Genomic DNA, 54,875 nt, shown 5'->3' with positions numbered 1-54,875 from the left:
AAATGTAACGGGGCTGAAGCCATGCACCGAAGCTGAGGATTTGCAGTAATGCAAGTGGTAGCGGAGCGTTCCGTAAGCTGATGAAGGGAGACCCGTGAGGGCTCCTGGAGGTATCGGAAGTGCGAATGTTGACATGAGTAACGATAAAGAGGGTGAGAGACCCTCTCGCCGAAAGACCAAGGGTTCCTGCTTAAAGTTAATCTGAGCAGGGTTAGCCGGCCCCTAAGGCGAGGCAGAAATGCGTAGTCGATGGGAACCACGTTAATATTCGTGGGCCTGGTGGTAGTGACGGATTGCACAAGTTGTTCATTCTTATTGGATTGGATGGGCAGCGGAGCGGTTCCAGGAAATAGCTCCACCGTATAGACCGTACCCGAAACCGACACAGGTGGTCAGGTAGAGTATACCAAGGCGCTTGAGAGAACTATGTTGAAGGAACTCGGCAAATTGCACGCGTAACTTCGGAAGAAGCGTGACCCCATGCTAGGCAACTATTATGGGGTGGCACAGACCAGGGGGTAGCGACTGTTTATCAAAAACACAGGGCTCTGCGAAGTCGCAAGACGACGTATAGGGTCTGACGCCTGCCCGGTGCTGGAAGGTTAAGAGGAGAGGTGCAAGCTTTGAATCGAAGCCCCAGTAAACGGCGGCCGTAACTATAACGGTCCTAAGGTAGCGAAATTCCTTGTCGGGTAAGTTCCGACCTGCACGAATGGCGTAACGACTTCCCCGCTGTCTCCAACATAGACTCAGTGAAATTGAATTCCCCGTGAAGATGCGGGGTTCCTGCGGTCAGACGGAAAGACCCCGTGCACCTTTACTATAGCTTTACACTGGCATTCGTGTCGGCATGTGTAGGATAGGTGGTAGGCTTTGAAGCGGGGACGCCAGTTTCCGTGGAGCCATCCTTGAAATACCACCCTTATCGTCATGGATGTCTAACCGCGGCCCGTTATCCGGGTCCGGGACAGTGTATGGTGGGTAGTTTGACTGGGGCGGTCGCCTCCGAAAGAGTAACGGAGGCGCGCGATGGTGGGCTCAGACCGGTCGGAAATCGGTCGTCGAGTGCAATGGCATAAGCCCGCCTGACTGCGAGACTGACAAGTCGAGCAGAGACGAAAGTCGGTCATAGTGATCCGGTGGTCCCGCGTGGAAGGGCCATCGCTCAACGGATAAAAGGTACGCCGGGGATAACAGGCTGATGACCCCCAAGAGTCCATATCGACGGGGTTGTTTGGCACCTCGATGTCGGCTCATCGCATCCTGGGGCTGGAGCAGGTCCCAAGGGTTTGGCTGTTCGCCAATTAAAGCGGTACGTGAGCTGGGTTCAGAACGTCGTGAGACAGTTCGGTCCCTATCTGCCGTGGGTGTAGGAATATTGACAGGATCTGTCCCTAGTACGAGAGGACCGGGATGGACATATCTCTGGTGGACCTGTTGTCCTGCCAAGGGCATAGCAGGGTAGCTACATATGGACGGGATAACCGCTGAAGGCATCTAAGCGGGAAACCCACCTGAAAACGAGTATTCCCTATCAGAGCCGTGGAAGACGACCACGTTGATAGGCCGGGTGTGGAAGTGCGGCAACGCATGAAGCTTACCGGTACTAATAGCTCGATCGGCTTGATCGTTCTCATTGACTATGCTCATCTCCCGGCAAACACATCGTGTTTGTCCGGACCGATGTGCCAGACCTTTGTCCTGACGCGCCATGGCGCTGCGGACGGCCCGCCAAACGATTGGCGACGGCCTCTGGCCTGTATGGGTGCCACAAGCACCCGCAGCCGGAAGAGGTTCCAAAAGACGTGTTCAAAAAAAGAAAACAGGCTAACGCCTGCCAGCTTCTCAAAACATAAAGTTGCGCTTTGCCGACCTGGTGGTTATGGCGGGGTGGCTGCACCCGTTCCCTTTCCGAACACGGCCGTGAAACGCCCCTGCGCCCATGGTACTTCGTCTTAAGACGCGGGAGAGTAGGTCGCTGCCAGGTCTGCAAAACGCAACTGATGTAAAACAATCTTCTCATTCACAGCCAACGGCCCAAAGCCGAGACAAAAGGGCCGCTCACAAAGCGGCCTTTTGTGTTAAAATGCATCGGCAGGAAAATACGAGACAAATTGCAAGCAATTTGCTCGGGCAGTAAGCGTAAAACGCCAAAGGCGCTTTACGCAGACGCGACAAATCCCTTCGGGATTTGCGCTGGACGCGGGGTGGAGCAGCCCGGTAGCTCGTCAGGCTCATAACCTGAAGGCCGCAGGTTCAAATCCTGCCCCCGCAACCAAATACGACAAAGCCCGCCCCGTGCGGGCTTTCTCGTATCTGGTAACGGGTCGAGGGTTTAATGCCTAATCAGGGGCCCGCAAGAAGGCAAAGCCGACGCAGCGGGACAGAAAACAACAAATCCTGCCCCCGCAACCAAACCTTCCCATAAAAACAATACGCAAAAAGCCCGCCTCGTGCGGGCTTTTTGCGTTCAAGAAGGTCGAGGAGTTAATACTTCACCAGGGGGCCGCAACAAGGCCAAGCGAAAATGAATAGCCGGCCTGCCTACATGCCCCTTCGAGTGTCTGAACCACGCCGCGACAGATGAGGCGTGCATAATCCTCGGATCAACCCATTTATCGGTTCTTAAGCAAAAAATGACAGCTTGACTACAATCGGTGGTGGGGATGCAGTTGTGGTAAATGGTTTGATGTCGCGGGTTCGCATTCAGACGAAGGTGCTGGTACTTTTGGCGCCATTCGTCATTAGCCTATGCGCAGTGGGGCTGACGGGCTACTACGCGGCCAGCCTTCTCGAAGGTCGGATGGAGATCTCCAACCATGTTTTGCAGTCCCTGAACGGGTTCAAACATGTTTCTTCCAGCATGACCGGCTTTCTGATGAAGCCGTCGCAGCAGGCCCGTGATACCGCGCTTGCGGAGGCCCGAGAGCAACTGGCAAACCTGAAGCAGACGATCGAGAGCCTAAGGCCGACGACCGATGTGGGGCTTCTTGACCGGGCGCTCGATCAATCGAAAATCATCCCGCAAAAGATCGAAGCGATCTGGCAAATCGAAACGGGGCAGCAGAAAATTCTCAGTGATGTGGACGCTGCTTCCGCGGCACTTCTTGACCTGCAAGGCCAGGTCGGCAAGCGCTCGTTCATGCTGATGGCCAGTGCGAAAAAGACGGAAAATGCCAACAAGAGCGGCCTGAACAATTCCGTCTCCATCAGCGCTGCCGCCAGTGTCGCGACAAAACTTCGCAATGACTATACGAATGCGACGACGCCGGCTGACAAAGTTAGCCTGATAGCCAAATACGCACCCGATTTGCAAAAGGCAAAGGAGCAGCTTTCGTCTGCGGTCGCGACCGACAAACAAGCCCTCGCCGCGCAGTATGCCGCTGCAGTGGATGCCATCGCCAACGCTTCGAAGGTGTCGCCTGACACTTTGGATGTCCCAGCAACGGATGCCGCCGTTGCCAAACTTGCTGCAACTGGCGACAGTCTCAAGACGATTGGCGACGATCTGATGCGGACCTCCGTGCTCGCGCTTGCCGCGTCGGACAAGGATATCTCGCAGGCGACGAATGTCGGCAACGCACTGCGCGCCATCGTTAAGAGCAATAACGAGATCCGCGTCGGCTTCGCCGAACTCGCCGGCAATCCAGATGACGCGCGAGTGAAAAAAGTCCAGCAGTCGATCTACATGTATCAGACCGAGCTCGGCCGTCTTGCCGGCGTGGTGAACGACGATCCTGTCTTTGCCGAAATTCCGACGAGGGCTCAACCCGTCCTCGATCTGCTTGCAGCAAACGCGGCAGCGCTCTCCGAAGGTGCGGCGCGCAAGCTTGCTGAATTCGACAGCGCTGCGGGGCAGATCGACAACACCTGGAACCTGCTCGCTCAATTCGCCGAGACGCAAAGGCGAAATGCTGGGCAGGATCGTCAACAGGCCAATAGGATATCCGGCGGTGCCATTGTGTTTGGCATCCTGATCGCTATGACCGCGGGTGCCGCGCTGGTCGTCACCCTGAAGGGACCGATCACCCAGATTACCGCAGCGATGCGCAAGATCGCAGAGGGAAGGCTCGATACCACAATCACCGGCGAGGCACGGGGCGATGAGATCGGGGAAATGGCTCGTGCGCTTTCCGTCTTCAAACAAAATGCCCTGTCGAATGTCGAAATGGAACAACAGGCCGAGATCGCGCGTGGTGATGCGGAATCTGAGCGCGTCCGCAACGAACTCGAGCGACGTAGCGCCAAGGCCCAGGTTGACGCCGCAATCGAGGCGCTTGCAGAGGGGCTCACACGGCTGTCGCGCGGGGAGTTGAATTTTTCGATCGATACGCCCTTTGCCTCCGAACTCGACCGGATCCGCACTGATTTCAACATGTCGGTCGCGGGTCTCAGGGGGACGCTCTGCGATATCCGCGAGACGTCTTCCCTCATCAGCGACAATGGCCGCCAGATGGCGGAAGCCGTTGACGACCTGGCCAGTCGAACGGAAAAGCAGGCGGCCGCACTTGAGGAAACCGCAGCGGCAGTGGAGGAGATTTCTTCCGCCGTCAACACCTCTTCAGGACGGGCAGCAGCAGCGCTTACGCTTGTCCAACGTGCCAAACAGGGCGCCGACGCCTCGGCTTCAGTGGTCCAGAACGCGGTTTCGGCCATGGGACGGATTGAGGACGCGTCGGGCAAGATCGTTCAGATTGTCAGCGCCATCGACTCCATCGCTTTCCAGACCAATCTCTTGGCCCTAAACGCGGGAGTCGAGGCGGCAAGAGCGGGTGAGGCCGGCAAGGGCTTTGCTGTCGTGGCGCAGGAGGTGCGGGAACTGGCGCAGCGATCGGCGCGCGCAGCCAAGGAAATCGGCGAGCTCATCAACAATTCCGTCCGAGAGGTTGCGTCCGGCTCCGAATTCGTCGGCCTCACCGGCAATGCGCTGATGGAGATTTCCAGCGAGATCGTCCACATCGTCGGTCATATCGAGCTCATCGCCTCGTCAAGCCGCGACCAAGCGACGACACTTCATTCGATCAACGCATCGGTGAACGATATTGATCGTATGACGCAGCAAAATGCGGCGATGGTGGAAGAGACGAATGCTGCCACCAGACAGCTATCGTCCGAGGCGTTGGCACTTACCGACATGATTGCGCGCTTTCGGCTTGAAGGCCACGAGAGCGCGGCGTCACGAGGGTACCAGACGGCGGCATGACGGCAGCATGTATTCGCAGTACCTGTTAACTTGCTTTGAGATGGATGATTCCGATCAGCAGGCTGATGAGTAATACGTTTCCCTTGGTTAGTTTTCAGGCGCACGATAGTTGCTAAAATAGCAATCTTCTAATATACGTGGAGCCCGCGTTTTAATATTTCCGCAGCGACAAGCAACGTCCCTCCAATTGGCGGGCGTTTATTTTCCTATTCGGCAGGACGTTCCATTTCATGAAGTAGATTAAAGATTTATAGGGAGAGGAATAATGCGAAAATGGGCATCTTCTCAACTGACGGCTCCGCATGGAAGGCGTCGTCTTCTGTTTGCTATCTCGGGATTGCCAGCGTTCTGCGCAGTGGTGCTCTCAGCTGGTGTCGCGTTCGCGCAGGCGCCGACTGAAGAGCAGCGCAATGCGATCAAGGCGGAATGTCGCTCCGATTTCATGGCGCAATGTTCAGGGGTGACGCCGGGCGGCATCGAGGCGCTCACTTGTCTGCAACAGCATAATGCCACACTGTCGGCGGGCTGCCGGAAGGCGGTGTCGGCGGTGAGCAACCCCAAGTCGACATCCGCGGAGCCGGCCCCGGCTGCGCCCGCAACCACCGGGGCAACCACACCGGCGCCGGGGACGCGCGCACCCGCGCATCAGCCGACGCAGGCGCAACGCAACGCCGTCAAATCGGCCTGCCAACGCGACTTTATGGCGCAATGCTCTGGTGTCACACCGGGCGGCACCGAGGCACTCAGCTGCTTGCAACAGCACAATGCCGCTCTATCGGCGCCGTGTCAGCAGGCCGTTGCGGCCTTGGGAGGATCTGCCGGATCAACCCCAGCCAGCGGCGGTGCTGCTGCGACGGTTGTTACCACGCCTGCTCCCCGGGCCATGATGCCGGCCTTCTCGCCGCGCGAGGAACTGATGATCCTGCGCGAAACCTGCGGATCGGATTTTCAGGCTCTGTGCCGCACGGTGCCTTTGGGCGGAGGACGGGCTATCGCTTGTCTTCGGGACAATTTGCAACGCGTGTCGCCTGCATGCCACCGGGTGCTGACCTCGGGACTATAGCGTCTGTTCGAAACTTGCGCTGTGAAGAGACCTCAACCGAAACCTGCCTCCGCGTGAAACCGCAGGTGATTGCGCGACAGGCTGTTGCAACAGCCTTACTGAACCTTCGGCATCTCCGCCTCCGCGACGGCCGCGGTCTTTATGCGCCCTTTCCAATATTCCTCGAGGCGCTGCAGCAGGACGTAGAAGGACGGTACGAAGAGCACGGCGAGGCAGGTCGAGGCGATCATGCCGCTGAAGACCGATATGCCGATCGACTTGCGGGCGGATGCGCCGGCGCCTGTCGCCAGCACCAGCGGCAGGACACCGAGAATGAAGGCGAAGGACGTCATCAGAATCGGCCGGAAACGCAGGCGGGCGGCCTCGACGGCGGCATCCAGAATTTCCATGCCTTCCGCCCGCTTTTCCCGCGCATATTCGACGATGAGAATGGCATTCTTCGATGCAAGCGCAATCAGCAGGATGAGGCCGATCTGCGTATAGAGATTGTTGGCAACGCCCGCGGCGGTCAGGGCCGCCACCGTGCCGAGGAGGGCGAGCGGCACGGCAAGTATGACTGCCAGCGGCAAGATCCAGCTTTCATATTGGCCGGCGAGCACGAAATAGACGAGGAGCATGGCGAGCGCGAAGACGAAATAGATCTGCCCGCCCACGGCCTTTTCCTGATAGGACAGCGCCGTCCATTCGAAACCGGCGCCCGGCGGCAGCGTTCGATTGGCAATCTGTTCCATGACGTCGAGCGATTGGCCCGAACTGAAGCCGGCGGCCGGCCCGCCAACGATGGTTGCTGAGGGGTAGAGATTGTAGAGGCTGATCAGGGAGGGGCCTTGCGTCGTCGTGACATCGACGACCGTGCCGAGCGGCACCATTGTCCCGTCTCCGGCCTTGACCTTTAGATTGCGGATGTCATCCGGCCGGACCCGGAAATCGGAAGCGGCCTGCGCATAGACCTGGAAGGTGCGACCGAATTTGTTGAACTGGGTCACATAGCTCGAGCCGACGTAGCCGGAGAGCGCCGAGAAAACCTGACCCACGGTAACCCCCAATGTCTCCGCCTTGATGCGGTCGACGGAGACTGCGAGTTGCGGCACGTTCGAGCGGAAGGGCGTGCTCAGCCTTTGCAGCGACGATTGGGCACTGCCGTTCTTGACGATCGTATCGGCGAGCGATTGCAGCAGCGGGTAGTCGGAAATGCCGTTCTTGATCTCGACCTGCATGGTAAAGCCGCTGGCATTGCCGACGCCCTGGATCGGAGGCGGCACGACCACCAGCGTCTTGGCCGCGAGCACGTTTTGCAGCGCGCCGTTCAGATGCTGGTAGATCGACAGCAGATCCTGCCCCTTCTGCTTGCCGCGCTCGTCCCAATCTTTCAGCACGACATAGGCCACGCCGGCATTCTGCAGGCTGGCATTGTTGTCGAGAACGGAAATGCCGCTGATCGTCAGCACCTGATCGACGCCAGGTGTGGTTTCGGCGATCTTGCCGACCTCCTCCATCACGGCATCGGTGCGCTCCTTCGACGCGCCGTCAGGCAGTTGCGCACTGATCAGCACGTAACCTTGATCCTCGATGGGCAGGAACGCGGTCGGCAGGCGGGTGAGGCCCCAGACGGCGACCCCGATCAGGACAATTGCCGCTATGGCCATGACACCGGCGTGGCGGGTCATCGATCCGATCAGCCCGGCATAGCCGCGTTCGCCTTTGTCGTAGACCCTGTTGAAACCGCGATAGAAGACGTTGCGTTTCTCGGGCGCGACCGGCGGCCGCAGCCAAAGGGCGCATTGCGTCGGTTTCAGCGTGACGGCATTGATGGCGCTGATCAGCGCCGTGGCGGCGATGACGAGGGCGAATTGCCGATAAAGCTGTCCGGTCAGGCCGGGCAGGAAGGCGGCCGGAATGAAAACCGCCATCAGCACCAGCGTAATGCCGATGACCGGGCCGAGGAGTTCCTCCATCGCCTTCTCGGCCGCCTGTCGGCCGGACAGGCCCGCCTCGATGTGGCGGGCGACACCCTCGACGATAACGATGGCATCATCGACGACGATGCCGATGGCGAGAACGATGGCAAAGAGCGTCGACAGGTTGACGGTGAAACCCAAAGCCGCCATGGCCGCGAAGGCGCCGATGATGGTGACCGGAACTGTGGTCGCCGGCACGAGCATTGCCCGCCAATCCTGCAGGAAGACCAGAATGACGATGAGAACGAGGACGCCGGCTTCGATCAAAGTGACATAAACTTCGTCGATGGATGCCTTGACGAATTTCGTTGTGTCAAACGGTACGTGATATTCAAGGCCCTGCGGGAAGCTCTTCGAGAGCTCCTGCATTTTTGCGCCCACCTCCTGCGCCACCGCAATGGCGTTGGCCTCCGGCAACTGAAAAATGCCGATGCCGGCCGCCGGCCGGCCGTTCTGCATGAAGGACTGGCTGTACGTTTGGGCGCCTAGTTCGACGCGGCCGATATCGCGGATGCGCGTGACGCGGCCGCCCTCTCCACTTTCGACCTTGACGATGATGTTCTCGTAGTCGGCAGCCTCATTCAGCCGGCCGTTGACATTCAGCGTGTATTGGAAGATCTGCCCCTTCGGGACAGGCGGAATGCCGATCTGGCCGGCGGCGACCTCCTGGCTTTGCTGCTGCACCACGCTGATGACATCCTGCGGCGTCAGACCGCGCGCCTGCAGCAGGTTCGGATCCATCCAGATGCGCATGGCATATTGACCGGCGCCGAACACGGTGACGTTGCCGACACCCGGCAGACGGGCGAGTTCATTCTGCAGGTTGATAACGGCATAGTTCGACAGGAACAGGCTGTCATAGCGGCTGTCGGGCGAGGTCAGGGTGACGAAGCCGAGGATCGCCGTCGATTTCTTTTGCGTCGTGACGCCCTGAAGCTGCACCGCTTCGGGAAGCGATGACATCGCTATGGCAACGCGGTTTTGCACCAGAACCTGAGCCTGATCGGGATCCGTTCCGATGGCAAAGGTCACGGTGAGCGAATAAGTGCCGTCGCTGGCGCTCGTCGACTGCATATAGAGCATGTCCTGCACACCGTTGACCTGCTGCTCGATCGGCAGGGCGACGGTATCGACGAGGGTCTGGGCGCTGGCACCCGGAAAGCGCGTCGTCACCTGCACCGTCGGCGGAACGACATTCGGATATTGCGCTATAGGCAGTTGGAACAGGGCCACCGCGCCGATGAGCACGAAGACCAATGCCAGCACGTTGGCGAGTACCGGTCGCTCGATGAAGAAGCGCGAGATCATGCTGCTGTCCTTAGAGCAATTCCAGGAAAAGTGCGAAGCGGTTTTCCGTCCGGAATTGTGACAAAACAAAAGGTTAGAGTGGTTCTGCGTTTCCATGAAAAGCTGAACCGCTCTAGACGGTCAGATGAAGCATGGCGGCGAATTCATTGCGTGGTGGTGGTCTTTGCCTTGGTATCGGCGGCGGCAGCTGCCGGTGGGTTCATTTCCATCTTCTCGGGCGTGACCTTGCTGCCGGGGATGGCCTGCTGGATACCTTGGGTTACGACCCAGTCGGCCGGATCGAGGCCGGAGTCGATGACACGGAGCGAACCTTCACGCTGGCCGGTCTTGACCTGCTTCTGCTCGACGACGTCGTCCTTACCGAGAACAAGCAGGTAGCTGCCCAGCTGGTTCGTTCCGATCGCATCGTCGCGCACCAGCAGAGCCTTGTCGTTATGGCCGACGGGCACACGAACCCGCACGAATAGACCGGGCAGCATGGCGCGGTCCTTGTTGTCGAACAGGGCGCGTACCTGAAGCGTGCCTGTGGAGGCATCGAGCTGCGGCGATACATAATCGAGATGGCCCTTGTGTGGGTAACCTTCTTCCGTCTGCAGGCCGAGTTCCGCCGGGATACTCGGAAGATCCGTCTGCTTGAAGGTATGTCCCTGCTTTGCCAGCGTTTCCTTGATCATCAGCACCTGTGTTTCGCTGACGTTGAAATAGGCATAAAGCGGATCCGTCTGAACGATGCTGGCAAGCTTGGTGGGGCCTGATACGCCGACAAGAGCGCCGATATCGACGAGGTGATCGGTGACGGTACCGTCGAAGGGGGCAAGCACTTCGGTATATCCGAGGTTGATCGTCGCGAGATCGAGATTGGCCTGAGCGTTGAGGATGGATGCATTCGCCTCGTCGAGCGTCGCCTTGGCGCTGTCGACGGCGGTCTGCGTGGTGACCTGTTGCTTCGATAGATTGAGCTGCCGGTCGTATTCCTGCTGCGCGCCGACCTGAGATGCCTGTTGCGAGGCGAGGGATGCCTTCGCCTGATCCAGTTGCGCCTGATAGGTGTTGCGCTCGATTCCGAAGAGCTTGGTGCCCTTCATCACCGTCATGCCGTCCTGGTAGTCGATCGATTGGACGTAGCCTTGGACGCGCGCCTCGATATCGACGGAGTTGAGCGGCGCCGTATTGCCGGTGAGTTCGAAATAGAGCGTCACCGGTTGCTGGATCGGCTGGGCGACACGAACCGGAGGAGGAGGAGGGGCAACGTAAGTATTGCCGCTGTCCTCACAGCCAGCGAGAATTGCCATGCCGGCGAGCACCACAGACAGGCGCAGACCCTGATATAATCTCACACGCATTGCCGCCGCCCCGATGTTTACGAGCTATTTCAAAGGCATGCAGCGTCCTTTGCGCGTCTGAAAAGACGCGCGGCGCTGTAGTCTTCATGCGTGCCTCGGCGGAGACGACCCCTCTCCGAAAAGTTCCGGGCATGCGATATTATGTCGCGGCGTTGCTAAAAATTGCAATAGCTGCTGGTGCACAATTAAACTGTGAGCTCGTCCTCGACGGATGCCATGACGCGGCTACGGTTTCCCGAGCCGTTCGATGGCAAACTGTAATGGTGCGTCCGAAACACGGATCAGCCCGACATATGGGTTCGCCATGTCCGAAACCAGGAAGATGGCGCCGGCGACGGACAGGGCGCAGACGAGCAGAATTGACAGCACCGTCGGATTGGCCGGCGCCTGCAGCCCGAAGGTCGCAAAGAGCAGCGAAAGCCAACAGACGAGAACGGTGAGAAAGGCCCAGGGCAAACCCTCTTTGCCGGATTCGACCAGCAGCCAGTGGGTCTCGGCCAACATGCCGCTCACTTCCAGAGCACGCGCCTGGAGAGAGTGCTGCACGGCATCCCTCGGCGCCAGGGATCGAAGGTCGGCCTGAACTGCCTCGATATCCTGATATTCCCCCGGCGCGTTGCCGGATGTCTCGTCGGTGGTCTCGGCAGTCCAGCCACGGCTCAGCCGCTTTTCGATGAGTTTACGCAGCAATTGACGCGCCTTGTCGGTTTCCGGCCCGTATTGCGCCATGACCCGGTCAAGCAGGAGTACGCGTGCCGCCGCCGTTCTCATCTCCACTTCGGCATTGTCATAGGACGACTTGGCGGATGCGATCAGAAGGCCGAGCGCCAGGGCCGACAGCGTTCCCACCACCGCGGTCGCCAGCCTGATGACGTCCTTGGATTCTGCATTGAGATGGTGATCCGGCAAGCGGCCGCGCACCACCAATCCTATCGATGTTGCCATCGACAGAAAAACAAATACAAACCCGCCAACCAACAGTGAGCCCAAAGTCCGGTCTCCGTATCGCCACGTAAGTCCTGCAGCCACCTTGCAAGCTGTGCTGCTAGCATAGCGGAAGACGGACCAAGCGCGGAACTCTTTACTTTCCTGATCTTGTGCGGTCGCAATCGGGCGGGTTTCATTGCTGGAAAATCAGCAGCACGTAAGCCAGGAAAAGCACCAGATGGACAGCGCCTTGCATGAGATGCGTGCGACCGCTGGCAAAGGTGATGATGCTGACGGCTAGAGTGAGCAGGAGCATCACCAGATCTCCATGTTCCAGGCCGAGCGTCACCGGGTGCCCGTAAAGACGGCTGATGACAAGCATCGCCGGCACGGTCAGACCGATCGTCGACAATACCGAACCCAGGAAGATGTTGACGGCGCGCTGAAGATTGTTGGCGATGGATGCACGCACGGCGCTGATTGCCTCGGGCGTCGCGACAAGGATGGCCATGACAACACCGCCAAATGCGGTTGGGGCATGCAGGGTTTCAATAATGTAATCGATCGGCCGCGCAAGCTGTTCGACCAGAAAGACGACGGGACCCATATAGGCGAAAAGCAGAATGGCATGAGGCCAGACCGGCCCGCGGGGAGGAGCATGGTCACCATGATGCTCGTGGCGATTGCTGTCGTCGGCGAAATAATCCTGATGGCGGCCGGCCTGAAGAAACAGAAAGGTGGCGTAAAGGCCGACCGAGATAATGCCCAGGATCAGTTGCCGCGGTGCCGATGGATGTTGTCCGTCCGGGCCTGCAAGAAATGTCGGCATCACCAGGCTCAGGGTCGCCAGCGGCACGATGACGCCGAGATAGGCGTTGGCGCCCTGCAGGTTATGCTGTTGCTCCGGTCGCCGCCACGCACCCAGCAGCAATGACAGGCCGACCATGCCGTTCAGGATGATCATGACGACCGCAAAGAGCGTGTCGCGCGCAAGCGTGGGGTTGTTCTCGCCATGGATCATGACGGCGGATATCGCCATCACTTCGATCGAGGTGATGGCGAGCGTCAGAATGAGGGTGCCGTAAGGTTCCTTCAACCGCTCCGCCAGGTGATCCGCATGCCGAACGACCGACAGAGCGGAGCCGAGGACGACGGCAAACAGCCAGACGAAAACGACAGTGAACCAAAGCGGATGGGCAAGCTGCCCGAAGAGCTGCTCCTGGAAGGCAAGAAAGGTCAGGCTCGTCACGACGCTGACGCCCAGGAACCATTCCTCACGCACCAGGCTGGCAGCGCCGACGGCGCGCAATGCCGGACCCTCCGTCATCGAAACCATCCGCCTTCTGGCAAATGCCGCCGCAATGCGATCATCAACACCATGGTGCCCGCCCGCTGTTCTCCTGCCCGTCCCATGAGCAGGCGCAGGCTGCCTCAAGGCGAACCGAAGCTCAAGCCAGATCGTAAATCACTGAATAAAACTTGCGGGTCTCTGTCGTGTCATCATCCACTGATCTCGACAAAGGAGCAGTCGCGGGCGAATGGTCATGCCACGTCACCCGCTATTCGCGGCCGGTCGCCGGGATTGCTGCGCCGGTGACGACGGCTGCGGCCGGCGAAATCAGGAAGGCGATGAGGCGGGCTATCGATTGCGGCGATACCCAGCCGTCCGTCTTCGCATCGGGCATGGCCGCGCGATTCTCAGGCGTGTCCATCGTGCCCGGCAGGATGCAGTTGGCGGTGATGCGGTCGTCGCGGCATTCGGCAGCGATCGCCTCGGTCAGCCGGATGACGGCGGCTTTCGAGGCGGCGTAAGCGGCCTGCTTGGCGCCGGCCTTCAGGCCGGGTGCGGCGGCTATATGAACGATGCGGCCGTAGCCGGCGGCCTTCATGGTGGGGAGAACCGCGGCGCTGATCGTCAGGGCAGTGCGGGCGTTTGCGGTCATCATCGTCTCCCACTGCGCTGGGGCCTCCGGCCCGACCGGTCCCATCTGGAAACCGCCGACGGTGTTGACCAACGCGCTGACGCCGCCGAAGCGCTTGACGGCCCGAGCGACGGCGGCGGCGCAGGAAGCATAATCGGTGAGATCCGTTCCCGCGATCGACAGAAACTCGGTGGAGGCAGGAAGATCGCCGGCCAAGGCTTCCAGCTCACTGCTCGAACGGTTCATGCAGACGAGTTTTGCGCCGGCGTTGGCAAGCTCGCGGACAACGGCGCTGCCGAGGTTGCCGCCGGCTCCCGTGACGATCACGGCTTTCTGGTCTTTCATGGCAATCGATCTCCTGACGGTGCCCGCGCTGGACGGTGACGCGCATTGTTGATCGAGGCTGCGCGGCAGCGCAAGCCCGCCACCCAAGACAAGGTCAGATGTTTACGAAACGGCCAGTAGAGCTATCTGCGGGCCGTTCGTCTTTGATCGCCTGTCAGAGCTGATTTCAGTGATATTTCGCCCGTTCGCGGCCGAGGATGACAGGTGCGTCGAGGCCCGAGATGGGACGAGTGACATCGGCCGGGATGTCGCCGCTGAGCTGCAGGTCGAGATAGCGAGCGCAGCAAACCCGCAGGAAGGACGTGAAGTTGCCGAGATCGTGGCCTGCATCGATCGATTCATGATGCAGCCGGGTGATCAGCTGGACGACATTCATGCCGTCGCGGCGGGCGATTTCCTCCAGCTTCGCCCAGAAGAAGTTCTCCAGCCTGACGCTGGTGACCATGCCGTCGATGCGTAGCGATCGGGTGGCGCTTTCCCAGAGCCGAGCATCCGCCTTGATGAACAGTTCACACATATCGTCCTCCCGGTGCCGCCCTCCTCAGGCGGCGTTGGTTTCGAGCAGTGCTGCGGCATCGAGCACGGCCATGAACTGGCGCAGCCACGACGGATGCGCCGGCCAGGCGGGCGCCGTGACCAGATTGCCGTCGGAGACTGCATCGCTGATGGCGATATCGGCATAAATGCCGCCGGCAAGCTCGACCTCTGGGCGGCAGGCGGGATAGGCCGAGCAGGTGCGGCCCTTCAGCACGCCGGCAGCGGCGAGCAATTGCGCGCCATGGCAGATGGCGGCGACGGGTTTTCCGGCGTCGAAGAAGTGCCGGACAAATTTGAGGACGTCGGCATTGAGGCGAAGATATTCGGGCGCGCGGCCGCCGGGGATGACGAGGGCATCGTAATCTTCAGCGCGCACACTGCCGAAAGTGGCGTTCAGCGCGAAATTATGGCCGCGCTTTTCGGAATAGGTCTGGTCGCCTTCGAAATCGTGGATGGCGGTGGCGACGGTCTCGCCAGCGTTCTTGCCGGGGCAGACGGCATCGACCGTATAGCCGCAGGCGAGCAGTGTCTGGAACGGCACCATCGTTTCGTAATCTTCGGTGAAATCACCTGTTATCATCAGGATCTTTGAAGCTGGCATCGTTTCCTCCCTTTGAAACCAACAGGCGGAGAGTAGCAAAGAGCTGTGGAGAGCAGGTACTATGGGAATACTACAGGCGAAATTCGCACCCGATAAGGCGACGGCATTAAACCGCCCTGACCTTCACATCAGGCACTGTGCAAGCCTCGCCGCCGCCGAAGAGGCGGGAGCGGGTGAGGAAGCGTTTCTCACGGCCATTGTCGAGCGAGAACATACCGCCGCGGCCGGGCACGACGTCGATGATCAGCTGTGTATGCTTCCACGCCTCGAACTGGCTGGCGCTGATATAAACAGGTACGCCGCCGATCTCGCCGAGCTTGACGTCACTGTCGCCGATCATGAATTCGCTAGCCGGATAACACATTGGCGAGGAGCCGTCGCAGCAGCCGCCGGACTGGTGGAAAAGGATCTCGGGATGATCGCGCTTGATTTCTGCGATCAACTCGAGAGCTGCGTCGGTTGCGAGAACACGCGGTTTGCCGTTGACGGTGGTTTCCATGGCTGCCTCCTCCAAAGACACAAGGACTTCTCCCCGTGTTGAGGAGAAAGCTCAGTTTGTTGACAAACCTCGCTCTTTACTCGGCGTCATCCTCGGCCTTGTGCCGAGATCTGCTTGATATCAACCGGCTGCAGATGCTCGGGACAAGCCCGAGCATGACGAAAGAGGGGTTGCCGACTTCATCAGCAGCCTAGGCCTTCTCCCGTCGCCGGGAGAAGGCTTTTCAGCATAGCACTCATGGACGGCTCTCAGAAGAAGCCAAGCGCTTTCGGGCTGTAGCTCACCAGCATGTTCTTGGTCTGCTGGTAGTGGTCGAGCATCATCTTGTGGGTTTCACGACCGATGCCCGACTGCTTGTAGCCGCCGAAGGCGGCATGGGCCGGGTAGGCGTGGTAGCAGTTGGTCCAGACGCGGCCGGCCTGGATCTCGCGGCCGAAACGGTAGCAGCGATTGGCGTCGCGGCTCCAGACACCGGCGCCTAGACCGTAGAGCGTGTCGTTGGCGATTTCGAGCGCCTCCTTCTCGTCCTTGAAGGTCGTGACCGAAACCACCGGTCCGAAGATCTCCTCCTGGAACACACGCATCTTGTTGTGACCCTTGAAGATCGTCGGCTTGACATAATAGCCATTCGCCAACTCGCCGCCGAGATCGTTGCGCGCGCCGCCGGTCAGCACTTCCGCGCCTTCCTGCTTGCCGATATCGAGATAGGCGAGGATTTTTTCCAACTGCTCGCTAGAGGCCTGAGCGCCGATCATCGTTGCGGTGTCGAGCGGGTTGCCCTGCTTGATCGCCTCAACGCGTTTGACGGCCTTTTCCATGAAGCGGTCGTAGATCGATTCCTGGACGAGGGCGCGGCTCGGGCAGGTGCAGACTTCGCCCTGATTGAGGGCAAACATCGCAAAGCCTTCGAGCGCCTTGTCGAGGAAGTCGTCATCTTCAGCCATCACATCGGCGAAGAAGATGTTCGGCGATTTGCCGCCGAGCTCCAGCGTCACCGGAATGAGGTTCTGGCTGGCATATTGCATGATGAGCCGGCCTGTCGTCGTCTCGCCGGTGAAGGCGATCTTGGCGACGCGCGGGCTGGTTGCCAGCGGCTTGCCGGCTTCAAGGCCGAAGCCGTTGACGATGTTGAGCACGCCGGGCGGCAGGAGATCGCCGACGAGTTCGGCCCAGAGCAGGATCGAAGCCGGTGTCTGTTCGGCGGGCTTCAGCACGACGCAGTTGCCGGCGGCAAGTGCCGGCGCCAGCTTCCAGGTCGCCATCAGGATCGGGAAGTTCCACGGAATGATCTGGCCGACGACGCCGAGCGGTTCATGGAAGTGATAGGCGACGGTGTCGTGGTCGATCTCGCCGATCGAACCTTCCTGGGCGCGGATGCAGGAGGCGAAATAACGGAAATGGTCGATCGCCAGCGGAATGTCGGCGGCCATGGTTTCGCGGATCGGCTTGCCGTTGTCCCAGGTCTCGGCCTGGGCGAGCAACTCCAGCTTGTCTTCCATGCGCTGGGCAATCTTCATGAGGATATTGGAGCGCTCGGCAGCGGAGGTGCGGCCCCATTTTTCCTTAGCCGCATGGGCGGCGTCGAGCGCGAGATTGATGTCCTTTTCATTGGAGCGGGGAATGTCGCAGAGCTTGCCGCCGGTGACGGGCGTGAGGTTTTCGAAGTATTTCCCCTCGACCGGCTCGCGCCATTCGCCGCCGATATAGTTGCCGTATTTCAGCTTGAACGGCGACTCGACGATTTTCTGATGAAGCATGTCATCCTCCCTTGATGATCCAGGTTCCCAAACGAACCAGTGGAAGGAAAATGTGCATATTTTGGCGGAGGGAATAGGGCGGGCCTTCCATACCGCAGTGCACAGTGTCGCAGACCTGCGACAGCATTGCGTCACGATTGCTCCAGGAGCGGAACCTTCACCCTGATCAGTGGAGATCGAGCTTCTTCATCTTCCTGTGCAGCGTTGCGCGGCTGATGCCAAGCGCGATCGCAGCCTGCGAGACATTGCCGCCGGCGCGCGACAGCGCCCGCAGCAGTGCCGCCTTCTCCGCTTCGACGATCTCGTCCTGCTGGGAGACGCCAGCCTCGTGCAGGGCATCGGCGGCAGGAATGCCGGCGGCGATGCGCTTGTCGTCCAACTGCAGTGCGATGCGGGCGGCGCGCGTTGCGCCGAGCACCAGATCGTGCCTGTCGACGGCAAGCAGGGCGGCGGCGGAATTGGCGCCGGCCGGGACCATCAGGAAACGCGCGCCGGCAAAGGCCGATCGGAAAAGGTTGAGTTCGATGCGCATTGCCGCATCGCGTACGGTCTGCGTCAGTATTGCCAGCGTCATTTCGTTGACGTCTTCGCGGCATGTGGAGATGTCGAGGGCTGCTGCCACCCGGCCACGATGATCGCGGATCGGCGCTGTCGTGCAGCTGAGGCTGGTATTCGAGCAGAAAAAATGCTGATCGCGGAAGATGGCGACGGCACGCTCGTCGGCAAGTGCGGTGCCGATGCCGTTGGTGCCGATGCTGGCCTCGGTCCAGACCGAGCCGGTCCAAAGGCCAAGTTCGCGGAATTCCTTGTCGTCTCCGGCAGCGCCCCGGCGCTCCAGCGCGATGCCGTTCTTGTCGGTCAGAAGCAGGCAGCAGCCCGCCCTGCCAACGGTGGTAAAGAGACGATCGAGCTCTTCCGTCGCGCTGGCGATCAGCTGTTCGGACTGCTCGCGCGCACGGCGGAATTCCTGGTCGGTGAGGCGCAGTGGAGCCCGCTGGTCCTCGGGGGCGAGCTGATGCATGGTCATGCATCGCCGCCATGAGGCGACAACGGGAGAACTGGCCGCCGCAGAATCGCGCTGGGCAGACGTGTAGACATGCTCAGCGTGTGCTGAGTGTTCGTCCATCGGCTCCTCCCACCGAAGTTCAGCACATTCTGATGGAAAAGCAGCGGGTTTGCAATCGGCTGGTACTGGCGGTCGTCGGCGTGCGGGTCTTCCTGATGAAAGTGGCTGAATCACATTTCGGTGTTTTGGCTGCCATGGTGTAACAAATGACCCCGCTCTCTCGTAGTTCTGTACGGAAGCAAGGTTTGCCAGACGAGGAGATCCGACCATGCTGAATAGACGATTGTTGCTGATGGGCGCCGCTTTTGGAGCGCTCGCGGTTCACTTGGGCCTTGCCGGCAAGGCGATCGCCGCCAAGAAGTTCGCGGTGACGCACACCGACAAGGAATGGGGCAAGCTGCTGACGCCGGATCAATATGTCGTCCTGCGCCAGGCGGGGACGGAACAGCCCTTCACCAGTGCCTTGCTGCATGAGGAGCGAAAGGGCAATTTCGCCTGCGCCGGCTGCGACCAGGACCTCTTTTCCTCGACCACCAAATTCGACAGCGGCACCGGCTGGCCGAGCTTCTGGGCGCCGCTCGACAAGGCCGTCGGCACGGTCAACGACACCACCTTCGGCATGGCGCGGACGGCGGTGCATTGCAGCCGCTGCGGCGGCCATCTCGGCCATGTCTTCGACGACGGCCCGAAGCCGACGGGGCTTCGCTACTGCATGAACGGCATTGCCATGACATTCCATCCGGCCTCGGCCTGATCGTGCCTGGTTAAAGCTGGCGCTGCAGCCAGTCTTCGATGCCGAGTGCGGCTGCCCGGCCGGTCGCAAGGCAGGCGGTGAGGAGGTAGCCGCCGGTCGGCGCCTCCCAATCGAGCATTTCGCCGGCGACGAAGGTGCCGGGCCGGGCTTTCAACATGAAGCCTTCGTCGACGCTGCTCCACCGGATGCCGCCGGCCGAGGAGATCGCCTCGGCGATCGGCCGGGTTTCGACAAGCGGGATCGGCAGCGCCTTGATCCTTATCGCCAGCCGTTCGGGATCAGTCCGCTCCTGCTCGGAGACGAGTTCCCGCAACAATGCCACCTTGACGCCGTCGAGGCCGGCGCCCTTACGGAGGCGGTTGACGAAGCTTGATTTGCTGTCCTGCTTCGCAAGGTCGCGGCTCAGTCTTTCGATCGTGCGGCCGGGTGCGAGGTCGAGCGTGAGGGTGGCGTTGCCATCGTTCCGCAACTGATCGCGAAGGCTGGCCGCATGAGCATAGACTAGGCTGCCCTCGACGCCGCTCTTGGTGATGACGAATTCGCCCGGAATTGTGCCAGCCTCGGACGTGGCGTTGACTGATTTGACCGGCTCGCCGGCGAAACGCTCGCTGAAGTTTCCACTCCAGCCGACGACGAAGCCGCAATTGGCGGGTTGGAAGGCGTTGATCTCCACGCCTCTCTCGGCCAGCCACGGCACCCAGGCGGCATCAGAGCCGAGGCGCGGCCAGCTTGCGCCGCCGAGCGCGAGCAGGGCCGCGTCGCAATGGACGATGCTGCGTCCGTCGGGCGTTTCAAAAGCGTAGCCTTCTCCAGCAAAACCGGTCCAGCGGTGGCGGGTGAGCAGCGTAGTGCCCTGCGCCTCCAGTCGCCTGAGCCAAGCGCGCAGCAAAGGAGAGGCCTTCATCACCTTAGGGAACACCCGGCCGGACGAGCCGACGAAGGTCTCGGTCCCGAGCTCTGCCGCCCAATCCCTGATATCATCAGGGGTAAAGGCATTAAGAGCGGGGCGCAGGCGGGTGGAGGCCGTGCCGAAGCGTGTGGCGAAACGGGCATAATCCTCGGAATGGGTGATGTTGAGACCGGATTTGCCGGCCAGCAAAAACTTGCGGGCGAAGGTCGGCATGGCGTCATAGACCGCGACTGCATGGCCGGAAAGGGAGAGCAGCTCGGCTGCCGCGAGGCCCGCCGGGCCGCCGCCGATGATCGCAATCCGCTTCTGGTTCATTGATGTCTTCGCCCGATTCTGTCTGCATTCAGTTTTGGCGCGGGCGTGGATTGCCTGCAAGGGCGTAGGTCAGTGGTGCGGATGCATGCACTGGCCGTGATCAGCAAGCACCTCGATGACGCGGCATTGGTCGACGCGGCCGTGGCCGCAGCCTTCCACCATGATTTCCAGCTCGGCTTTCAGTGCCATCAGGCTGCGGATGCGCTGTTCGACCTCGACGAGACGCGCCTTGGCGATGGCATCGGCCGAAGCGCAGGATTGGTGCGGATCGTCCTGCAGGGTGAGCAACGTGCGGATCGCGTCGATCTCGAAACCGAGTTCGCGGGCGTGGCGGATGAAGGCGAGGCGGCTGATATCGGCGGGTTCGAAGGAGCGCTGGTTGCCCTCGCTGCGGCTCGGGGCCGCGAGCAGGCCGATGCTTTCATAGTAACGCACCGTCGGCACCTTGACACCGCTCTGACGCGCAGCTTCGCCGATCGTGATTTTTTTCATAATTTTCCTCTTGCACCTCTAGTCGCTAGAGGATGTAGGAGAGATGCTTCTGTTTGACAAGGAAGCGGATCATGGCTGAGACGAGCGAGACACGATACCGGATTGGCGGCATGGATTGCGCCGCCTGCGCGACCAAGATCGATACGGCGGTCAGACGCGTGACGGGTGTCGCCGATGTTTCCGTCTCGGTGATGGCGGGCACGATGACCGTCCGGCATGACGGCAGCAGCGACCTAAAGGCGATCGAGAAGAGGGTGACAGGGCTCGGCTATTCCGTCGCGCTATTTGCTGGAAGCGCGGCGCCTGCGGGAGAGCACGGCTCACACGATCGTCACGACCACGATCATGCCGGCCGTGATCACGAACACGAAGGCCACGATCATGCAGGCCATAGCCACGATCACGATCATGCGCGCCATGACCATGATCACGGCGAGAAGAAAATCGAGGACCTGCATGGGCACGACCATGCGCCGATGGCTGGTCCCTGGTGGCAGAGCCGGAAGGGCCGGCTGACCATCCTTTCGGGTGCTGCACTCGTTGCCGCCTATGCCGTCGGCCATCTGGTGCCTGCGATCGCGTCCTACGCTTTCATCGTCGCCATGCTGATTGGGCTGGTGCCGATCGCGCGGCGCGCCGTCATGGCAGCTCTCTCAGGTACGCCTTTCTCGATCGAGATGCTGATGACGATTGCCGCCGTCGGCGCCGTCATCATCAATGCCGGTGAGGAAGCCGCGACCGTGGTGTTCCTGTTCCTGGTCGGCGAACTGCTGGAAGGGGTGGCTGCGGGCAAGGCGCGCGAAAGCATCCAGTCGCTGACGGCGCTGGTGCCGAAGAGTGCGCTGCTTGAAGATAATGGGCAGACACGGGAGGTGCCGGCCGAAAGCCTTGCTGTCGGCGCAATCATCATGGTTCGTCCAGGAGACCGGATCTCGGCGGACGGCGTCATCATCTCAGGCGAAAGCGGCATCGACGAGGCGCCGGTGACAGGCGAGAGTACGCCAGTGCGCAAGGGTGTCGATGCCGTCGTTTTCGCCGGCACGGTCAATGGCGATGCGGTGCTCAGGGTTCGCGTCACGGCGGCCGCGGCCGACAATACCATCGCCCGCGTCGTCAAACTGGTGGAGGAAGCGCAGGAATCGAAGGCGCCGACGGAACGCTTCATCGATCGGTTTTCGCGCTATTACACGCCCGGCGTGGTCGTCGTCGCAGCACTGGTCGCGGTCGTTCCGCCGCTGCTCTTTGCCGGGTCTTGGGGAGAATGGGTTTACAAGGGTCTCGCCATCCTGCTGATCGGCTGCCCCTGCGCGCTGGTCATCTCGACGCCGGCGGCCATCGCCGCTTCGCTTTCATCAGGTGCGCGGCGCGGGCTGCTGATGAAGGGCGGCGCGGTGCTGGAAACGCTCGGCAAGGTGACGATGGTCGCCTTCGATAAAACCGGTACGCTGACGGAAGGCAGGCCTCAGGTAACCGACATCATTTCCTTCGGATTGGGCGAGGCGCAACTCTTGTCGCGAGCGGCGGTGCTGGAACAGGGCTCCAGCCATCCGCTGGCCCTGGCGATCCTCAACCGCGCCAAGGCGGACGGCGTTCCCGTGCCGCCGGCCTTCAAGCTGGAAGCGCTGCCGGGCAAGGGTGTCAGTGGCAAGGTCGGTGGCGAGACAGTGGATCTTTTGTCGCCGCCCGCTGCCCGCGAGCGTGGCGCGCTCGCTGCGAAACAGGATGTACTCATCACGGCACTGAACGACGAGGGCAAGAGCGTGTCAGTGCTGCTCATCAATGGCGTTGCCGCCGGCCTGATCGCCATGCGCGACGAGCCGCGCGCGGATGCGCAGGCTGGGCTTGCCATGCTGAAATCGGCCGGCGTCAAGGCAATGATGCTGACGGGTGACAACAAGCGGACGGCGGCAGCCGTTGCTGGTGTGCTCGGTATCGACTGGCGCGGGGAGATGATGCCGGAGGACAAGCAGCGGGTCGTCGGCGAATTGAAGCGCGAGGGCTTCATCGTCGCCAAAGTCGGCGACGGCATCAACGATGCTCCGGCGCTGGCCGCCGCCGATATCGGCATCGCCATGGGCGGCGGCACCGATGTGGCGCTGGAGACAGCGGACGCTGCCGTGCTGCACGGACGCGTCGGCGATGTGGCTCGGATGATCGAGCTTTCCAAACGCACGATGCGCAACATCCTGCAGAATATCACCATCGCGCTCGGGCTGAAGGCGGTGTTTCTGGTGACGACGATCGCCGGCATCACCGGGCTCTGGCCGGCGATCCTTGCCGATACCGGCGCCACCGTACTGGTGACGATCAACGCGCTGAGGTTGCTTCGAATAAAAATATGAATGTCGTTTCGGGGAGCCGGCTTCTGCCGGCTCTTTTCTGACGGGTTCTCCACAGCGCCTTTTCGTTAAGGCTTCATTATCCAGATCATACACAGGCGCGGCAATTCGTTTCCGCTATTGCTGCGACGCCACAACAACTTGTTGACGTCATCAGCGATTCGAGTACCATATCTAGTGTTCGAGGTTCCGTCGATTCGTGAGGATCGGCGGCTAAGACGGAAATTCGGTGCGCGTCGCCATCATGGCGCGGCAATGCCGGAGCTGCCCCCGCAACTGTGAGCGGCGAGCAACTGTCCGATTTCAGGTCACTGGAGCATGATGCTCCGGGAAGGCTGGGGCAAAGTGCTTTGACCCGTGAGCCAGGAGACCTGCCTCGAATGAAACGTCCACGGGCGGGGTGTCCGGAAGGTCGCGTTGCATGACTGCGGGTAATATCCGCATCGCGTTTCGCTGGCCCGAACCTCCGCCCCCGAAACCTTCGCATTGAGCCACTTCGGGGTGAAGTCATGTCAGTATCTCAGTTCAGGCCGCCACCCGCTAGAGGTAGAGGGCGGATCGCGCCCAGCGGCTGAACGAGCCGTATCGCTGCAAATACTGGGTGTTTTCGACGGATATCGACAGATATCCGATCAATGTCCTGCGTCTCAATCGCGTCGTCACGAGGAATATCATGACCATTACCGTCTACAGCAAGCCTGCCTGCGTCCAGTGCACCGCCACCTACCGTGCCCTCGACCGCCTGGCTGTCGATTATGACATCGTCGATATCTCGCAGGATGCCGAAGCGCTCGATCGCGTCCGCAGCCTCGGCTACATGCAGGCGCCTGTCGTCATCGCCGGCGAGCAGCATTGGGCGGGCTTCCGTCCCGACATGATCAGCGCGCTCTCCTGACCTGAGGAAAAGCGATGGGTTTGATCGTCTATTATTCCAGCCGGTCCGAGAACACCCATCGGTTCGTCGCCAAGCTCGGACTGCGCGCGGCGCGCATTCCGCCAAGTGGCGCAGCAGGCGCGTTCCATATCCGCGAACCCTTCGTGCTGATCGTGCCGACCTATAGTGGCGACGGCGGCAAGGGTGCCGTTCCCAAGCAGGTGATCCGTTTCCTCAACGATGCGGAAAACCGAGGACACATCCGCGGCGTGATTGCCGCGGGCAACAGCAATTTTGGCGAGACATACGGGCTCGCCGGCGATGTGGTCTCGCAGAAATGCCAGGTGCCTTACCTTTACAGGTTCGAGCTGCTGGGCACGGAAGCGGATGTCGCCAACGTCAAACACGGGATGGAACGGTTTTGGACACGGGAACACCTCTGACGCGGGATTCGGGCGCAAAACCGCATAACACTCTTGCTCATCCCGCTGGCGAACGCCCTTTGAAAGCGGCGGAAACGCTCGACTATCACGCGCTGAATGCGATGCTGAACCTCTATGATGATCAAGGGCGGATCCAGCTCGACAAGGATCGAATGGCGGCCAAGCAATATTTCCTGCAGCATGTGAACCAGAACACGGTGTTCTTTCACAATCTCCGGGAAAAGCTCGATTACCTCGTGACCGAGGGCTATTGCGAGCAGGAGGTTCTCGACCAGTACTCCTTCAATTTCGTGCGGGATCTGTTCGACCAGGCCTATGCCAAGAAATTCCGTTTCCCGACCTTTCTCGGCGCCTTCAAATACTACACCAGCTATACGCTGAAGACCTTCGACGGAAAGCGCTATCTCGAGCGCTATGAGGACCGCATCTGCATGGTGGCGCTGGCCTTGGCGCGCGGCGACGAGGCCCTTGCCCGCGACATGGTCGAAGAGATCATTTCCGGCCGCTTCCAGCCGGCGACGCCGACCTTCCTCAATGCCGGCAAGAAGCAGCGCGGCGAACTGGTTTCCTGCTTCCTGCTGCGTGTCGAGGACAATATGGAATCGATCGGCCGGTCGATCAATTCCGCGCTGCAACTGTCAAAGCGCGGCGGCGGCGTGGCGCTGTCGCTGACGAATATCCGCGAGGCGGGCGCGCCGATCAAGCATATCGAGAACCAGTCCTCGGGCATCATCCCTGTCATGAAGCTGCTCGAAGACAGTTTCTCCTATGCCAACCAGCTCGGCGCGCGGCAGGGGGCGGGTGCCGTCTATCTCAACGCCCACCACCCCGACATCATGCGCTTCCTCGACACCAAGCGCGAAAATGCCGACGAGAAGATCCGCATCAAGACGCTGTCGCTCGGCGTCGTCGTGCCCGATATCACCTTCGAACTCGCCAAGAACAACGAGGATATGTACCTGTTCTCGCCCTATGACGTGGAGCGCGTCTATGGCGTACCCTTCACCGAGATTTCGGTGACGGAAAAGTACCGCGAGATGGCTGATGATGCCCGCATCTCCAAGAAGAAGATCAAGGCGCGCGAATTCTTCCAGGTGCTTGCCGAAATCCAGTTCGAGAGCGGTTACCCCTACATCATGTTCGAGGACACGGTGAACCGGGCGAACCCGATCGCCGGGCGCATTTCGATGAGCAATCTATGCTCGGAAATCCTGCAGGTGAGCGAGGCCAGCGAATATCATGACGACCTCTCCTACAAACATCTGGGCAAGGACATTTCCTGCAATCTCGGCTCGCTGAATATCGCCGCGGCAATGGATTCGGCCGATTTCGGCAAGACGATCGAGACCTCGATCCGGGCGTTGACGGCCGTATCCGACATGAGCCACATCTCCTCGGTTCCTTCGATCGAGAAGGGCAATGACGAGAGCCATGCGATCGGTCTCGGCCAGATGAACCTGCACGGTTACCTCGCCCGCGAACGCATCTTCTACGGCTCCGAGGAAGGTGTCGATTTCACCAATATCTATTTCTATACGGTGACCTATCACGCGATCCGCGCCTCGAACCTGCTGGCGGTCGAACGGGGCACAAGCTTCAAGGGCTTCGAGAACTCGAAATATGCCTCCGGCGAATATTTCGACAAATATACCGACCGGCTCTGGGAGCCGGCGACGGAGAAGGTGAAGGCGCTGTTCGAGACCGCGGACATCCACATTCCGACGCAGGAAGACTGGGCGGCGCTGAAGAAACTGGTGATGGCCTCCGGCCTCTATAACCAGAACCTGCAGGCAGTGCCGCCGACAGGCTCGATCTCCTATATCAACCACTCGACCTCCTCGATCCATCCGATCGTCTCGAAGATCGAGATCCGCAAGGAAGGCAAGATCGGCCGCGTCTATTATCCGGCGCCGTTCATGACCAACGATAATCTCGATTACTATCAGGATGCCTACGAGATCGGGCCGGAGAAGATCATCGACACCTATGCGGCGGCGACCCAGCATGTCGACCAAGGCCTGTCGCTGACCTTGTTCTTCCGCGACACGGCGACGACGCGCGACATCAACAAGGCGCAGATCCATGCCTGGAAGAAGGGCATCAAGACGATCTACTACATCCGCCTTCGCCAGATGGCGCTGTCCGGCACCGAGGTGCAGGGCTGCGTGTCTTGTACGCTGTGATTTGATATTTCGCTCCGGAGCATCTGCCCCTCACCCTAACCCTCTCCCCGTTTTGACGGGGAGAGGGGACTTGCCACACGAACCGGCAATAAAGACGGAAAAGGGTGCGGCATATCCCCTTCGCCCCGCTGGCGGGGGTCCGAAGGACGGGTCGAGACCAGTGGCTCGACCCAGGCAACGGTGCCGGCAGGCGGATGAGGGGCAAATCCCGACACATTTCTCAAGAGGGAACACAATGAACATGCAATTGAAGCCGGTCAGCCGCGTGCGCGCCATCAACTGGAACCGCATCGAGGACGACAAGGATCTCGAAGTCTGGAACCGGCTCACCGGCAATTTCTGGCTGCCGGAAAAGGTGCCGCTTTCCAACGACATTCCCTCCTGGGCAACGCTGACGGCGGCCGAACAGCAGCTGACCATCCGTGTCTTCACCGGATTGACGCTGCTCGACACGATCCAGAACGGCGTCGGTTCCATCCGGCTGATGGAGGACGCGGCGACGCCGCATGAGGAGGCGGTGCTTTCCAACGTCTCCTTCATGGAAGCGGTGCATGCGCGCTCCTATTCGTCGATCTTCTCGACGCTGTGCTCGACGCCCGATGTCGATGATGCCTATCGCTGGTCGGAGGAGAACGAGTTCTTGCAGCGGAAATCGGCGCTGATCATGGAGCAGTATCGCTCCGGCGATCCGTTGAAGAAGAAGGTTGCGAGTGTTTTTCTCGAAAGCTTCCTGTTCTATTCCGGCTTCTACCTGCCGATGTACTGGTCGAGCCGGGCCAAGCTGACCAACACGGCCGACATGGTCCGGCTGATCATCCGCGACGAGGCGGTGCACGGCTATTATATCGGCTACAAGTTCCAGCGCGGGCTGGAACGCCTCGGCGACGAGCGGAAGCAGGAGATCAAGGATTTCGCCTTCGAACTGCTGCTCGAGCTCTATGACAACGAGGCGAAATATACCGAAGCGCTCTATGACGGCGTCGGGCTGACCGAGGATGTCAAGAAATTCCTGCATTACAATGCCAACAAGGCGCTGATGAACCTTGGCTACGAGGCGCTGTTCCCGGCTGAAGCCTGCAAGGTCAATCCGGCGATCCTGTCGGCGCTTTCGCCGAATGCCGACGAGAACCACGACTTCTTCTCCGGCTCCGGTTCCTCCTATGTGATCGGCAAGGCGGTGGCGACCGAAGACGAGGATTGGGATTTCTGAGGCTTGATCGCCGTCTGCCTCTTATCATTTGCTCTCCCATCGCCCACATTCAGCGGAAACTAAATTTGGTACTCGCCGATCATGTGGCGTAGCGGGAGTTTTTGATGCAATCCTTTTCGAACAAGGCCGATATTGCGGAAGAAGGCGTCTGGCCGATCCGCAGAAGACGGATTCTCGACTGGCTGGTGAATGATACGCGCGGCGAGCGGTTCATCGACAATATCCTGGTGGAAATGTGCGAGAAGCTGCTGGCGGCAGGCGTGCCGGTGGCGCGGGTGACATTGCATTTCAGGACGAACCATCCGCAATGGATCGGCGCCCGCATCCTCTGGAAGGAAGGCCTGGCAGAGGCGAAGATCAACACTTTCGCCTATGGTGTCGAAAATACGCCGGAGTTCCTGAAGAGCCCCGTCAACGCGATCCATCAGGGTTCGGAGGAGGTGCGTAGACAGCTGGAAGGCACAGCCGACGGCGACGAGGATTCATTCTATCAGGAACTGCGCGATGACGGCCTCACAGAGTATATCGCCTGGCCGCTCGAGCATACTTTCGGCAAACGGCATGTCGTGACATTTTCGACCAGCCGGCCGGGCGGTTTTACGAGCGAGCATGTCGATTTCCTGCGCGACCTGCTGCCGGCATTGACCCTCGTCAGCGAAATCCGGCTGAAGAACATCATGGCGCGTACGCTGCTGCAGACTTATGTGGGACCGCATGCGAGCGAACAGATCCTGTCGGGCGTCACGACGCGCGGCAGCGGCGCGACTGTCGGGGCGGCAATCATGATCTGCGACCTGCGCGACTTTACGGCGATCTCCGATCTCTGGCCGCGCGACGATGTCATCCATCTGCTCAACGATTATTTCGACGCCATGTCAGATCCGATCGAGCGGCATGGCGGAGAGATCCTGAAGTTCATGGGTGACGGATTGCTGGCGATCTTCCCGTTAGCCAAGGAAACGGCTTGCCTCGATCTGCTGCAGGCGATCCGCGAAGGGCAGGCGTTGATGGCGCAATTGAACCAGCAATATGCGGGCAACGGACGCGAACCGCTGCGCTACGGCGTCGGGGTGCATGTCGGCGACGTCATGTACGGCAATATCGGCTCGCGCCGGCGGCTGGATTTCACCGTCATTGGCCCGGCGGTCAATGTCGCCTCGCGACTGGAAACCCTGACCAAGGAGGTCAAGCGTCCGGTGCTCTTGTCGCGGGCCTTTGTCGAAATGGCGGGCTGCGCGAAGGACATGGATAGTCTCGGCACCTTCCCGCTGCGCGGGCTTGGAGAGCCCGTCGATGTTTTCGCCTTTCCGGAGCGCGTCGCTGCATGATTTTCAACGCAGGCAGGCTCATACGCCTCGCTTGTTTCCCCAGAGCAGCACGTGCAATTGCGGCAGTACGCGGACTTCAAACCATTGGTCGGCCGTCACCCTTTCGACAAGCCAGTGCATCCGATCCATCACGCCGTCGATATCAATGCGTGCGTTATCGTCATCATCATCGGGGTCATCGGGCGGTGGCGGCGTATGGTTGCCGGGCTGAAGGAACAAGGGAATTTGGGGATAGCGCTGACCCGCGCGCTGGGCGAATTCGTAGTCGGCATCGTCGAAGACAACAATCTTCAATGCGACCTCCGGTCCGCCGGCGGCCAGTTGAAGGCAGTTGTCCACCTGATCCCAATCCGTCAGCATTCCGCTTGATGGCGGTTTGGGGCTGATAACCAGGGTGTCGAGATCGCGAAACCAGGCCTGGGCCACGCTTCCCTGTGTTTCCAGGGCAAAGCGATATCCTTGCGAATGGCCAAGCTCGATAAGCGGCCTTAGGGGCTGTATCGCCGGATTGCCTCCGGAAAGGGAAACCGTCAGTGGCTTTCCCCCTGAGAGTTCCGTGACCTTATGCCAGACCGCCTCAGTGGACATGGGAATCCATTGATCCCGGAACGCGCTTTCGACCGCGTGAAGGCTGTCGCACCAGGAACACCGATAGTCACAGCCGCCTGTCCTCACGAACACCGTCGGCAGCCCGATCAAGGCGCCTTCACCCTGTATGGTCGGGCCAAAGATCTCGCTGACGCGAATGGTTCCGACGCTCACGGCCTGTACTCCGCCCAGGTTTTCGGCGTCTCGCTGACGCGAACGGACGATGTCTCCGGAAAGCGCTGCTTGCACCAGTCGTAAAAGTGCCTTGCCAGGAACTCCGACGTGACTTTCGAATGGCCGAAGACGTCGTTCAGGTGACGATGATCGAAAGTCTCGTCGATATAGCGCTTGAGCGGCGAGAGGTCGTGATAGTCACGGACGAAGCCATCATCATTCAGGTTTTCCGCAGCCAGTTCGACGATGACGACGTAGTTGTGGCCGTGAAGCCGAGCGCATTGATGGTCGGCAGGCAGGTGATCCAGTTGATGGGAGGCGGAGAGATGAAACTCCTTGGTGATGCGGTACATCAACGCACCTCCGTGGCCGAGTACCGCGAGATCGCCGCTTTCCAGAAATCCTGGTCTTCGTACGCCGTGGGATCGGGGACGCCGGCAAGATGGAAAGCTTCACGGCGTTCCACGCAGGTTCCGCAGCGCCCACAGTGAGGCTCGCCGCCTTTGTAGCAGGACCAGGTCTCCGAAAACGGCGTGCCGTGTTTTTCGCCGTCAACCACGATCGCCGCTTTGGAAACATCGACATAGGGTGCAAGCAGTTTCACGCTGGCATAACCTTCCAGCGCTTCGTTCTGCATGCGCTGGAAGGCCTCGATGAAGCCCGGCCGGCAGTCCGGATAAATGAAGTGGTCGCCGCCATGCACCGCGACGGCAACGGCATCTGCTTTTTGCGCGGCCGCCAAACCGAACGCGATTGCCAGCATGATCGCATTGCGGTTGGGCACGACGGTGGCTTTCATTGTCTCCTCGGCGTAGTGGCCGTCCGGAACCTCGACATTGTCGGTCAGGGCCGATCCGCTGAGATGGCCGCCGATGCCGGCGATGTCGATGATATGATGGGGAACGGAGAGGCGTGAGGCACATCTGGCGGCGAAGTCGAGTTCCTTGCGATGCCGTTGGCCATAGTCGAAGGAGACGAGACCGATAAGCTGTTGTTCCGCTGCTACCTTGTGGGCAAGCGTAACGGAGTCCAGTCCGCCGGAGCAGACGACGATGGTTTTCATATGTCGGATCCCTTGTTTTGACCGGGTGGGCTGCGACCGGATTGCGCGGTGCTTCTAGGACAAATCACGCGTCATGGAAACAGTTTTGAAGCGTGAGCGTCATTAAGGGATGAGATGACGTTGATTTCACGGCGGTTTTCATGGCTTCGGGGTGCTAACGCCTCCCATAGCCGAGTGGCCTAACCGACCGGAAAGTTGATCTGCGGCGGCAGCAGAAGCTGCAGCTCCTCGGCATCCGGATTGTTGATACGCTGCAACAGCATGCGTCCCAGATCCTCTCCGGCCGCCGTCAGGTCCTCGTGGATCGTGTCGACCTTCGGCTGCAGCTGGGTGAGAAGGTGGGACGTCTCCTTGGCGACGATATCGTAATCGACCGCCAGTATGCGGCCGGCATCGCTCATGCCGCTGATGACGGCGAGCGCCGAAACTTCGCCGGAGCAGATAAAGCCATCAGGAGCATCCGGGGCATCAGCGCGGCTGCGGATGAAGTCGCGCAGCACGTCTGCCGGTGTATCGAGATCGACTGCCTCGGGGATTTCATAGGCGATGCCGGCCTCCCGCACCGCCGTCATGAAGCCGTGCAGGATATGCTGGCAGAAGGTCAGCCGTTTTGGCGGCAGGATCACCATTACCTTTTTGCGGCCCTTGGCGATCAGCCGGCGCGTCGCCTCATAGGCAAAGGTGAAATTGTCGTAGTCGACATAGGGGTGCGGCGTCGAAAATTCGGTGCGGCCATGACAGATGAAGGGAAAGCCGGTTTCGAGCAGCAGGCGGACGCGGGCATCGAGCGGTTCGGTGCGCGTGAAGATCAGCCCGTCGGCGAGGTGGTTGCGGATGATGTATTCGGCTGCCTCGATATCGGTCGTCGACAGGAAATTCGGGGCGACGACAAGATGGTAGGAGGTCTCTTTCAGCGCCTTGGCGATGCCGTACATGATCGAGGTGCTGAAACCGACCACTTCCTCGTGCGAATCGAGCAGGATGGCGATGACGTTGGTGCGGCCGGTCTTCAGGCGCTGCGCGGCCCGGTCAGGGAGATAGCCGAGTTCGCGGGCGATGCGATGCACCCGTTGGCGGGTCTCGAGCGAAATCTGCGGCGCATCGGAAAGCGCCCGTGACACCGTCGTCACCGCAAGGCCGGCGATCGTGGCGATCGTTCGCAAGGTCGGCTTGCCGCGCTTATGCGTGATATCGAGATTTTCGCCGCGTTGCGGCCGGGACGGTTCGGTCACCCTTGGCTTTCCATACTGGAATTGCCGATACCATAACACGATGAATCGGGCGCGCAATCGACGAATGGAAACGTTTTAAATTTTAGCGTTTTGTTAGCCATGGATTAAATATGAATTATATTCAGCAGCTTAGCGAAATAACCATATTTTTCTCGGGAGTCGAGAAAGAGCTTGACGACCAAAGATTTATAACGTTTTAAATTAGCAACCGCGCGGAGGAGCGCGGCCGTATGCTGACCGCTGCAATGGCGGGAAGCATCGGGCGGCAGGGAGGTCCCGCCGCCGATTTACAAACGGGAGGAAATTCATGAACAAGTTTTTGAGCTCGGCAGCTGTTGCTGTCGTGATGATGGCTGGCCTCAGTGCTGCCCACGCTGCTGACGTCAAGGAAGTGCAGATGCTGCACTGGTGGACGTCTGGTGGCGAGGCGGCTGCGCTGAACGTCTTGAAGCAGGATCTTTCGAAGGAAGGTTTTGCTTGGAAGGACGTTCCGGTTGCCGGCGGTGGCGGCGATGCGGCGATGACGGCGCTGAAGGCGATGGTTGCGGCCGGCACCTATCCGACAGCCTCGCAGATGCTGGGCTATACCGTACTCGATTATGCCCAGGCCGGCGTCATGGGCGATCTGACGGAGACGGCGAAGAAGGAAGGCTGGGACAAGTCGGTTCCGGCAGCCCTGCAGAAGTTCTCGGTCTATGACGGCAAATGGGTCGCAGCTCCCGTCAACGTCCACTCGGTCAACTGGCTGTGGATCAACAAGGCTGTGATGGACAAGATCGGCGGCACTCAGCCGAAGACCTTCGACGAGCTGATCGCCCTGCTCGACAAGGCGAAGGCCGCAGGCGTCATCCCGCTGGCGCTTGGTGGCCAGAACTGGCAGGAGGCAACGATGTTCGATTCCATCGTGCTGTCGACCGGCGGTCCGGAGTTCTACAAGAAGGCCTTCAACGACCTCGACGAGGAATCGCTGAAGTCCGACACGATGAAGAAGTCGTTCGATAACCTCGCCACGATCATCAAATATGTCGACCCGAACTTCTCGGGCCGCGACTGGAATCTGGCGACCGCCATGGTCATCAAGGGTGATGCGCTGGTGCAGGTGATGGGCGACTGGGCCAAGGGCGAATTCGTCGCCGCCAAGAAGACGCCTGATACCGACTTCCTGTGCTACCGTTTCCCCGGCACCGACGGCAGCGTGGTCTACAACTCCGACATGTTCGGCATGTTCAACGTTCCCGACGACCGCAAGGCCGCTCAGGTGGCGCTGGCAACGGCAACGCTGTCGAAGAGCTTCCAGTCGGCCTTCAACGTCGTCAAGGGTTCGGTGCCGGCTCGCACCGACGTTCCCGACACCGACTTCGACGCCTGCGGCAAGAAGGGCATCGCCGACCTGAAGGCAGCCAATGAGGGCGGCACGCTGTTCGGCTCGCTGGCGCAAGGGTACGGTGCGCCTCCGGCCATCGCCAATGCCTATAAGGATGTCGTCTCGAAGTTCGTCCACGGCCAGATCAAGACCTCCGACGAAGCCGTCAAGCAGCTCGTCCAGGCGATCGACGACGCCCGCTGAGACCACGTGTGATGACAAATGCTTCCCCGCGTGCTCCGCGGGGAAGCTTCAGGCTTCGCGCCGATCATGCGCGGACAATCATGCCCGATGCAGAGCCGATCATGCAGGGCCGATTGCGGGAAGGAGATGACATTCCATGAGCACTGTTGCGACCACCGATCCGGTTCTGACGCCGCGGCAATCGACGGGGATCTCGTTGAGGGGCCGGCTGCAGGATGCGCTGCCGAAGATCGTGCTGGCGCCGAGCTTCGTCATCACTATCATCTTCGTCTACGGCTTCATCGTCTGGACGGCCTATCTGTCGTTCACCAATTCCAAGACATTCCCCTCCTATGCGCTGACGGGGCCACGCGCTTATCAGCGGCTGTGGCGCTGGACCTTCGAGAGCGATCCGCCGTCTTCCTGGTACACCTCGATCACCAACATGGCGATCTTCGGCTTTCTCTATGTCGGCATCTGCCTGGCACTTGGCCTGTTCCTCGCCATCCTGCTCGACCAGAAGATCCGCGGCGAGAGCGTGTTGCGGCCGATCTTCCTCTATCCGATGGCGCTCTCCTTCATTGTGACAGGCGTTGCCTGGAAATGGTTCCTCGATCCCGGCCTCGGGCTGGAACAGACGCTGCACCACTTCGGCTGGACGAGCTTCCACTTCGACTGGATCAAGAACAAGGACTTCGTCATCTACACCGTCGTCATCGCCGGCGTCTGGCAGGCGTCGGGCTTCGTCATGGCGATGTTCCTGGCGGGACTGCGCGGCATCGACGGCGAGATCATGAAGGCAGCGCAGATCGACGGCGCCTCGCCATTCCAGCTCTATCGGCGCATCGTCATTCCGCTGCTGCGGCCGATCTTTCTGTCGGCCTTCATCGTGCTCGCCCATATGGCGATCAAGTCCTACGATCTGGTGGTGGCGCTGACCTCGGGCGGCCCCGGCGGCTCGGCCTGGCTGCCGTCCAACTTCATGTATGAATACACCTTCAAGCGCAACGAGATGGCCGTCGGCTCGGCCAGCGCCATCATCATGCTGATGACGATCTCGGCGATCATCGTTCCCTATCTCTATTCCGAACTGAAGGAGAAGGCGCGATGAGCAGCGTGACCTCTCCGATAGCAATCTCGCAGAACAGCACCAACACCCGCTGGATCGGCCGCACCGTCATCTACGGCCTGCTGCTGATCTTCGCCGTCCTCTATCTGATGCCGCTCTTCGTCATGCTGACGACCTCGTTCAAGACCATGGACGAGATCCAGAACGGCAACATGCTGGCGCTGCCGCAATCGCCGACCTTCGATCCCTGGATCAAGGCCTGGGGCGAGACCTGCGTCGGGCTGACCTGCGCCGGCATCAAGGGCTACTTCTGGAACTCGATCAAGATGGTCGTTCCGGCCGTCGCGATCTCCACCATCATGGGGGCGCTGAACGGTTATGTGCTGACCAAATGGCGCTTTCCCGGCCACACACTGGTGTTCGGGCTGATGCTGTTTGCCTGCTTCATCCCGTTCCAGTCGGTGCTGTTGCCGATGGCAACGATCCTCGGCTCGCTCGGCCGCTTCGGGATGACGCTGCAGAATGCCACGGGGTGGAACTTCGGCTTCGGCAATCCGACGATCAATCTGGTCTTCGTCCATGTCGTCTATGGCCTGGGCTTCACGACACTGTTCTTCCGCAATTTCTACGAGGCCTTTCCGACCGAACTGGTCAGGGCCGCCCAGGTCGATGGCGCCAGCTTCTTCCAGATCTTCCGGCGCATCATGCTGCCGAACTCGCTGCCGATCATCGTCGTCACGGTGATCTACCAGTTCACCAATATCTGGAACGACTTCCTGTTTGCCTCGGCTTACGCCGGCACCGGTGACACCATGCCGATGACGGTGGCGCTGAACAATGTCGTCAACACCTCGACGGGCGTCGTCGAATACAATGTCAACATGGCGGCTGCGATGATCGCAGCCGTGCCGACGCTCATCGTCTATATCCTCGCCGGCCGCTACTTCGTGCGCGGTCTGATGGCGGGCGCTGTCAAAGGGTAATCCATGGCCTTCCTCGAAATCTCCGGTCTCAAAAAGCGCTTCGGCGCCGTCGACATTCTCAAGGGGATCGACCTCGAACTCGAAAAGGGCGGCTTTCTCGTGCTGGTCGGCCCGTCCGGCTGCGGCAAGTCCACGCTGCTCAACACCATTGCCGGGCTGGAGACGATCACCTCAGGCGATATCAAGATCGACGGACGCGACATCAGCGGCCTGCATCCCTCCAAGCGCGACATCGCCATGGTGTTCCAGTCCTATGCGCTCTATCCGAACATGACGGTGGCGGGCAACATCGCCTTCGGCATGGAGATCCGCGGCGTTCCGAAGGAGGAGCGTGCCAGGGCGATCGCCCAAGTCTCCGACATGCTGCAGATCGGCCATCTGCTCGACCGCAAGCCGAGCCAGCTCTCCGGCGGCCAGCGCCAGCGTGTCGCCATGGGGAGGGCGCTGGTGCGCAATCCGCAGGTCTTCCTGTTCGACGAGCCGCTCTCCAATCTTGACGCCAAGCTGCGGGTCGACATGCGCACCGAGATCAAGCGGCTGCATCAGCGCATGGGCACCACCTTCGTCTATGTCACCCATGACCAGATCGAGGCGATGACGCTGGCGACCAAGATCGCCGTGCTGAAGGACGGCGTGCTGCAGCAGTTCGGCACGCCGGCCGAGATCTATAACAGCCCTTCCAACATCTTCGTCGCCGACTTCATGGGATCGCCGGCGATGAACCTGCTCAACGCCACCGTCGAAAACGGCGCCGGCGGGCTGGAAGTCTCGCTGGAGCGGCCGAATGCCGCCCCGCTCCGACTGCCAGTCATATCAGGCAATGACGGCCTGACCGCCTATACCGGCAAACAGGTGATCTTCGGCATCCGCCCGGAGGCGCTGACCGATCCCGATGGCGCCGACCGCAAGGCGCGCTCGCTGACCGAGGGCGATTGTCTGATCGAGGTGGTCGAACCGGCCGGCTCCGACACCTTCGCCGTCACCAAGCTCGGCGGCAAATCCGTCGTCGCCCGCCTTCGTGCCGATACCGGCATCGCTCCAGGACAAAACACCCGCCTCGCATTCAACCTCGACAAGGCCGTGTTCTTCGATCCCAATAGCCAGGCCCGGATCGCTTGACGACCGTCAGGCAGCCGTCACGCCGAGCGTCACCGGCGCGAAACGCGTGGAAATCGCTTCGACGGTGATCTCGCCGGTGAACCCGGTCGCCTCCAGCCAGAAACCGGCGGTGCCGCCCTGCAGTGGCACATTGGTCGGGCCGACGATCCTTGCCGGGCCGTGAACCTTCAGCGAAATGCTGTCGTTCATGAAAGGCAGGCGCTGGCCGCGCTGGTCGAGGGCGCGGATGATGACGCGTGTGCTGTCGCGTTCGCGGGCCCTCAGCGTCGAGCTGTCGGCAACCACTTCCAGCGTCGTCGGCAGCGGATCGGCCGCCAGCGTCAGGCTGGCCACCGGCTCGCCGCCGATATAACCGGTGAAGGTGCCGTCGATCCATTCGAGACCCCAGGTGCCGAGCTCATCGGCGGTGAAGTGCCGATGGTCGAGCACGACGGGCGGGTGCGGCAGATGCGGGTAGTTCTCGCGATCCGGACCGATGCGCTTGCTGAGCGCGCCATATTGCAGCTCCACCTCGTCGCAGTTGGTCAGGATGATCAGCGGCAGCACGCCGCCGATATTGCGTTCGCCGCGCGCCCAGAAGGTCACCGGCTTCATGACGATCTCCTCGGAAGGGTCGCACTGGCTGATATAGGCATAGGCCGCGAATTTCGGCTCGCGGAACATGTCCATCACGCCGTGATAGCAGATGCGGTCGCCGGAGCCGAAATCCTTGTGGGTGTTGTAATCGAACATGCACCAGCCGATGGCACCGGAGATATCAGGATCGCCATAGGCGGCATTCAGCACTTCCAGGTGCCGGCGCACATGCTCGGCCTGCCGCTGCTCCTGGTCATAGATCTTCGTCGGGTGCATGTGGCCGTTGAACTCGGTGATGAGGTACGGCACCTTGTGCGATAGTCCGGTATTTTCCTGCTGGGCGCGCAGCGCGGTGCGCGGGCGGTTGGCGCCCGGCAGTTCCTCGTTGCCGAGGATGAAGTCGTTCATCGTGTAGACGTCTTCGAGCAGCTCGCTCTCGGTGAGATAACGCACGCCGCCGGTCTGGCGGGTGCTGTCGAGTTCGCGGGCGAGCCGGTTGGTCTCGGCGTAGAAATCGTGATCATCCTGCGATTCGTTGATGCGCACGCCCCAGATGATGATCGAGGGGTGGTTCCAGTCGCGCTCGATCATGCGGCGGACGTTCTTGATCGATTCCTGCTGCCAGTCGGCATCGCCGATATGCTGCCAGCCGGGGATCTCCTCGAAAACGAGCAGGCCGATAGCGTCGCATCGATCGAGGAACCATTTCGACTGCGGATAATGCGAAGTGCGGACGATATTGCACTTCAGCACCGTCTTCATGATGTCGGCGTCACGCTCCTGGGCAGAGCGGCCGGCGGCATAACCGACATAGGGGAAGGCCTGGTGACGGTTGAGGCCGCGCAGCTTCAGCGGCTTGCCGTTGAGGAGGAAACCTTCCGGCGTGAATTCGGCGGTGCGGAAGCCGAACCGGGTGGAAATACGGTCGGAGCCGTGTTCGGTCCTGAGCTCGACGGTGACGTCATAGAGCTTGGGATCGGTGATGTCCCAGAGGGCGATGCCGGTGAGGCCGCCAAAGGAGAGCGTGGTGCGGCTGCCGATCGTTTCGGTCGCGGCAGTGGCGACCACCGTGCCGTCGGCCTGTTTCAGCGTGGCGGTGACGGTCGCCGAGAAGCTGCGGCCCTCGGGGTTGGCGATGTCGACGCGTATGGTCGCCGATTTCTCCGGGCGAAGAACGTCAGTGGTTTCGATCTTGAGATTGCGGATCGAGACCGGGTCGGTGACCTTCAGCCAGACATCGCGGTAGATGCCGGCATAGGTCAGATAATCGATGCGGCCGCCGAAAGGCGGAATGTCGGGGTTCTCGCTGCCGTCGATCTTGACGGTGACGAGGTTCTCGCCCTTGACGAGCTTGCCGGTAAGGCGGGCCTCGAAGGGGGTGTAGCCGTCCTTATGGGCAATGATTTCTTCGCCGTTCAGATAGACGACGCTGTCGGCCATGGCGGCGTCGAAGACGAGCGAGACCTCGCGGCCCTCGAATTCCGGCAGCCAGCGCAGCACCTTCTGATAGGTAAAGGCGCGCTGATAGCTGGTCTCGTCGAAGTAGCTGAAGGGCAGTTCGACGGCGGTATGCGGCAGGCTGACCGATTTGGCAGTATCGAAAGTTTCGAGCAAACGCTGGCCGAAGCCCTCGTGGAAACTCCAGCCTTCATTGAAGGAAACGACGGAACGCATTTCAGGCTCTCCAGATTACGGCATCAGGGACATTGCGGCGCCTCTCGGCGCGTGAAAGTCTGGTCATCGGTATTCCTCCTCGATGCAATGGATGAGCGAGCCGCTAAAGCACGTCACAGCGAACTTGAATCATGCGACGGCTTTAGCTTTTTTCATGCATGTCGTCATCCCGGAACCGCTGTACACTTCCAGGCGACATGCATCAGGCGGTTGAGCCCCAGCGGGCGGTGCAGGTGAGCGTGATGCTGTGCGGGCCTTCGACCTCGGCGTCATGGCGTTCGATCAGTTCGACGACGGCATCGATGAAGGCGACGTGGTCGAGGCTCAGCGTGGTGAGGTCGTTGCAATCCCAGGCGGCCATGGCAATGCCGTCCTGGCCGACGATGGCGATATCATCAGGCGTGTTCTTGCCGAGCACCCGCCGGGCCGCATCGCGCGCACCGATCGCCATGACGTCGTTGCCGCAGATGATGGCGTCGACCTTGTCACGGTGCAGCAGGAGCACGGCTTCCTTGAAGCCGGAATCATAGGAGTAGTCACCGAAGGCCTGGGCCTCGAAGGCAAGGCCGCGCTTGGCCAGCGCATCGGCGAACCATTTGCGCCGGAGCTTGTCGATCCAGCTTGAATTGGTGCCGGAGAGGTAGGCGAAACGCTTTTTGCCGTCGCGGACGATCTTGTCGATGATCTCGTCGGCGGCCTCAGCGCCGTCGATGCGGATGCTGGAGACGCTTTCGTTTTCGAGCGGCTCGAAGGAGACGATGATCGGCTTCGTCGTGTGGAAAATATCGACGGCATCCTGCATCGACACCATGTCGGAGAAGACGACGACGTGATCGACCTGATAGGTGGAGGCAAGGCGCATCAGTTGCAGCCGGTCGGAATGATCGGCGCAGCAGAGGATGATCGGCAGCAATTGTCTGGCCTGCAGGCGGTGGACGAGAAGCTGTTGCTCCTCAGCCTCGCAAGGGTTGCCGATCGCATTGACGACGAGGGCGACGAGCCGCGAGCGCTGGTTGTTCAGCGAGCGGGCGATCGCGTTCGGCTGGTAGCCATGTTCACGGGCGACGGCGAGGATGCGGTCGCGCGTGGCGCTGCCGATGCGCGAATCCGGCGAGAAGGCGCGGGAAATGGTGGCGGAGGAGACGCCGGCGAGTTTCGCCAGTTCCTTCGAGGTGATCCGCCGTCTATTCATTCCGCTCATCTTCAGCGCCTATTGGGCGACGATCCTGACGGAAGCGCCGTCGGCCGCTGCCGATTCCTTGATTGCATCCCATAGCCTAGCGAATCTGAGGCCCATTTCAACGGAGCCGGAGTTTTCCATCTTTCCCTCGCGAATGGCGAGGAAATTCTTCATCGGGTTGCCGAGAATCTCGGCTTCCTCGCGCGGCTCGGCGGTCCGCCCGATCCTGATCTCGCGCCAGCCGCCCCAGGCGTCGATGCGCACGATCGCCTTCGAATAGAAGAAGGTGATATAGGAAGCGCAGCCCGGAGGGCCTTCGCCGGCGGCCGTCAATGTCGCCAGCGCGCCGTTCTTCAGCCGGGCGGAGACGGCGGTGGCGATATCGACCTGTCTGCCGTGATTGTTCATATAGGCCGACACGCTGTCGAAATCGGAATTGGCGAGCAGGCAGACGGTGTTCATCATATGGGCGCCGGTGTCGAACATGAAGCCGCCGCCGGAGATGTCAGGCTGCTGCTTCCAATGGCCGTCGTAGTTGGACGACCAGCTTTCCCAGATCATGCCCGATATGGCGATCAGCTCGCCGAATTCGCCGGCGAGAGCCCGCCGGCGCGTGTCGAATACCAGCGGCGACAGGCCGCCCTGGAAGGCGGTGACGATGGTGACGCCGCTCTTTTTCTGTGCGGCGATCAGCCTCTCGGCTTCAGCGACCGTCGTCACCATCGGCTTTTCCAGGAAGAGATCGAGGCCAGCCTCGGCGACGGCAGTTGCCTGCTCGGCATGGAAGGCATGCGGGGTTGAGACGTAGACGATGTCGAGTTCGCCCCGGCATTCGGCAAGCATCTGACGATAGTCCTCGAAGCTCTTTGGTTCTGGTGCGCCGGCGGCGAGGCAGACGTCGATCAGGCGCTGGCGCGACGCCGCCGTGGTGTCGGCGAGTGCCGCGAATTCGATCTCCGGCATCTTGACCCAGCTCTCGGCATATTCCGCCGCCTTCAAGCCAGCGCCGATGACGCCGAGGCGCAATTTCTCAGACATGAAATTCCTCCCTGAATACATTGTGCACACGATTACACAAACAGTATGGCAATGGCAATATCTAAATAAGCAAGTAATATCAGTATATTGAAGCTCACCATCGAGTCTTTTCAGAAACCGTCTTGTCAGAATTCGGAATGCGTGTACATTTTCACGACCGGTGCTGGAGGGCGCCGTGTCTCTACAAAAGGGAGGACTTCCGTTGAAGAAAATGGTTCTTGGCGGCCTATGCGCCATTCTGCTGAGCGCGGTTTCGACGTTGGCACAGGCAGAAACAATCCGAATTGCAAATCATGGTCAGGCCGGCATCGACGCGATGAAGTCGACGGTCGAGCGGATCGAAAAGAAATATGGCGTCACCGTCGAGGTCATCGAATATCCGGCACCCGACAAGGATTATCTGACCAAGCTCCTGACCGAGCTCGGCGCCGGCAACGCGCCCGACCTGTTCTCCATCCCGACGACGGCTGCCGTCGCCGACATGGTGGAAGCCGGTTACCTCGCGCCTGTTACCAAGGAGTTCAAGGCCTGGGACGGCTACGCCAACCTCTATGACGTCGCCAAGGAGCTTGCCGTCAGCCCGGATGGTGAAACCTATGTGATGCCGTTCATGCTCGGCATTCAGGAAATCTATTACCGCAAGGACGTTCTCGAAAAAGCCGGCATCTCCACCGAACAGCCGAAGACCTGGCAGGAACTTCTCGACCGCGCGGCCGAGATCAAGCAGAAGACCGGCGCCTACGGCCTACTCTTTCCGGCCGGCGTTTCCTGGGGAAGCGGCGCCTTCGACGAAGGCTTCCAGCACCTGCTCGTCGGTTCCAAGACGCCGCAGCTGGTCGATGCCGACGGCAAGCTCGATCTGAATGGCGAAGGCATCAAGGATGTCTTCAACGTCTACAAGGAACTGATCGACAAGGATCTGATGCCGACGCAGCCGTTGCTCGGACCAGAGCCCTGGGTCGTGCCGAAGTACCAGATGTTCCCGGAAGGCAAGCTCGCCGCCACCACCTGCGGCTCCTGGTGCTATATTTTCGATTGGGGTCGCGAAAGCAAGAACCCGATCCCTGACGTGACGAAGGTGGTCGGCACCTGGACGGTTCCCGGCCAGAGCAGCGGCCAATACGTACTTGCCAATCTCGCTGCGCCGTGGGCCGTCAATTCCAAGTCGGCCAATACGGAACTGGCGATCAAGGCGCTGATGGAGATCGGCTCGATCGAGACGCAGGTTTCCTACGCCGCCCGTATCGGCAATATCCCGGCCAGCAAGGGTGCGGCTGACAATGCCGAGTTCCAGAAGCTGACGGAACTGGTTCCGATCCATGCCGCGGCCGGGAATGGCGTGTTCCTGAAGCAGGCCTCCGGTTACGGTACGGTCTCGGAAGGTGTCGCGCGCGCCACCGAAGCGCTGCTGCGCAAGGAAACCGATGCCGCCGGCGCCCAGAAGATCCTTGTCGACTACGTCAAGGAAACGCTCGGCGACGACATGGTCAAGTAAGCTCCACCCTCTCTTCCGCCACGACGGGGACGCGGCGCCAACGCCCGCGTCTTCCCGCTTTCATTCGATAAGCCGGTTCCATCGATAAGGTTTGTGAGCTTCCATGGCCCGAAACTCTCATGAAAAGCGCGCCGAGCGGCAATGGCTGCTGATCCTGTTGCCCTCGCTGGTGCTGCTTCTGGCCTTCGTCATCTATCCGGCCCTCTATTCGATCTATCTGAGCTTCACCAATGAGGCGCTGACCGGGGCCGCGGCCCTTCGGCCCCGTTTCGTCGGTTTCAGGAATTACACGCGGCTCTTCAATGACGCGAAGTTCTGGAATTCGCTGTTCGTCACCTTCGTCTTCGTCATCGGTTCGGCGGTGATCGGCCAGTTCGTGCTCGGCCTGATCTCGGCAATTGCGCTGCGCCGGCCGATCCGCTTTCGGCGGGTGTTTTCGTCGATCATCCTGTTGCCGAATGCAGCCCCTGAGGTCGTCGCCGGTTTCATGTGGATCTCGATGCTGGCAGGCGGCGACAATGCCACACTCAGCCGCATCGTCAGTCTTTTCGGCATCACGCCGGCCGACTGGCTGCAGGTCTTCCCGCTGTCGATGATCATCGTCGTCAACACCTGGCGCGGCATCGCCACGGCGATGATCCTGCTAACGGCCGGCCTCAGCACCATTCCGGCGGAGATCTACGAGGCGGCCCGCATGGACGGCGCGACACCGTCGCAGATGTTCCGACGCATCACCCTGCCGCTGATGATGCCGACGATCCTGCTCTATATGCTGATCTCGGCCGTCTCCACCATCGCCGTCTTCGGCCTCGTCTATGCGCTGACGCGCGGCGGGCCGGGCGGGGCGACCGAGGTGGTCAGCATCTATATCTACAACCAGTCCTTTACGTCGTTCCAGCTGGGTTATGGTGCTGCGGTCGCCGTCGTCGCACTCGTCATCTCGCTGATATTAGGTATCGCCTATGTCCGGGCCATGAAGGTGGAGGTCTGACATGGCCGTCGTTTCCCCGAGCGAAACTGCAAACAAGGGTCGCTCCGACCTCATCGCCTATGCGACGCTGTCGCTGATCTCGATCTTCTGCGCGGTGCCCTTCTTCTGGGTGCTGCTTGCCTCGCTCGATGGCAATGCCCAGCTCTTCCTGCACTGGCCGGAGCAGTGGACCTTCGCCAACTACGTCAGAGTCTTCACCAAGGAGGACGGGGCAAAGTGGCTGTTCAATTCGCTCTTCGTGGTCGCTAGCGCCACACTGCTCGTCATGGTGCTTTCCGGGCTCGGCGGTTATGCGCTGTCGCGCACCCGGGCATGGTGGAAGCTGCCCTTCCTCTACGCGATCCTGCTCATCCGGGTGCTGCCGCCGACGGCGCTGGTCGTACCGCTCTACAAATTCCTGCTGACGCTGAACAATGCGGAAGCGGCGGTGCTCAGACCGATCTTCGGCAGCTATGCGCGCGACATCATGCGCTGGACCGGCTTCATCGACGGGTATCTGGGGCTGATCCTGGTGCTTGCGACGATGCAATTGCCGCTGGCGCTCTGGATCATGAAGACCTTCTTCGACGGGCTGCCGAAGGACTACGAGGAGGCGGCGCTGATGGACGGGGCAACACTGATACAGCGCATCCGCCGGGTGCTGATCCCGCTGGCGCTGCCCGGGCTTGCCGCTGCCGGGCTGTTCGCCTTCATGTCGGCCTGGGGCGATTTCCTCTTGCCGCTGATCTTCCTGTCGTCGCCGGAGCTGCAGACGCTGCCGCTCGGTCTTTTCCGCGCCTTCCTGCGCATCAACGAGATCGATTACGGCCTGCTGACCGCGCTGGCATTCATCTATCTGCTGCCTGCCGTCGTCGCCTTCGGTTTTGCGCGGCGCTTCCTCGTCCAGACGTTTTCGGGCGGCGTGAAGGGCTGAGATCAAGAAAGAGAAACAGATGATCAATCTCAGAAACGTTCGCAAATTCTACGGCGCGCTCGAGGTCATCAAGGGCGTCGACATCACCGTGGAAGACGGCGAATTCGCGGTTTTCGTCGGTCCGTCCGGCTGCGGCAAGTCCACGCTGCTGCGGATGATCGCCGGCCTCGAAGGCATCGACGAAGGCGACCTCATCCTTAACGGCACACGCATCAACGACGTGCCGCCCGACAAGCGCGGCATCGCCATGGTGTTCCAGTCCTATGCACTCTATCCGCATATGAGTGTTGCCGAAAATATCGGCTTTTCGCTCAGCCTGAAGAAAGTGCCGGAGGCGGAGATCCGCCGGCAGGTGGAAGGTGTCGCCGAAATCCTGCAGCTCACCGACTACCTCGACCGACGCCCGGCCGCCCTTTCCGGCGGCCAGCGCCAGCGCGTGGCGATCGGCCGCGCCATCATCAAGAAACCGGCGCTGATCCTGTTCGACGAGCCGCTGTCGAACCTCGATTCGGCGCTGCGCGTGCAGATGCGCGCCGAGCTGCAGCGCCTGCACCGCGAGCTGAAAGCGACAGTCGTGTATGTCACGCACGACCAGGTCGAAGCGATGACGATGGCGGACCGTATCGTCGTGCTGAACAAGGGCGTCGTCGCTCAACAGGGCGCGCCGATGGATCTCTACCATCAGCCCGATAACGAGTTTGTCGCAACCTTCATCGGCTCGCCAAAGATGAACGTGCTGCCGATGACGGCGACGCGCCGGGATGCCGGCAAGGTGCATCTGGAAAGCCCGCTCGGCCTTTCCATCGACCTTTCAGACGCCAATGGCGCCGTGCAGCAGGGCGAGGCGAAACTCGGCATTCGGCCGGAACATCTGAAGCTCGCACCCCAAGGGCAGGGTGATTTTTCGGCCGAGGTCGTCATCGTCGAGCGTTTGGGCGTGGAGACCTATCTGACAGTCGGTTCGCAGCAGCAGCCGATCGTCGTACGCACGGAAGGCGACATGACCATTCGCCCCGGCGATCGCGTGTCGCTGACTGCCGAGCGCGCCGGTTGCCATCTGTTTGATTCCGCCGGCCGGGTAATCCGTTCGGCAACAGCTTGAAACACATCGAGGAATGACATGACAATCAAGGTCACGATCTGGAACGAAGGACGCCACGAGCAGGTCCACAAGGAGGTTCAGGAGATCTACCCTGATCGTATCGACGGAGCGATCGCGTCAGGCATTGCCCACCCCGATTTCGAAATTCGCCGCGGTACGCTAGACGATCCGGATGAAGGGCTGCCGGACAGCGTGCTCAATGATACCGACGTGCTGCTCTGGTGGGGGCACATGGCGCATGAGGAGGTCAGCGACGGGCTGATCGACCGCGTGCAGCAGCGCGTGCTGAGGGGCATGGGCCTGCTGGTCCTGCATTCCGGCCATCATTCCAAGCTCTTCCGCCGGCTGATGGGGACCAATGCCAACCTTTCCTGGCGCGAGACGCCTGATGGCGATCTGGAGCGCGTCTGGGTGGTCAATCCCTCGCATCCGATCGCCGAGGGGCTGCCGCCCTATTTCGAGGTCAATGCCTCGGAAATGTACGGCGAACCCTTCGATATTCCACAACCGGACGAGTTGGTGTTCATCTCCTGGTATTCCGGTGGTGAGGTGTTCCGCAGCGGCTGCACCTTCCAGCGTGGGCGTGGGCGCATCTTCTTCTTCAGCCCCGGCCACGAGACCTATCCGATCTATCATGACAAGACCGTGCACAAGGTGATTTCGAACGGCATCCGCTGGGCGCGGCAGAAACACACCGATGGCCGCATCCTGGAAAACTGGCATCGGGCCGAGCCGCTGCACGGCCGCCCCGACAAGGCGAAGGCCTGATCTATGGATATTGCGCGCCGGTCGTCTTGATATAGATCGAATAGACCGAACGCGTCGCGGTGATGAAGAGCCGGTTTTTCTTGGGGCCGCCGAAGGTGAGGTTGGACACCGTCTGCGGCACCCTGATCTTGCCGAGCAGGGTTCCGTCGGGCGAAAAGCAGTGCACGCCGTCGGAAGCACTCGTCCAGAGATTGCCGGCGACATCGAAACGAAAACCGTCGGGATGGCCGACATCGAGGCTGCAGAAATAGCGGCTGTTGGCAAGCGCCTTGCCGTCGATGACGTCGAAAACGCGGATATGGCGCGGCACTTCATGTTTTGCGGAGCCGGAATCGGCAATATAAAGCTTCGTCTCATCGGGCGAGAAGGCAAGGCCGTTCGGCTGGATGAAATCCTCGACGACGGCGTCGATCGCTCCGCTTACGGGGTCGATCCGGTAGACATTGCGTGTCGGCTGCTCGGGCTCGGCCTTGTGGCCCTCGTAATCCGACAGGATGCCGTAGGTCGGATCGGTGAACCAGACCCCGCCATCGGAGTGCACGACGACGTCGTTCGGCGAGTTCAGCCGCTTGCCCCGGTAGCTGTCGGCGAGAACGGTGATGGTGCCGTCCGTCTCGGTGCGGGTGACGCGGCGGCCGCCATGTTCGCAGGAGACCAACCGGCCCTGCCGGTCACGGGTATTGCCATTGACGTAGTTGGAGGGCGAGCGGAAGACGGAGACGGTACCATCCGGTGTCCAGCGCATCATGCGTTCATTCGGGATATCGCTCCAGAGAAGGCAGTTCAGGTCGGAAAACCAGACCGGGCCTTCCGTCCAGCGGCAGCCGGAATAAAGCTCCTCGAGGCCGGCGCTGCCGATGACCATTGCACCGAAGCGTTCGTCGCGGATCTCATAAATCGGATTGTCGCCCATGCCAGTTTCCTCCCTGAATGCTGCCGTTCTTTTCCTACCGGCAAAAAGCTGGAGGTGCCAGAGCCCCGCAATGGAAATGCCGGGCTCTGGTTTCGTCAGAGGGCCGCGACCGGATGCGGTGAGCCGTCGTAAGCGCCCCAGATCGACTGGTCGAAGCAGATGACCGAGCCGGTCATCAGGCCGGATTCGGAAGACGACAGGTAAGCGCAGGCGCGCGCCACCTCGTGCGGATCGACGAGACGGCCGAAGGGTTGGCTTGCCGCCGCCTTCTCCAGCCAGTCGGCGGGGGCATCGTGATATTCGCGCTGGATCCGGTCCTCGCCTTCGGAGGCCATCCAACCGATGTTCAGACCGTTGACGCGGATGCGGTTGCGCAGGAGCGCGTAGGCGGTGTTCTTCGTCAGCGTTTCCAGCGCGCCCTTGGAGGCGCAATAGGCGGCGATGAAGGGCTGGCCGGCTTTGGCCGACATCGAGCCGATATTGACGACCGTACCCTCGATGTTTTCGCGGCGCATGACCTTCACCGCCTCCTGCATCAGGAAAAACGGCGCGCGAACATTGACGGCGAACATGGCGTCGAAGAGTTCCGGGCTGGTGTCGAGGATAGTGCCGCGATCGGTGATGGCGGCGGCATTGACCAGCGCGTCGACGCGGCCGAAGGTCTCGTCACAGGCACGCACGACATTCTGTGCATCCTCGACGTTGCCGAGGTCGGCTTTGACGTAGACGATCCTGGTGCCGGTCGCAGCCGAAATCTCCGCCGCCTTTGCCTTGCCCTTGGCTTCGTTGCGGCCGCAGATGACGATGCCTTCCGCGCCGCGCTCGGCGAAGAGGCGGGCGATGGTCGCGCCCAATCCTTGCGTGCCGCCGGTGACGATGGCGATCTTGCCGTCGAGGCGGCCGTGGTCTGTGCTCATGAGGTTCCTCCTTTGTGATGACGTACGAATGGCCTCCCGCCGATGCGGAAGGCTTTTAGGTTGGTGCGATGAGCCCCCTCATCCGCCTGCCGGCACCTTCTCCCCGCTGGGGAGAAGAGATTCGCGGCAACGTCTCGATTTCCCCTTCTCCCCTCGGGGAGAAGGTGCCCGTAGGGCGGATGAGGGGGCTCCAGCCTCCAAGTTAGCTCAACTTCTTGCCCGCCTGCTCGGCAAGTGCTGTCGTAAAGGCTTCATCGCTCCAGCCTTCCCGCAACGCCTCGTGAATCAGCTGCGCCTGTGTCTTCGGCGCCAGTCCGCCGAGCGGCGGGTCGCGGTCGAGATTGGTCGGGAAGGAGTAGCCCTCGGCGCAGGCGGCGACGGCGTTGGCGATTTCGTCTGGCGAGAGCCTGCCCTGCAAGGTCTTCAAGGCGGGAAACAGCCTGGCGCTCATCCTCTCGCGATGGACGGTTTCCATTGCCCGGCCGAAGGCGGAGGAGACCTGCAGGAGGTTGGCGACACGTTTGATGTCGGCCGAGCGGTTGGTGCCGGCGGCGTGGAAGAGGGCGGGATTGAAGAAGACGACGTCGCCTTTTTCGAGCGGCAACTGGACATGGTTGGTCTCGAAATAATCCCGGAACTCCTGCCGCTTCAGCGCAAGATAGCCCGGCACATAGGTCTGGCTGTGCGGCAGGAAGAGCGTCGGCCCGCTTTCGAGCGGCATGTCGCAATGGGCGACCGCACCCTGCAATGTCAGCACCGGCGAGAGCCGATGCACATGTGCCGGGAACTGCTCGATCACCTTCGACGACTGAAAGCCGAGATGGTAGTCGCGATGCGCCGACTGCGCCGAACCGCCCGGATTGACGCGGTTGACCTGCGCCGTCATCTGGTAGCTCGGGCCGAGCCAGGCTTCGCTTGCCAGCGCGACGATGGCGTTGCCGTAATATTCGGCGAAATTTGCCGGATCGGCGAGGCAATGTTTTTCCAGCGAATTCCAGATACGGTCGTTGGCGCCAGGCTTGGCGAAGTGATCGCCGCCGCCGGTCGAGGTGCGGTGTTGTTCCTCGATGATCGCATCGAAGATCGAGCTGGCGCGGTCGACGATGCCGGTGTCTGCGTAAGCGCGCTTGAACACGACGACACCAGGACCCTCGCCGAAGGCATCGCAGATTTCCGCCAGCACGGCGCGTCGGCCTTCTGGCGTTGCAACCGCCGTCATCACCTTGCGGCTGTCATAGATCAGCACGTTTTTTTCGACCGCAGACGCTGCGGGGTAATCGGCAAGTGCCGTCGTCTTTTCCGCAAGGGCGCGAAACTCATCGAGATCGCAGGCGTCTTCGCTCAGCCAGACGCGGTCGGCGCGCAGTTTCTGCTGGTTGTCGGTTTTCATGGCGGGCTCCTCCCTCTTTCCAATGGAGGCACTATACGCCGCGATGCCAGGTGATATAGATCAGAAATCCATCAAAAAACCATCAGGCCGGTCGCATGGCACACCTCTTTCTCGTCAAGGATATTGCCTTCCAGGCAGGGCTCAGCACCGCGACCGTCGACCGGGTGCTGAACGGCAGACCGGGTGTGCGCCGGCAGACCGAGATGCGGGTGAAGGCGGCGATCGCGGAACTGGAGAAGCAGCAGGCCGGGGCGATGGGCAGCGGCCGCATGCTGGCGATCGATATCGTCATGGAGACGCCGCAGCGTTTCAGCGATGCGGTGCGGGCCGCCTTCGAGGCGGAGATGGCGACCTTCCTGCCGGGCGTCTTCCGCTGCCGGTTCCATTTTGCCGAGGTGATGAAGCCGGCTGAGCTGGTGCAGCTTCTCGATCGCATCCGGCTGCGTGGCACGCACGGCATCGTGCTCAAGGCGCCTGACGTCGCCGATGTGGCTGCCGCTGTCGCGCGGGCGGATGCGGCCGGCATTCCCGTCGTGACGCTGGTGACCGACCTACCGAATTCGGCACGCATCGCCTATGCCGGCGCCGACAACCGGGCAGCAGGGGAGACCGCCGCCTATCTGATCGGCGAATCCCTGGGGGCTGGCGGCGGCAAGGTGCTGGTAACGCTGTCGAGCGGATGGTTCCGCGGCGAGGAGGAGCGCGAAATCGGCTTTCGCCGCGTCATCCGTGCCCGTTATCCTGACATCGGCATTACCGAAATCAGCGAGGGGCACGGCACCGATGCTGCGACGGGAACGCTTGCCGCGGCAGCGCTTGCGGCCGATCCCGCCATCAACGCCGTCTATTCGATCGGCGGCGGCAACCGGGCGGTGCTTGCGGTCTTCGACATGGCCAAACGTCCCGTCCGCGTTTTCGTCGCCCATGATCTCGACGCGGATAATCGCGCCCTGCTTGCGGCGCGTCGGATCGGCTTCGTGCTGCATCATGATCTCAGAACCGATGCGCGTTCGGCCTTCCGGGCGATCATGAGCCGGGCGACCGCCTTACCGCGCGCGGTTACGCCCTCGCTTTCATCAGTCGAAATCGTCACGCCCTACAATATGCCCGCGGCCGATTGAGCCAATTGACTTTCCTTCGATGCCGAATTCGGGCTACAGCTTTGACACGAGTGAAGGTGAGCGGCATGGATTACAGCGACGTCAGCACGATTGCAGCCTGGATCACGGAGCAGGGACTGAAGGGCGCTTCGGAAGCCGAGTTGATGACCGGTTTCTGCTCGGCCTGCCGGGATGCCGGCCTGCCGCTCGACCGCGGTCTGGCGCTGATGGATACGCTGCATCCGGTGCATGAGGGCCGCGCCTTCCGCTGGGACAGCGTCGAGGAAATCCAGACCGAATTCGAATATGGTCCGACGATCTCGGGGGAGGCGGCGTCGAACTGGCAGCGTTCGGCCTTCTTTCATCTTTGGTCTCGCAACGAACGGGAGATACGTCGGCGTCTCGGCTTCGGCGATCCGATCGATTTCTCCTTGCTCGATACGATCGCCGAAGCCGGTCACACGGATTTCGTGGCGATGATGCATCGTTTTTCCGAGGCCGGCACGATCGGCGAGATGGATTGCTTCTTCTCGCATTTCGCGACGAAACATCCTGAGGGCTTTTCCGATCACGACCTCGCCATCCTGCGCAAGCTGGTGCCGGTGCTGGGGCTGGCGATCAAATGCATCGCGCTCGGGCGTATCGCCCGCACCATCGCCGAGGTCTATCTCGGCGAGGACGCCGCGCGCCAGGTGATGGAAGGCAAGATCAGCCGCGGCAAATCAGAGCGGATTTCCGCGGCACTCTGGTTTTCCGATCTGCTGAACTACACCAAGATCTCCGACAGCGTGCCGCCGGAGGAGATCATTCCGCTGCTCAACGACTATAGCGAGGCGGTGATCACAGCGATCCACGAGTCCGGCGGCAACGTGCTGAAGCTGATCGGCGACGGTGTGCTCGCCATCTTCAAGGGCGAGGTGCCGGCGGAGACATGTCGTGCGGCGCTGAGCGCCGAAGCGTTGCTGCGGGAAAAGCTGACCACGCTGAATGCCGCGCGTGCGGCCGACGGTCGGGCGACGACCGATGTCTATATCGGCCTGCATATCGGCGATGTCTTCTACGGCAATATCGGGAGCCAGGATCGGTTGGACTTCACCGTCATCGGACCTGCCGTCAACGAGGTCAGCCGGATCGCCTCGATGTGTCGTTCCGTCGATCTCAACCTGTTGATCTCTTCCGATTTCGCCGCGGCGATACCAGAGCAGGCGCGTACCGCACTCGCCTGCGTCGGGCGCTATGCGTTGCGCGGCGTGCAGCGTGCCCAGCAGCTTTATACGCTCGAAAGCGCCCGGCTGAACGGCTGAGTTCCCGACCGCAAGGGCTATCGCAACAGGCCCTGGCCGCCGTCGATCCAGATCGGCGTACCAGTGATATGTCGGGCGCGCTCGGATGCGAGGAAAAGGATGGTTTCGGCGACATCCTCGCTCTTGCCTGCCTTGCCGGCGGCAATCGGGATATCCCCTTGCGGCCAGATGACCGGAACCTCCGTCTCCTCGGGATGGCGGCTGTCGGTATTGGCGCCGATATTGGTCTCGATCTCGCCGGGGCAGACGGCATTGACGCGGATGCCGTGTCGACCGAGTTCGAGGGCGAGTTGCTGGACCATGGCGACCTGGCCCGCCTTGGTTGCGGTGTAGGCGGTGGCGCCCGGCGTGGTGAAGGTGCGGGTGCCGTTGATCGAGGAGACGACGATGATCGAACCGCCATGGCGCTTCAGATGCGGAACCGTCAGATGCAGGGTGAGATAGGTGCCGCGCAGATTGACGGCGATGGTCTTGTCCCATTCTTCCGGCTTCAGATCGTCGATCGGCGCCCAGACGCCGTTGATCCCAGCATTGGCGACAACGATGTCGAGGCCGCCGAAGGTGTCGGTCAGCTTCGCGACGACGCTTCGCATTTGAGCTTCGTCGCTGGTATCTGCCGTCAGCGCGATCGACTCTCCGCCGGCGGCCTTGATCTCGGCGCAGGTCTTTTCGACCTCGTCGGCGGTGCGGCTCAATGCTGCGACCCTTGCACCCTCGGCAGCGAGCCGCAACGCGGCCGCTTTGCCGATGCCCGAACCGGCGCCTGTTACCAATGCGATCTTTCCCTTCAGCTCCATGGGCGGGATCTCCTTGCCGTTTTGCCGACATGCCAACTGTTCGGCGCGGCAGTTGGTTCCGGAGGCGGCGGGTCGTCGCGGTTATCTTAGAAGCGTTTGCTTCAACGCCCATCTCTCCGGTCCGTGGACGGCGGCAAAGAGCAGACCGGCGAGGAAGGTAAAGTGATCGACGAAGAAGCCGAATTCGGCCTGGTTCTGTTGCCAATGGGACGGACCGTGGAAGGCGAAAGCGAGGAAGATCACATAGATGGCTGCAAGCAGGCTGGCCTCGGTGAAGAAGGCTCCTGATATGAAAGCGAGCGCCAGCGCGATCTCGAAAAAGGCGGCGATCCAGGTAAGGAATGTCGCCATCGGAAAGCCTGCCGCGGTTATATAGCCTGCTGTTGCGCCGATATCGGCGAACTTGAAGCCGGCGGCCATGAAGAAGACGAAGCTGAAGATGATGCGGGCGACGATGATTGCGATTGCTCTGGCCATCCTGAAATCTCCTCTTTGAGTTTCCAGTATGACGGACGAGATCCCCGATATCCGACACGGTGAATGAAAAAGGGCCGCTTGCGCGACCCTATCACTTTGAATTGCGCACAATCCTTTCCGAAAATCGGTTCCGATTTTCGGGGTTATGCGCTCTCACCACTCGGCGAAGCTGCCGTCGGCATGTCGCCAGATCGGGTTGCGCCAACGATGGCCCTCCTTGGCGCGTTCGATGACATAGGCCTCGTCGACCTCGATGCCGAGCCCTGGACCCTGCGGGATCGAGACGAAACCATCGGCATACTGGAACACCTCCTTGTTGGAGATGTAGTCGAGGATGTCGTTGCCCTTGTTGTAATGGATGCCGAGGCTCTGTTCCTGGATGAAGGCATTGTAGCTGACGGCATCGACCTGCAGGCAGGCGGCAAGCGCGATCGGGCCTAGTGGGCAATGCGGCGCCAGTGCCACGTCGTAGGCTTCGGCCATCGCTGCGATCTTGCGGCATTCGGTGATGCCGCCGGCATGGGAGAGGTCCGGCTGGATGATGTCGACGTAGCCGTCCGAAAGGACCTGCTTGAAGTCCCAGCGCGAAAAGAGGCGTTCACCGAGCGCGATCGGCGTAGAGGTGTGGTTGACGATATCGCGCAGCGCTTCCTTGTTTTCGGAAAGCACCGGCTCTTCGATGAACATCAGCTTGTAGGGATCGAGCTCCTTGGCGAGAACCTTCGCCATCGGCTTGTGCACGCGGCCGTGGAAATCGACGCCGATGCCAATATGTGGGCCGATCGCCTCGCGGATGGCGGCGATGGTCTCGACCGCCTTTTCCACCTTTTCGTTGGTGTCAACGATCTGCATTTCCTCGCAGCCATTGAGCTTGATCGCCTTGAAGCCGCGGGCAACCACTTCCTTGGCATTGTTGGCGACATCCGAGGGACGATCGCCGCCGATCCAGGAATAGACCTTGATGCGATCACGGAGCTGGCCGCCGAGCAGGGAATGGATCGGCTGGCCGAGCGCTTTGCCCTTGATATCCCACAGCGCCTGGTCGATGCCCGAGATCGCGCTCATGTGGACGGCGCCGCCGCGATAGAA

At 60.9% G+C, this 54,875-nt stretch carries 45 protein-coding genes, 1 tRNA gene, 2 rRNA genes and 1 riboswitch (2 of these 49 only partly in view); of the genes, 23 read left to right on the top strand and 25 right to left on the bottom strand.

From position 1 onward, the window contains the following. The 5 genes from RL_RS22050 to RL_RS37800 form a co-directional block, all read left to right on the top strand. Positions 1-1,631 (top strand): 23S ribosomal RNA (locus tag RL_RS22050); it begins 1,310 nt to the left of the window's first position. A 241-nt stretch (positions 1,632-1,872) separates the two neighbouring features. After that, positions 1,873-1,987, top strand: a 5S ribosomal RNA gene (rrf, locus tag RL_RS22045). A 214-nt stretch (positions 1,988-2,201) separates the two neighbouring features. After that, a tRNA-Met gene (locus tag RL_RS22040) sits at positions 2,202-2,278 on the top strand. A gap of 396 nt (positions 2,279-2,674) precedes the next feature. Further along, positions 2,675-5,203: a methyl-accepting chemotaxis protein gene (locus tag RL_RS22035; protein ID WP_011653672.1), complete on the top strand. Its 2,529-nt coding sequence runs from the start codon at positions 2,675-2,677 to the stop codon at positions 5,201-5,203. Between the two features lie 265 nt (positions 5,204-5,468). Beyond that, positions 5,469-6,266 carry a hypothetical protein gene (locus RL_RS37800; RefSeq protein ID WP_011653671.1) on the top strand — a complete coding sequence of 266 codons (798 nt, stop codon included), beginning with the start codon at positions 5,469-5,471 and terminating at the stop codon, positions 6,264-6,266. A gap of 95 nt (positions 6,267-6,361) precedes the next feature. Here RL_RS37800 and RL_RS22030 read toward each other — a convergent pair whose 3' ends face one another. From RL_RS22030 to RL_RS21985, 10 genes are all read right to left on the bottom strand, one after another. Next, a complete protein-coding gene (locus RL_RS22030) occupies positions 6,362-9,532 on the bottom strand; it encodes an efflux RND transporter permease subunit (RefSeq protein WP_011653670.1) in 3,171 nt (1,056 codons plus the stop codon). Between the two features lie 143 nt (positions 9,533-9,675). Next, positions 9,676-10,875, bottom strand: a complete 1,200-nt coding sequence (locus RL_RS22025) for an efflux RND transporter periplasmic adaptor subunit (RefSeq protein ID WP_028744147.1) — start codon at positions 10,873-10,875, stop codon at positions 9,676-9,678. A 225-nt stretch (positions 10,876-11,100) separates the two neighbouring features. Beyond that, on the bottom strand, positions 11,101-11,865 hold the full coding sequence (locus tag RL_RS22020; protein WP_041936480.1) for a DUF4239 domain-containing protein: 765 nt from the start codon (positions 11,863-11,865) through the stop codon (positions 11,101-11,103). 130 nt (positions 11,866-11,995) lie between these two features. Then, entirely contained in the window at positions 11,996-13,129 is a 1,134-nt protein-coding gene (locus RL_RS22015; protein WP_011653667.1) for a calcium:proton antiporter, read from the bottom strand. A gap of 232 nt (positions 13,130-13,361) precedes the next feature. Next, entirely contained in the window at positions 13,362-14,069 is a 708-nt protein-coding gene (locus tag RL_RS22010) for an SDR family NAD(P)-dependent oxidoreductase (protein WP_011653666.1), read from the bottom strand. A 166-nt stretch (positions 14,070-14,235) separates the two neighbouring features. Beyond that, positions 14,236-14,586 carry a ribbon-helix-helix domain-containing protein gene (locus RL_RS22005; protein ID WP_011653665.1) on the bottom strand — a complete coding sequence of 117 codons (351 nt, stop codon included), beginning with the start codon at positions 14,584-14,586 and terminating at the stop codon, positions 14,236-14,238. A gap of 24 nt (positions 14,587-14,610) precedes the next feature. Beyond that, positions 14,611-15,207, bottom strand: a complete 597-nt coding sequence (locus tag RL_RS22000; RefSeq protein WP_011653664.1) for a DJ-1/PfpI family protein — start codon at positions 15,205-15,207, stop codon at positions 14,611-14,613. 106 nt (positions 15,208-15,313) lie between these two features. Then, positions 15,314-15,706, bottom strand: a complete 393-nt coding sequence (locus RL_RS21995; protein ID WP_028744149.1) for a DUF779 domain-containing protein — start codon at positions 15,704-15,706, stop codon at positions 15,314-15,316. Positions 15,707-15,954: 248 nt separating this feature from the next. Further along, positions 15,955-17,463 (bottom strand): aldehyde dehydrogenase, encoded by a 1,509-nt coding sequence (gene adh / locus RL_RS21990; protein WP_011653662.1) that lies wholly within the window; start codon positions 17,461-17,463, stop codon positions 15,955-15,957. A gap of 166 nt (positions 17,464-17,629) precedes the next feature. Next, positions 17,630-18,589 (bottom strand): helix-turn-helix domain-containing protein, encoded by a 960-nt coding sequence (locus tag RL_RS21985; RefSeq protein WP_011653661.1) that lies wholly within the window; start codon positions 18,587-18,589, stop codon positions 17,630-17,632. Between the two features lie 208 nt (positions 18,590-18,797). On the opposite strand from RL_RS21985, the gene msrB reads away from it, so the two are divergent. Beyond that, entirely contained in the window at positions 18,798-19,283 is a 486-nt protein-coding gene (msrB, locus tag RL_RS21980) for a peptide-methionine (R)-S-oxide reductase MsrB (RefSeq protein ID WP_011653660.1), read from the top strand. 10 nt (positions 19,284-19,293) lie between these two features. Here the strand turns inward: msrB and RL_RS21975 are convergent, their stop codons facing one another. Both RL_RS21975 and RL_RS21970 read right to left on the bottom strand, forming a co-directional pair. Continuing rightward, positions 19,294-20,508 carry a TIGR03862 family flavoprotein gene (locus RL_RS21975; RefSeq protein WP_011653659.1) on the bottom strand — a complete coding sequence of 405 codons (1,215 nt, stop codon included), beginning with the start codon at positions 20,506-20,508 and terminating at the stop codon, positions 19,294-19,296. A gap of 69 nt (positions 20,509-20,577) precedes the next feature. Then, on the bottom strand, positions 20,578-21,000 hold the full coding sequence (locus tag RL_RS21970) for a MerR family transcriptional regulator (protein ID WP_011653658.1): 423 nt from the start codon (positions 20,998-21,000) through the stop codon (positions 20,578-20,580). Between the two features lie 71 nt (positions 21,001-21,071). On the opposite strand from RL_RS21970, the gene RL_RS21965 reads away from it, so the two are divergent. From RL_RS21965 to RL_RS21940, 6 genes are all read left to right on the top strand, one after another. Further along, positions 21,072-23,342: a heavy metal translocating P-type ATPase gene (locus RL_RS21965; RefSeq protein WP_011653657.1), complete on the top strand. Its 2,271-nt coding sequence runs from the start codon at positions 21,072-21,074 to the stop codon at positions 23,340-23,342. Between the two features lie 164 nt (positions 23,343-23,506). After that, positions 23,507-23,733, top strand: a riboswitch (cobalamin riboswitch). Between the two features lie 279 nt (positions 23,734-24,012). Continuing rightward, positions 24,013-24,234: a glutaredoxin-like protein NrdH gene (nrdH, locus tag RL_RS21960; RefSeq protein WP_011653656.1), complete on the top strand. Its 222-nt coding sequence runs from the start codon at positions 24,013-24,015 to the stop codon at positions 24,232-24,234. A 14-nt stretch (positions 24,235-24,248) separates the two neighbouring features. Further along, positions 24,249-24,656, top strand: a complete 408-nt coding sequence (nrdI, locus tag RL_RS21955) for a class Ib ribonucleoside-diphosphate reductase assembly flavoprotein NrdI (RefSeq protein WP_011653655.1) — start codon at positions 24,249-24,251, stop codon at positions 24,654-24,656. Further along, on the top strand, positions 24,635-26,839 hold the full coding sequence (gene nrdE / locus RL_RS21950; RefSeq protein WP_028744155.1) for a class 1b ribonucleoside-diphosphate reductase subunit alpha: 2,205 nt from the start codon (positions 24,635-24,637) through the stop codon (positions 26,837-26,839). Before nrdI ends, nrdE begins: the two co-directional genes overlap by 22 nt. Before the next feature lie 235 nt (positions 26,840-27,074). Further along, entirely contained in the window at positions 27,075-28,049 is a 975-nt protein-coding gene (nrdF, locus tag RL_RS21945) for a class 1b ribonucleoside-diphosphate reductase subunit beta (RefSeq protein WP_011653653.1), read from the top strand. Positions 28,050-28,153: 104 nt separating this feature from the next. Next, complete coding sequence (locus RL_RS21940; protein ID WP_028744157.1) at positions 28,154-29,377, top strand: adenylate/guanylate cyclase domain-containing protein; 1,224 nt, start codon at positions 28,154-28,156, stop codon at positions 29,375-29,377. Between the two features lie 18 nt (positions 29,378-29,395). Here the strand turns inward: RL_RS21940 and queE are convergent, their stop codons facing one another. The 4 genes from queE to RL_RS21920 all read right to left on the bottom strand — a co-directional run bounded on the left by queE (position 29,396) and on the right by RL_RS21920 (position 32,434). Beyond that, positions 29,396-30,139, bottom strand: coding sequence for a 7-carboxy-7-deazaguanine synthase QueE (gene queE / locus RL_RS21935; protein ID WP_011653651.1), 744 nt, complete (start codon positions 30,137-30,139; stop codon positions 29,396-29,398). Continuing rightward, positions 30,136-30,492 carry a 6-carboxytetrahydropterin synthase QueD gene (gene queD / locus RL_RS21930; RefSeq protein ID WP_026238688.1) on the bottom strand — a complete coding sequence of 119 codons (357 nt, stop codon included), beginning with the start codon at positions 30,490-30,492 and terminating at the stop codon, positions 30,136-30,138. The genes queE and queD overlap by 4 nt, the downstream gene beginning before the upstream one ends. After that, the gene (gene queC / locus RL_RS21925; RefSeq protein WP_011653649.1) at positions 30,492-31,202 is read right to left on the bottom strand and encodes a 7-cyano-7-deazaguanine synthase QueC; all 711 of its coding nucleotides are present in this window, start codon (positions 31,200-31,202) and stop codon (positions 30,492-30,494) included. The genes queD and queC overlap by 1 nt, the downstream gene beginning before the upstream one ends. A gap of 179 nt (positions 31,203-31,381) precedes the next feature. Further along, complete coding sequence (locus tag RL_RS21920; protein WP_011653648.1) at positions 31,382-32,434, bottom strand: substrate-binding domain-containing protein; 1,053 nt, start codon at positions 32,432-32,434, stop codon at positions 31,382-31,384. A 307-nt stretch (positions 32,435-32,741) separates the two neighbouring features. On the opposite strand from RL_RS21920, the gene RL_RS21915 reads away from it, so the two are divergent. The 4 genes from RL_RS21915 (at position 32,742) to RL_RS21900 (ending at position 37,151) form a co-directional block, all read left to right on the top strand. After that, positions 32,742-34,001, top strand: coding sequence for an ABC transporter substrate-binding protein (locus RL_RS21915; protein ID WP_011653647.1), 1,260 nt, complete (start codon positions 32,742-32,744; stop codon positions 33,999-34,001). Positions 34,002-34,137: 136 nt separating this feature from the next. Beyond that, positions 34,138-35,091 (top strand): carbohydrate ABC transporter permease, encoded by a 954-nt coding sequence (locus tag RL_RS21910; protein ID WP_011651449.1) that lies wholly within the window; start codon positions 34,138-34,140, stop codon positions 35,089-35,091. After that, positions 35,088-36,032 (top strand): carbohydrate ABC transporter permease, encoded by a 945-nt coding sequence (locus RL_RS21905; protein WP_011653646.1) that lies wholly within the window; start codon positions 35,088-35,090, stop codon positions 36,030-36,032. Before RL_RS21910 ends, RL_RS21905 begins: the two co-directional genes overlap by 4 nt. 3 nt (positions 36,033-36,035) lie before the next feature. Beyond that, positions 36,036-37,151, top strand: coding sequence for an ABC transporter ATP-binding protein (locus RL_RS21900; RefSeq protein WP_011653645.1), 1,116 nt, complete (start codon positions 36,036-36,038; stop codon positions 37,149-37,151). 6 nt (positions 37,152-37,157) lie between these two features. On the opposite strand, the gene RL_RS21895 is transcribed toward RL_RS21900, so the two are convergent. The 3 genes from RL_RS21895 to RL_RS21885 all read right to left on the bottom strand — a co-directional run bounded on the left by RL_RS21895 (position 37,158) and on the right by RL_RS21885 (position 41,619). Then, a complete protein-coding gene (locus RL_RS21895; RefSeq protein WP_011653644.1) occupies positions 37,158-39,401 on the bottom strand; it encodes a glycoside hydrolase family 2 protein in 2,244 nt (747 codons plus the stop codon). Positions 39,402-39,603: 202 nt separating this feature from the next. Then, positions 39,604-40,602: a LacI family DNA-binding transcriptional regulator gene (locus RL_RS21890; RefSeq protein WP_011653643.1), complete on the bottom strand. Its 999-nt coding sequence runs from the start codon at positions 40,600-40,602 to the stop codon at positions 39,604-39,606. Between the two features lie 9 nt (positions 40,603-40,611). Continuing rightward, on the bottom strand, positions 40,612-41,619 hold the full coding sequence (locus RL_RS21885) for a Gfo/Idh/MocA family protein (protein ID WP_041936479.1): 1,008 nt from the start codon (positions 41,617-41,619) through the stop codon (positions 40,612-40,614). A gap of 202 nt (positions 41,620-41,821) precedes the next feature. Here RL_RS21885 and RL_RS21880 point away from each other — a divergent pair, with 202 nt between their 5' ends. From RL_RS21880 to RL_RS21860, 5 genes are all read left to right on the top strand, one after another. Then, positions 41,822-43,114, top strand: a complete 1,293-nt coding sequence (locus RL_RS21880; protein ID WP_011653641.1) for an ABC transporter substrate-binding protein — start codon at positions 41,822-41,824, stop codon at positions 43,112-43,114. 103 nt (positions 43,115-43,217) lie between these two features. Beyond that, the gene (locus RL_RS21875; RefSeq protein WP_011653640.1) at positions 43,218-44,105 is read left to right on the top strand and encodes a carbohydrate ABC transporter permease; all 888 of its coding nucleotides are present in this window, start codon (positions 43,218-43,220) and stop codon (positions 44,103-44,105) included. 1 nt (position 44,106) lies between these two features. After that, the gene (locus RL_RS21870) at positions 44,107-45,018 is read left to right on the top strand and encodes a carbohydrate ABC transporter permease (protein ID WP_011653639.1); all 912 of its coding nucleotides are present in this window, start codon (positions 44,107-44,109) and stop codon (positions 45,016-45,018) included. Positions 45,019-45,037: 19 nt separating this feature from the next. Continuing rightward, positions 45,038-46,120 carry an ABC transporter ATP-binding protein gene (locus RL_RS21865; RefSeq protein WP_011653638.1) on the top strand — a complete coding sequence of 361 codons (1,083 nt, stop codon included), beginning with the start codon at positions 45,038-45,040 and terminating at the stop codon, positions 46,118-46,120. An 18-nt stretch (positions 46,121-46,138) separates the two neighbouring features. Beyond that, positions 46,139-46,888 (top strand): ThuA domain-containing protein, encoded by a 750-nt coding sequence (locus RL_RS21860; RefSeq protein WP_011653637.1) that lies wholly within the window; start codon positions 46,139-46,141, stop codon positions 46,886-46,888. A gap of 1 nt (position 46,889) precedes the next feature. Here RL_RS21860 and RL_RS21855 read toward each other — a convergent pair whose 3' ends face one another. From RL_RS21855 to RL_RS21845, 3 genes are all read right to left on the bottom strand, one after another. After that, complete coding sequence (locus RL_RS21855) at positions 46,890-47,801, bottom strand: SMP-30/gluconolactonase/LRE family protein (RefSeq protein ID WP_011653636.1); 912 nt, start codon at positions 47,799-47,801, stop codon at positions 46,890-46,892. Positions 47,802-47,896: 95 nt separating this feature from the next. Beyond that, positions 47,897-48,718: an SDR family oxidoreductase gene (locus RL_RS21850; RefSeq protein WP_011653635.1), complete on the bottom strand. Its 822-nt coding sequence runs from the start codon at positions 48,716-48,718 to the stop codon at positions 47,897-47,899. Between the two features lie 202 nt (positions 48,719-48,920). Beyond that, positions 48,921-50,108 carry a phytanoyl-CoA dioxygenase family protein gene (locus tag RL_RS21845; protein WP_011653634.1) on the bottom strand — a complete coding sequence of 396 codons (1,188 nt, stop codon included), beginning with the start codon at positions 50,106-50,108 and terminating at the stop codon, positions 48,921-48,923. Positions 50,109-50,203: 95 nt separating this feature from the next. On the opposite strand from RL_RS21845, the gene RL_RS21840 reads away from it, so the two are divergent. Together RL_RS21840 and RL_RS21835 are read left to right on the top strand one after the other, a co-directional pair. After that, the gene (locus RL_RS21840; protein ID WP_011653633.1) at positions 50,204-51,229 is read left to right on the top strand and encodes a LacI family DNA-binding transcriptional regulator; all 1,026 of its coding nucleotides are present in this window, start codon (positions 50,204-50,206) and stop codon (positions 51,227-51,229) included. 65 nt (positions 51,230-51,294) lie between these two features. After that, the gene (locus RL_RS21835; RefSeq protein WP_041936478.1) at positions 51,295-52,512 is read left to right on the top strand and encodes an adenylate/guanylate cyclase domain-containing protein; all 1,218 of its coding nucleotides are present in this window, start codon (positions 51,295-51,297) and stop codon (positions 52,510-52,512) included. Positions 52,513-52,529: 17 nt separating this feature from the next. Here the strand turns inward: RL_RS21835 and RL_RS21830 are convergent, their stop codons facing one another. The 3 genes from RL_RS21830 to dgoD form a co-directional block, all read right to left on the bottom strand. Next, positions 52,530-53,309: an SDR family oxidoreductase gene (locus RL_RS21830; RefSeq protein WP_011653631.1), complete on the bottom strand. Its 780-nt coding sequence runs from the start codon at positions 53,307-53,309 to the stop codon at positions 52,530-52,532. An 81-nt stretch (positions 53,310-53,390) separates the two neighbouring features. After that, a complete protein-coding gene (locus RL_RS21825; protein ID WP_011653630.1) occupies positions 53,391-53,786 on the bottom strand; it encodes a DoxX family protein in 396 nt (131 codons plus the stop codon). 153 nt (positions 53,787-53,939) lie between these two features. Continuing rightward, on the bottom strand, positions 53,940-54,875 hold the 3' portion of the coding sequence (gene dgoD, locus RL_RS21820; protein WP_011653629.1) for a galactonate dehydratase. Its footprint extends 213 nt past the window's final position; 936 of the gene's 1,149 nt are visible here — the last part of the coding sequence; its start codon lies off the right edge, out of view; its stop codon occupies positions 53,940-53,942.

This window comes from Rhizobium johnstonii 3841, assembly GCF_000009265.1.
Lineage (GTDB): Bacteria > Pseudomonadota > Alphaproteobacteria > Rhizobiales > Rhizobiaceae > Rhizobium > Rhizobium acaciae.
This window is presented reverse-complemented; position numbering and strand designations above follow the sequence as displayed.

Bases quoted from the DNA above. Each gene is read 5' to 3' on its own strand.
- RL_RS37800 (WP_011653671.1), top strand. From the start codon at position 5,469: ATGCGAAAATGGGCATCTTCTCAACTGACGGCTCCGCATGGAAGGCGT.
- RL_RS22030 (WP_011653670.1), bottom strand. From the start codon at position 9,532: ATGATCTCGCGCTTCTTCATCGAGCGACCGGTACTCGCCAACGTGCTG.
- RL_RS22025 (WP_028744147.1), bottom strand. From the start codon at position 10,875: ATGCGTGTGAGATTATATCAGGGTCTGCGCCTGTCTGTGGTGCTCGCC.
- RL_RS22015 (WP_011653667.1), bottom strand. From the start codon at position 13,129: ATGACGGAGGGTCCGGCATTGCGCGCCGTCGGCGCTGCCAGCCTGGTG.
- RL_RS22010 (WP_011653666.1), bottom strand. From the start codon at position 14,069: ATGAAAGACCAGAAAGCCGTGATCGTCACGGGAGCCGGCGGCAACCTC.
- RL_RS22005 (WP_011653665.1), bottom strand. From the start codon at position 14,586: ATGTGTGAACTGTTCATCAAGGCGGATGCTCGGCTCTGGGAAAGCGCC.
- RL_RS22000 (WP_011653664.1), bottom strand. From the start codon at position 15,207: ATGCCAGCTTCAAAGATCCTGATGATAACAGGTGATTTCACCGAAGAT.
- RL_RS21995 (WP_028744149.1), bottom strand. From the start codon at position 15,706: ATGGAAACCACCGTCAACGGCAAACCGCGTGTTCTCGCAACCGACGCA.
- adh (WP_011653662.1), bottom strand. From the start codon at position 17,463: ATGCTTCATCAGAAAATCGTCGAGTCGCCGTTCAAGCTGAAATACGGC.
- RL_RS21985 (WP_011653661.1), bottom strand. From the start codon at position 18,589: ATGGACGAACACTCAGCACACGCTGAGCATGTCTACACGTCTGCCCAG.
- msrB (WP_011653660.1), top strand. From the start codon at position 18,798: ATGCTGAATAGACGATTGTTGCTGATGGGCGCCGCTTTTGGAGCGCTC.
- RL_RS21975 (WP_011653659.1), bottom strand. From the start codon at position 20,508: ATGAACCAGAAGCGGATTGCGATCATCGGCGGCGGCCCGGCGGGCCTC.
- RL_RS21970 (WP_011653658.1), bottom strand. From the start codon at position 21,000: ATGAAAAAAATCACGATCGGCGAAGCTGCGCGTCAGAGCGGTGTCAAG.
- RL_RS21965 (WP_011653657.1), top strand. From the start codon at position 21,072: ATGGCTGAGACGAGCGAGACACGATACCGGATTGGCGGCATGGATTGC.
- nrdH (WP_011653656.1), top strand. From the start codon at position 24,013: ATGACCATTACCGTCTACAGCAAGCCTGCCTGCGTCCAGTGCACCGCC.
- nrdI (WP_011653655.1), top strand. From the start codon at position 24,249: ATGGGTTTGATCGTCTATTATTCCAGCCGGTCCGAGAACACCCATCGG.
- nrdF (WP_011653653.1), top strand. From the start codon at position 27,075: ATGAACATGCAATTGAAGCCGGTCAGCCGCGTGCGCGCCATCAACTGG.
- RL_RS21940 (WP_028744157.1), top strand. From the start codon at position 28,154: ATGCAATCCTTTTCGAACAAGGCCGATATTGCGGAAGAAGGCGTCTGG.
- queD (WP_026238688.1), bottom strand. From the start codon at position 30,492: ATGTACCGCATCACCAAGGAGTTTCATCTCTCCGCCTCCCATCAACTG.
- queC (WP_011653649.1), bottom strand. From the start codon at position 31,202: ATGAAAACCATCGTCGTCTGCTCCGGCGGACTGGACTCCGTTACGCTT.
- RL_RS21915 (WP_011653647.1), top strand. From the start codon at position 32,742: ATGAACAAGTTTTTGAGCTCGGCAGCTGTTGCTGTCGTGATGATGGCT.
- RL_RS21910 (WP_011651449.1), top strand. From the start codon at position 34,138: ATGAGCACTGTTGCGACCACCGATCCGGTTCTGACGCCGCGGCAATCG.
- RL_RS21905 (WP_011653646.1), top strand. From the start codon at position 35,088: ATGAGCAGCGTGACCTCTCCGATAGCAATCTCGCAGAACAGCACCAAC.
- RL_RS21900 (WP_011653645.1), top strand. From the start codon at position 36,036: ATGGCCTTCCTCGAAATCTCCGGTCTCAAAAAGCGCTTCGGCGCCGTC.
- RL_RS21895 (WP_011653644.1), bottom strand. From the start codon at position 39,401: ATGCGTTCCGTCGTTTCCTTCAATGAAGGCTGGAGTTTCCACGAGGGC.
- RL_RS21890 (WP_011653643.1), bottom strand. From the start codon at position 40,602: ATGAGCGGAATGAATAGACGGCGGATCACCTCGAAGGAACTGGCGAAA.
- RL_RS21885 (WP_041936479.1), bottom strand. From the start codon at position 41,619: ATGTCTGAGAAATTGCGCCTCGGCGTCATCGGCGCTGGCTTGAAGGCG.
- RL_RS21875 (WP_011653640.1), top strand. From the start codon at position 43,218: ATGGCCCGAAACTCTCATGAAAAGCGCGCCGAGCGGCAATGGCTGCTG.
- RL_RS21870 (WP_011653639.1), top strand. From the start codon at position 44,107: ATGGCCGTCGTTTCCCCGAGCGAAACTGCAAACAAGGGTCGCTCCGAC.
- RL_RS21865 (WP_011653638.1), top strand. From the start codon at position 45,038: ATGATCAATCTCAGAAACGTTCGCAAATTCTACGGCGCGCTCGAGGTC.
- RL_RS21860 (WP_011653637.1), top strand. From the start codon at position 46,139: ATGACAATCAAGGTCACGATCTGGAACGAAGGACGCCACGAGCAGGTC.
- RL_RS21855 (WP_011653636.1), bottom strand. From the start codon at position 47,801: ATGGGCGACAATCCGATTTATGAGATCCGCGACGAACGCTTCGGTGCA.
- RL_RS21850 (WP_011653635.1), bottom strand. From the start codon at position 48,718: ATGAGCACAGACCACGGCCGCCTCGACGGCAAGATCGCCATCGTCACC.
- RL_RS21845 (WP_011653634.1), bottom strand. From the start codon at position 50,108: ATGAAAACCGACAACCAGCAGAAACTGCGCGCCGACCGCGTCTGGCTG.
- RL_RS21840 (WP_011653633.1), top strand. From the start codon at position 50,204: ATGGCACACCTCTTTCTCGTCAAGGATATTGCCTTCCAGGCAGGGCTC.
- RL_RS21835 (WP_041936478.1), top strand. From the start codon at position 51,295: ATGGATTACAGCGACGTCAGCACGATTGCAGCCTGGATCACGGAGCAG.
- RL_RS21830 (WP_011653631.1), bottom strand. From the start codon at position 53,309: ATGGAGCTGAAGGGAAAGATCGCATTGGTAACAGGCGCCGGTTCGGGC.
- RL_RS21825 (WP_011653630.1), bottom strand. From the start codon at position 53,786: ATGGCCAGAGCAATCGCAATCATCGTCGCCCGCATCATCTTCAGCTTC.